Source organism: Streptomyces sp. LUP47B (assembly GCF_001746295.1).
Lineage (GTDB): Bacteria > Actinomycetota > Actinomycetes > Streptomycetales > Streptomycetaceae > Streptomyces.
Map to the genome: position 1 here is coordinate 56,680 of NZ_MJAH01000016.1, position 55,909 is coordinate 112,588.

Annotated in this window: 54 protein-coding genes and 4 pseudogenes (2 of these 58 running past the window's edge); 31 read left to right on the forward strand and 27 right to left on the reverse strand. The window is 69.0% G+C overall.

Annotation, left to right across the window (positions count from 1 at the left end):
- A protein-coding gene (locus tag BFN33_RS38045) for an acyl-CoA dehydrogenase (RefSeq protein WP_069764774.1) crosses the window boundary here: on the forward strand, positions 1 to 1,250 show its 3' portion. Its footprint begins 556 nt before the window's first position; 1,250 of the gene's 1,806 nt are visible here — the last part of the coding sequence; its start codon lies off the left edge, out of view; the stop codon is at positions 1,248 to 1,250.
- Between the two features lie 36 nt (positions 1,251 to 1,286).
- Here the strand turns inward: BFN33_RS38045 and BFN33_RS38050 are convergent, their stop codons facing one another.
- Both BFN33_RS38050 and BFN33_RS38055 read right to left on the reverse strand, forming a co-directional pair.
- Positions 1,287 to 1,931 carry a hypothetical protein gene (locus BFN33_RS38050; protein WP_141758028.1) on the reverse strand — a complete coding sequence of 215 codons (645 nt, stop codon included), beginning with the start codon at positions 1,929 to 1,931 and terminating at the stop codon, positions 1,287 to 1,289.
- 38 nt (positions 1,932 to 1,969) lie between these two features.
- Positions 1,970 to 2,746, reverse strand: a complete 777-nt coding sequence (locus BFN33_RS38055; RefSeq protein WP_141758029.1) for a sulfotransferase — start codon at positions 2,744 to 2,746, stop codon at positions 1,970 to 1,972.
- Positions 2,747 to 3,036: 290 nt separating this feature from the next.
- Here BFN33_RS38055 and BFN33_RS38060 point away from each other — a divergent pair, with 290 nt between their 5' ends.
- Positions 3,037 to 4,245, forward strand: coding sequence for a cytochrome P450 (locus BFN33_RS38060; RefSeq protein WP_141758030.1), 1,209 nt, complete (start codon positions 3,037 to 3,039; stop codon positions 4,243 to 4,245).
- Positions 4,209 to 4,373, forward strand: a complete 165-nt coding sequence (locus BFN33_RS52255; RefSeq protein WP_107488012.1) for a hypothetical protein — start codon at positions 4,209 to 4,211, stop codon at positions 4,371 to 4,373. The genes BFN33_RS38060 and BFN33_RS52255 overlap by 37 nt, the downstream gene beginning before the upstream one ends.
- 61 nt (positions 4,374 to 4,434) lie before the next feature.
- On the opposite strand, the gene BFN33_RS38065 is transcribed toward BFN33_RS52255, so the two are convergent.
- Positions 4,435 to 5,148 (reverse strand): TetR/AcrR family transcriptional regulator, encoded by a 714-nt coding sequence (locus BFN33_RS38065; protein ID WP_069764776.1) that lies wholly within the window; start codon positions 5,146 to 5,148, stop codon positions 4,435 to 4,437.
- Positions 5,149 to 5,799: 651 nt separating this feature from the next.
- Between BFN33_RS38065 and BFN33_RS38070 the strand changes: the two genes are divergently transcribed.
- The 6 genes from BFN33_RS38070 to BFN33_RS38095 all read left to right on the forward strand — a co-directional run bounded on the left by BFN33_RS38070 (position 5,800) and on the right by BFN33_RS38095 (position 10,351).
- Positions 5,800 to 6,318, forward strand: a complete 519-nt coding sequence (locus BFN33_RS38070; RefSeq protein ID WP_069764777.1) for a hypothetical protein — start codon at positions 5,800 to 5,802, stop codon at positions 6,316 to 6,318.
- 245 nt (positions 6,319 to 6,563) lie between these two features.
- Entirely contained in the window at positions 6,564 to 7,403 is an 840-nt protein-coding gene (gene trpA, locus BFN33_RS38075) for a tryptophan synthase subunit alpha (RefSeq protein WP_069764778.1), read from the forward strand.
- A 35-nt stretch (positions 7,404 to 7,438) separates the two neighbouring features.
- Entirely contained in the window at positions 7,439 to 7,984 is a 546-nt protein-coding gene (locus BFN33_RS38080; protein WP_176742559.1) for a hypothetical protein, read from the forward strand.
- Positions 7,985 to 8,076: 92 nt separating this feature from the next.
- Positions 8,077 to 8,463: a hypothetical protein gene (locus BFN33_RS38085; protein ID WP_069764779.1), complete on the forward strand. Its 387-nt coding sequence runs from the start codon at positions 8,077 to 8,079 to the stop codon at positions 8,461 to 8,463.
- Positions 8,464 to 8,889: 426 nt separating this feature from the next.
- On the forward strand, positions 8,890 to 9,555 hold the full coding sequence (gene lexA / locus BFN33_RS38090; RefSeq protein ID WP_069764780.1) for a transcriptional repressor LexA: 666 nt from the start codon (positions 8,890 to 8,892) through the stop codon (positions 9,553 to 9,555).
- A gap of 49 nt (positions 9,556 to 9,604) precedes the next feature.
- A complete protein-coding gene (locus tag BFN33_RS38095; protein ID WP_069764781.1) occupies positions 9,605 to 10,351 on the forward strand; it encodes an SOS response-associated peptidase in 747 nt (248 codons plus the stop codon).
- A gap of 121 nt (positions 10,352 to 10,472) precedes the next feature.
- Here the strand turns inward: BFN33_RS38095 and BFN33_RS38100 are convergent, their stop codons facing one another.
- From BFN33_RS38100 to BFN33_RS38115, 4 genes are all read right to left on the reverse strand, one after another.
- Positions 10,473 to 10,712 (reverse strand): DUF6207 family protein, encoded by a 240-nt coding sequence (locus BFN33_RS38100; protein ID WP_069764782.1) that lies wholly within the window; start codon positions 10,710 to 10,712, stop codon positions 10,473 to 10,475.
- A gap of 83 nt (positions 10,713 to 10,795) precedes the next feature.
- Positions 10,796 to 11,839 (reverse strand): hypothetical protein, encoded by a 1,044-nt coding sequence (locus BFN33_RS38105; RefSeq protein ID WP_069764885.1) that lies wholly within the window; start codon positions 11,837 to 11,839, stop codon positions 10,796 to 10,798.
- Positions 11,840 to 11,841: 2 nt separating this feature from the next.
- Entirely contained in the window at positions 11,842 to 15,294 is a 3,453-nt protein-coding gene (locus BFN33_RS38110) for a DNA polymerase III subunit alpha (protein WP_069764783.1), read from the reverse strand.
- Positions 15,295 to 15,860: 566 nt separating this feature from the next.
- Entirely contained in the window at positions 15,861 to 16,142 is a 282-nt protein-coding gene (locus BFN33_RS38115; protein ID WP_176742560.1) for a hypothetical protein, read from the reverse strand.
- A 138-nt stretch (positions 16,143 to 16,280) separates the two neighbouring features.
- Between BFN33_RS38115 and BFN33_RS38120 the strand changes: the two genes are divergently transcribed.
- The 3 genes from BFN33_RS38120 (at position 16,281) to BFN33_RS38130 (ending at position 18,225) form a co-directional block, all read left to right on the forward strand.
- A complete protein-coding gene (locus tag BFN33_RS38120) occupies positions 16,281 to 17,186 on the forward strand; it encodes a Ku protein (protein ID WP_069764784.1) in 906 nt (301 codons plus the stop codon).
- A 12-nt stretch (positions 17,187 to 17,198) separates the two neighbouring features.
- Positions 17,199 to 17,660 carry a hypothetical protein gene (locus BFN33_RS52780; RefSeq protein ID WP_141758031.1) on the forward strand — a complete coding sequence of 154 codons (462 nt, stop codon included), beginning with the start codon at positions 17,199 to 17,201 and terminating at the stop codon, positions 17,658 to 17,660.
- Between the two features lie 328 nt (positions 17,661 to 17,988).
- Positions 17,989 to 18,225, forward strand: coding sequence for a hypothetical protein (locus BFN33_RS38130; protein WP_107488013.1), 237 nt, complete (start codon positions 17,989 to 17,991; stop codon positions 18,223 to 18,225).
- Positions 18,226 to 18,678: 453 nt separating this feature from the next.
- Here BFN33_RS38130 and BFN33_RS38135 read toward each other — a convergent pair whose 3' ends face one another.
- Positions 18,679 to 19,701 carry an SDR family oxidoreductase gene (locus BFN33_RS38135; RefSeq protein ID WP_069764787.1) on the reverse strand — a complete coding sequence of 341 codons (1,023 nt, stop codon included), beginning with the start codon at positions 19,699 to 19,701 and terminating at the stop codon, positions 18,679 to 18,681.
- Between the two features lie 79 nt (positions 19,702 to 19,780).
- On the opposite strand from BFN33_RS38135, the gene BFN33_RS38140 reads away from it, so the two are divergent.
- The gene (locus tag BFN33_RS38140) at positions 19,781 to 20,239 is read left to right on the forward strand and encodes a helix-turn-helix domain-containing protein (RefSeq protein ID WP_069764788.1); all 459 of its coding nucleotides are present in this window, start codon (positions 19,781 to 19,783) and stop codon (positions 20,237 to 20,239) included.
- A gap of 241 nt (positions 20,240 to 20,480) precedes the next feature.
- Here the strand turns inward: BFN33_RS38140 and BFN33_RS38145 are convergent, their stop codons facing one another.
- The gene (locus BFN33_RS38145) at positions 20,481 to 21,107 is read right to left on the reverse strand and encodes a CGNR zinc finger domain-containing protein (protein WP_079141222.1); all 627 of its coding nucleotides are present in this window, start codon (positions 21,105 to 21,107) and stop codon (positions 20,481 to 20,483) included.
- Between the two features lie 125 nt (positions 21,108 to 21,232).
- Here BFN33_RS38145 and BFN33_RS53410 point away from each other — a divergent pair, with 125 nt between their 5' ends.
- From BFN33_RS53410 to BFN33_RS38165, 4 genes are all read left to right on the forward strand, one after another.
- Positions 21,233 to 21,418 (forward strand): hypothetical protein, encoded by a 186-nt coding sequence (locus tag BFN33_RS53410; protein WP_069764789.1) that lies wholly within the window; start codon positions 21,233 to 21,235, stop codon positions 21,416 to 21,418.
- Positions 21,415 to 22,275 (forward strand): MBL fold metallo-hydrolase, encoded by an 861-nt coding sequence (locus BFN33_RS38155; RefSeq protein WP_069764790.1) that lies wholly within the window; start codon positions 21,415 to 21,417, stop codon positions 22,273 to 22,275. Before BFN33_RS53410 ends, BFN33_RS38155 begins: the two co-directional genes overlap by 4 nt.
- A gap of 447 nt (positions 22,276 to 22,722) precedes the next feature.
- On the forward strand, positions 22,723 to 23,811 hold the full coding sequence (locus tag BFN33_RS38160; RefSeq protein ID WP_069764791.1) for a homoserine dehydrogenase: 1,089 nt from the start codon (positions 22,723 to 22,725) through the stop codon (positions 23,809 to 23,811).
- Positions 23,804 to 25,234 carry an aldehyde dehydrogenase family protein gene (locus tag BFN33_RS38165; protein ID WP_069764792.1) on the forward strand — a complete coding sequence of 477 codons (1,431 nt, stop codon included), beginning with the start codon at positions 23,804 to 23,806 and terminating at the stop codon, positions 25,232 to 25,234. Before BFN33_RS38160 ends, BFN33_RS38165 begins: the two co-directional genes overlap by 8 nt.
- 252 nt (positions 25,235 to 25,486) lie before the next feature.
- On the opposite strand, the gene BFN33_RS38170 is transcribed toward BFN33_RS38165, so the two are convergent.
- Positions 25,487 to 25,948: an Lrp/AsnC family transcriptional regulator gene (locus BFN33_RS38170; protein WP_079141225.1), complete on the reverse strand. Its 462-nt coding sequence runs from the start codon at positions 25,946 to 25,948 to the stop codon at positions 25,487 to 25,489.
- Between the two features lie 170 nt (positions 25,949 to 26,118).
- On the opposite strand from BFN33_RS38170, the gene BFN33_RS52265 reads away from it, so the two are divergent.
- Complete coding sequence (locus tag BFN33_RS52265; RefSeq protein WP_256122977.1) at positions 26,119 to 26,433, forward strand: hypothetical protein; 315 nt, start codon at positions 26,119 to 26,121, stop codon at positions 26,431 to 26,433.
- A gap of 218 nt (positions 26,434 to 26,651) precedes the next feature.
- Here the strand turns inward: BFN33_RS52265 and BFN33_RS53700 are convergent, their stop codons facing one another.
- The 4 genes and pseudogenes from BFN33_RS53700 to BFN33_RS38185 form a co-directional block, all read right to left on the reverse strand.
- Complete coding sequence (locus BFN33_RS53700) at positions 26,652 to 27,206, reverse strand: enolase C-terminal domain-like protein (protein WP_069764793.1); 555 nt, start codon at positions 27,204 to 27,206, stop codon at positions 26,652 to 26,654.
- A pseudogene (locus BFN33_RS54775) lies at positions 27,107 to 27,829 on the reverse strand (hypothetical protein). The gene BFN33_RS53700 and the pseudogene BFN33_RS54775 overlap by 100 nt, the downstream one beginning before the upstream one ends.
- Before the next feature lie 10 nt (positions 27,830 to 27,839).
- The gene (locus BFN33_RS38180; protein WP_069764794.1) at positions 27,840 to 29,912 is read right to left on the reverse strand and encodes a SpoIIE family protein phosphatase; all 2,073 of its coding nucleotides are present in this window, start codon (positions 29,910 to 29,912) and stop codon (positions 27,840 to 27,842) included.
- Between the two features lie 894 nt (positions 29,913 to 30,806).
- Complete coding sequence (locus tag BFN33_RS38185) at positions 30,807 to 31,112, reverse strand: putative quinol monooxygenase (protein WP_069764795.1); 306 nt, start codon at positions 31,110 to 31,112, stop codon at positions 30,807 to 30,809.
- Between the two features lie 153 nt (positions 31,113 to 31,265).
- Here BFN33_RS38185 and BFN33_RS38190 point away from each other — a divergent pair, with 153 nt between their 5' ends.
- Positions 31,266 to 32,261 carry a GlxA family transcriptional regulator gene (locus BFN33_RS38190; RefSeq protein ID WP_069764796.1) on the forward strand — a complete coding sequence of 332 codons (996 nt, stop codon included), beginning with the start codon at positions 31,266 to 31,268 and terminating at the stop codon, positions 32,259 to 32,261.
- A 110-nt stretch (positions 32,262 to 32,371) separates the two neighbouring features.
- Here BFN33_RS38190 and BFN33_RS55645 read toward each other — a convergent pair whose 3' ends face one another.
- The 6 genes from BFN33_RS55645 to BFN33_RS38220 all read right to left on the reverse strand — a co-directional run bounded on the left by BFN33_RS55645 (position 32,372) and on the right by BFN33_RS38220 (position 36,793).
- Positions 32,372 to 32,575: a hypothetical protein gene (locus BFN33_RS55645; RefSeq protein WP_069764797.1), complete on the reverse strand. Its 204-nt coding sequence runs from the start codon at positions 32,573 to 32,575 to the stop codon at positions 32,372 to 32,374.
- An 89-nt stretch (positions 32,576 to 32,664) separates the two neighbouring features.
- Positions 32,665 to 32,925 (reverse strand): aldo/keto reductase, encoded by a 261-nt coding sequence (locus tag BFN33_RS55650; protein WP_069764798.1) that lies wholly within the window; start codon positions 32,923 to 32,925, stop codon positions 32,665 to 32,667.
- 32 nt (positions 32,926 to 32,957) lie between these two features.
- On the reverse strand, positions 32,958 to 33,722 hold the full coding sequence (locus BFN33_RS38205) for an SDR family NAD(P)-dependent oxidoreductase (protein WP_069764799.1): 765 nt from the start codon (positions 33,720 to 33,722) through the stop codon (positions 32,958 to 32,960).
- A 225-nt stretch (positions 33,723 to 33,947) separates the two neighbouring features.
- Positions 33,948 to 34,367 carry a tautomerase family protein gene (locus BFN33_RS38210; protein WP_069764800.1) on the reverse strand — a complete coding sequence of 140 codons (420 nt, stop codon included), beginning with the start codon at positions 34,365 to 34,367 and terminating at the stop codon, positions 33,948 to 33,950.
- Between the two features lie 215 nt (positions 34,368 to 34,582).
- Positions 34,583 to 35,056 carry a 2,4'-dihydroxyacetophenone dioxygenase family protein gene (locus BFN33_RS38215; protein ID WP_069764889.1) on the reverse strand — a complete coding sequence of 158 codons (474 nt, stop codon included), beginning with the start codon at positions 35,054 to 35,056 and terminating at the stop codon, positions 34,583 to 34,585.
- A gap of 75 nt (positions 35,057 to 35,131) precedes the next feature.
- Positions 35,132 to 36,793, reverse strand: coding sequence for an alpha/beta fold hydrolase (locus BFN33_RS38220; protein WP_069764801.1), 1,662 nt, complete (start codon positions 36,791 to 36,793; stop codon positions 35,132 to 35,134).
- A 151-nt stretch (positions 36,794 to 36,944) separates the two neighbouring features.
- Between BFN33_RS38220 and BFN33_RS38225 the strand changes: the two genes are divergently transcribed.
- The 3 genes and pseudogenes from BFN33_RS38225 to BFN33_RS38235 all read left to right on the forward strand — a co-directional run.
- Positions 36,945 to 37,619, forward strand: coding sequence for a FadR/GntR family transcriptional regulator (locus BFN33_RS38225; protein WP_069764802.1), 675 nt, complete (start codon positions 36,945 to 36,947; stop codon positions 37,617 to 37,619).
- A gap of 96 nt (positions 37,620 to 37,715) precedes the next feature.
- Positions 37,716 to 38,156 (forward strand): 4-carboxymuconolactone decarboxylase, encoded by a 441-nt coding sequence (gene pcaC / locus BFN33_RS38230; protein WP_069764803.1) that lies wholly within the window; start codon positions 37,716 to 37,718, stop codon positions 38,154 to 38,156.
- Positions 38,157 to 38,306: 150 nt separating this feature from the next.
- A pseudogene (locus BFN33_RS38235) lies at positions 38,307 to 38,750 on the forward strand (transposase); the annotation flags it as partial.
- Between the two features lie 54 nt (positions 38,751 to 38,804).
- Here the strand turns inward: BFN33_RS38235 and BFN33_RS38240 are convergent.
- Positions 38,805 to 39,290, reverse strand: coding sequence for a MarR family winged helix-turn-helix transcriptional regulator (locus BFN33_RS38240; RefSeq protein WP_069764805.1), 486 nt, complete (start codon positions 39,288 to 39,290; stop codon positions 38,805 to 38,807).
- A 92-nt stretch (positions 39,291 to 39,382) separates the two neighbouring features.
- Here BFN33_RS38240 and BFN33_RS38245 point away from each other — a divergent pair, with 92 nt between their 5' ends.
- Positions 39,383 to 40,309, forward strand: a complete 927-nt coding sequence (locus tag BFN33_RS38245) for an NADP-dependent oxidoreductase (RefSeq protein ID WP_069764806.1) — start codon at positions 39,383 to 39,385, stop codon at positions 40,307 to 40,309.
- 26 nt (positions 40,310 to 40,335) lie between these two features.
- Complete coding sequence (locus BFN33_RS38250; RefSeq protein ID WP_069764807.1) at positions 40,336 to 41,235, forward strand: pirin family protein; 900 nt, start codon at positions 40,336 to 40,338, stop codon at positions 41,233 to 41,235.
- Between the two features lie 383 nt (positions 41,236 to 41,618).
- Here the strand turns inward: BFN33_RS38250 and BFN33_RS38255 are convergent, their stop codons facing one another.
- A complete protein-coding gene (locus tag BFN33_RS38255) occupies positions 41,619 to 42,236 on the reverse strand; it encodes a TetR/AcrR family transcriptional regulator (protein ID WP_069764808.1) in 618 nt (205 codons plus the stop codon).
- Between the two features lie 114 nt (positions 42,237 to 42,350).
- Between BFN33_RS38255 and BFN33_RS38260 the strand changes: the two genes are divergently transcribed.
- From BFN33_RS38260 to BFN33_RS38270, 3 genes and pseudogenes are all read left to right on the forward strand, one after another.
- Positions 42,351 to 43,262, forward strand: a complete 912-nt coding sequence (locus BFN33_RS38260) for an alpha/beta fold hydrolase (RefSeq protein ID WP_088245477.1) — start codon at positions 42,351 to 42,353, stop codon at positions 43,260 to 43,262.
- 231 nt (positions 43,263 to 43,493) lie between these two features.
- Positions 43,494 to 44,921: pseudogene (locus BFN33_RS38265) on the forward strand (ISL3 family transposase); the annotation flags it as partial.
- Between the two features lie 240 nt (positions 44,922 to 45,161).
- A pseudogene (locus BFN33_RS38270) lies at positions 45,162 to 45,497 on the forward strand (transposase); the annotation flags it as partial.
- Positions 45,498 to 46,358: 861 nt separating this feature from the next.
- Here BFN33_RS38270 and BFN33_RS38275 read toward each other — a convergent pair.
- The 4 genes from BFN33_RS38275 to dctA all read right to left on the reverse strand — a co-directional run bounded on the left by BFN33_RS38275 (position 46,359) and on the right by dctA (position 51,054).
- A complete protein-coding gene (locus BFN33_RS38275) occupies positions 46,359 to 47,453 on the reverse strand; it encodes a tartrate dehydrogenase (protein WP_069764810.1) in 1,095 nt (364 codons plus the stop codon).
- A 113-nt stretch (positions 47,454 to 47,566) separates the two neighbouring features.
- A complete protein-coding gene (locus BFN33_RS38280) occupies positions 47,567 to 48,466 on the reverse strand; it encodes a LysR family transcriptional regulator (protein WP_069764811.1) in 900 nt (299 codons plus the stop codon).
- Between the two features lie 42 nt (positions 48,467 to 48,508).
- Complete coding sequence (locus BFN33_RS38285; protein ID WP_069764812.1) at positions 48,509 to 49,660, reverse strand: glycerate kinase; 1,152 nt, start codon at positions 49,658 to 49,660, stop codon at positions 48,509 to 48,511.
- A complete protein-coding gene (gene dctA, locus BFN33_RS38290; protein ID WP_069764813.1) occupies positions 49,660 to 51,054 on the reverse strand; it encodes a C4-dicarboxylate transporter DctA in 1,395 nt (464 codons plus the stop codon). Before dctA ends, BFN33_RS38285 begins: the two co-directional genes overlap by 1 nt.
- A gap of 781 nt (positions 51,055 to 51,835) precedes the next feature.
- On the opposite strand from dctA, the gene BFN33_RS54780 reads away from it, so the two are divergent.
- Positions 51,836 to 52,054, forward strand: a complete 219-nt coding sequence (locus BFN33_RS54780) for a hypothetical protein (RefSeq protein WP_079141231.1) — start codon at positions 51,836 to 51,838, stop codon at positions 52,052 to 52,054.
- A gap of 4 nt (positions 52,055 to 52,058) precedes the next feature.
- On the opposite strand, the gene BFN33_RS38295 is transcribed toward BFN33_RS54780, so the two are convergent.
- Positions 52,059 to 52,406, reverse strand: a complete 348-nt coding sequence (locus tag BFN33_RS38295; RefSeq protein WP_256122979.1) for a helix-turn-helix domain-containing protein — start codon at positions 52,404 to 52,406, stop codon at positions 52,059 to 52,061.
- Positions 52,407 to 53,255: 849 nt separating this feature from the next.
- Here BFN33_RS38295 and BFN33_RS38300 point away from each other — a divergent pair.
- The 3 genes from BFN33_RS38300 to BFN33_RS38315 all read left to right on the forward strand — a co-directional run.
- Positions 53,256 to 53,666, forward strand: coding sequence for a nuclear transport factor 2 family protein (locus BFN33_RS38300; protein WP_079141232.1), 411 nt, complete (start codon positions 53,256 to 53,258; stop codon positions 53,664 to 53,666).
- A gap of 575 nt (positions 53,667 to 54,241) precedes the next feature.
- On the forward strand, positions 54,242 to 54,826 hold the full coding sequence (locus BFN33_RS53715; protein ID WP_218109058.1) for an SDR family NAD(P)-dependent oxidoreductase: 585 nt from the start codon (positions 54,242 to 54,244) through the stop codon (positions 54,824 to 54,826).
- Positions 54,823 to 55,909, forward strand: the 5' portion of a protein-coding gene (locus BFN33_RS38315; protein ID WP_079141233.1) for a substrate-binding domain-containing protein. The gene runs 131 nt beyond the window's last position; 1,087 of the gene's 1,218 nt are visible here — the first part of the coding sequence; it begins with the start codon at positions 54,823 to 54,825; its stop codon lies off the right edge, out of view. The genes BFN33_RS53715 and BFN33_RS38315 overlap by 4 nt, the downstream gene beginning before the upstream one ends.

The window sequence follows — 55,909 nt, forward strand, 5'->3', positions numbered from 1 at the left end:
CCGCACGCCTGATGATCGACGGCAAGGACCAGGGGGTCTTCCTCTTCCTGACCCCGCTGACCGACGCGAAGGGCCGTCACCTTCCGGGCGTGGAGGTGGAGTTGCTGCCCCAGACGGCCAGCAGCCCCGTCGACCACTGCGCCACTTCCTTCCACGGCGTCCGCCTGCCGCTCACCGCGTTACTCCAGGCCGACCACGGCCGGCTCAGCCCCGACGGGACGTTCACCAGCACCCTGGGCAGCCCCCGAAGGCGGTTCCTGCGCTCCATCGGCCGCGTCACCATGGGCAAGCTGTGCATGAGCGCCTCCAGTCTGGGGGTGACGCGGCACGCCCTGGCCGTCGCCGTGCGCCATGGCCACCAGCGGTTCACCTCCGGGATGACCAGGAAACAGCGAGTGCCGTTGATGGCCCACCGGAGCCACCACGGGCCGCTGATCGAGGCCATGGCCATCACGTATGCGGCCACGCTGTTGCACCGGGCCGCCGTGCGACGGTGGACCGAGGCCGTGGAGACCGAGCGCGCCGACGCCGAGCGTCTGGTGGCCATCGCCAAGGGATGGATCACCTGGCAGGCCCGGCAGGTCATGACGCAATGCCGGGAGCGGTGCGGGGGACACGGGCTGGTCCTGGCGAACGGGATCGCCGGCCAACTGGCCGCCAACGAGGGCACCATCACCGCCGAGGGCGACAACCTCGTCATCTGGATCAAGGCCGCGGGGGAGATGCTGCTGGGCGGCTTCACCCCGCAACCCCCCGGTGAGAAAGCCCCTGCCACCAGGGCTCTGCACGACCCCGTGCACCTGAACGACCTGCTGGCGGACCTGGAGCGCATACGGCACGAGCAGGCCCGCGTGCGGCTGCGCGCCCGTCGCGTCGGCTCGCCCATGGACCGCTGGAACGGCGCCTCCGGCCCGGCCCTGTCCCTGGTCGACGCGCACGTCCACTGGCTGGCTGCGCAGGAACTTCTCACCGAGGCCACGCAGGCCGACGGCCCGCTGGCCGGGCGCCTTCTGCACGACCTGCACCGGTTGTTCGTCCTGCGCTACGTGGCCGCGCACAGCGGCGAGCTGCTCGCGCACGAACGGCTGACCGCCGAGCAAGTCCGTGCGCTGCCCGATGCGGTGGAGGCCACTATCGCGGCCCTGGCCCCGCACGCCCTGATCCTCAGCGAGGCCTTCGCCGTGCCCGGCGAGCTCCTGGACGACCACCCCATGCTGCGCACCGACCCGCCGATGCCCCTCGTCGCATGACCCCGTCCACGCCGGCCTGCGCTGCGGGCGCGCAGGTCAGGCGTACATCCGGGCGTGCTGGAGGTAGGCGAAATCGTCGCCCACGCTCAGCACGGCCACCATGTCCTTGCCCAGCTTCTGGTAGGAGGCGTATTCCTCGCCGTTGAGGGTGATACCGACGGCCGGCGCCTCGGGCCCGGTCGGGGTCGCCCGCCGCAGGGACTCGACCAGGTTGTAGGGGGCCTTGAGTTCGAGGACCTCCACCACCCGGCGGTAGCCGTCGAGGAGACGTTTGCGCTGGTTGTCCGCAGTGCGCTGGATGGCGAAGAGGGCGTTCGCCAGCGGGCCGTAGCCCGTCTGCTCCGCCTCGGCCAGCATGGTGTGGCAGGCCCGCAGGGTCTCCAGGTGGCGGGGACTTACTTCCACGGCGTACAGACTGGTCAGCTGCCGGCCACGGGGGCTGTGCAGGAGGTATCCGCCCTGGTCCGGTGCTGCCCCGTCTTCCGGGAGATCCTTCCACTGGAGCACGGCGGGAAGTTGCCGGTGGATGTCGCTCCAGGCCTTGTGCGCGTCGCGGATGAGTTCGGCCTCTTCTACGTACAGCTCCATGAGCGTGTAGTCGCGCAGGCTGGTCAGCAGGGGGCTTTCGATCTCGTTGAACCGGACCAGGAACTCCATGTCGTCCGGCACTAACACGTACATCGGCCGGTCTCCTCCCGTCGACTGTGGTGGCCGGGCTTCTAGGCGGCGGCCTCGAAAAGGACCGTCCAGACGCTGAGTCCGGCCGGTGTGTGTGACGCCATGAACCGTGCCGTGCCCGGCCCTCGCGTCCGGTGGCGCAGTGGCAGTTCTTCGTTGTCCAGGCCGACGAGCGACTCGGTGAGCTGCTGCAGCCGGGGATCGCGCTCCAGGTCCGCGCAGATCTTCTGCACCGCACGGTCGTCGGGGTAGCGGTGCTGGGCCAGCCGCAGCTCGGTCACCAGGCGCGCGACCCACTTCTCCCGGTCGACGAGGACTGTTTGGGCCTCCTCGGACCACAGGGCCCACCGCCAGAAGTTCGTCGGCGGTCTGCCCGTTGCGAACAGCTCCGCGAAGGCGTCGTTCGCCGCGACCAGGTGGCCGTCGGGCATGAGGGCGCACGCCATCTCGCTCTGCCCGCTGAGGACTTTGCGCCAGTGCGGGGAGGGCTGTTCCACCGGCAGCACCGGTTCGGCCCCGTACAGGTCCAGGTAGGCGATCCGCAGGTGGTACGGGCTGAACTTGAGCAGCTCGGTGATGCGCAGGAACAGCTCGGGCTGGGGCCGGAAGTCGTTGTTCTCGACCTTCGCGTAGACGCCGGCTCCGCCTCCGAGGAGGACATCCACGTCGACCTGTCGTAAGCCCGGGGAGCGCGGCCCGCCCCGTCGGCTCACCAGCGGGGGCAGCCCGGCATCCGGTCGCGTCAACCTGCCGCGGTAGTACCGCAGCAGCCATTGCCACACGTGCTCGTAGTCGTGCTCGGGCTTTCGGCTCCTCACTCGCTTCTCCCGTGCTGTCGAGCGTTGTTGTTAGGCGTTCGCAGTCACACTGCGCCCGGCATGCGGGCCGTTGCTAACCGGCTCACCGGCCGTGACGATGGAACGCAAATCAAATCATGTGACTCACCTAGTTCGGAACGGTTCATGGACATCGCCCGAGCCGAGTGTCGCCTATCCATGCAATTGCAAAGTTCGACTCTTTTAGCACAAATGTTCTTTCCGTCCCGCTGGCGCCGGACGGATGACACTGCGTGATCGTCACTCTGTGCAACAAAGTCAGGAGCTCGCCCGTGACCGTCATCGAGAATCCGGAGGGCGCCGACACGACGTCCGGCACCCCGGCGGCACTTAGGATCCACCGCCCAGGAACGCGGCCACCGATGCAGCCCTGCGCCGCCGAAGGCGGCTGCCCTTTCCAGCTGAAGGGATCAGTCCCCGGGCGCAGCAATGGTGTGGAGGGCCGCACGCTGCAGCACCACGGACCCGCCCCGTTGGTCGAGTTGCCGGGCGGCGTGCAGGCCCGGGTCATCGTCGCCTACGACCTGGCGCTGCGCCTGACCGCGGGCCGCGACGTCAGCCGCAGCGCCGACCACTGGCCCGGCTTCCGGGACGGCAGCCTTGCCGTTGACGGCGTGCTCCGCCAGTGGGCCAGCCCCCGCAACGCTCTCAACGCCGAGGGCGAGGAGCACGCGCGGCTGCGCGCCCCGATCCAGGCCGGCCTCACGCCTCGCCGGGTGCGGGAGATGACGCCGGTGATCGAGGCCATCGTCGAGGAGGCCCTCGAGGACCTGGAAGCTATTGCGGAGGCCTCCGGCGTCGTGGACCTGGTGCCCGCATTCGCCCTGCGGATCCCGCAGCAGGTCATCACCCGCCTGATGGGCGTACCGTCCGCCCTCATGGGACAGTTCGGCCAGGCGGCGACGGGACTGTTCGACACCTCCGCAGGCCCGGCGGACATGCAGCGCTCCATGGAAACCGTGCTGGAGCTGCTGGGAGAGATGGTGGCCGCCAGGCGTGCCCACCTCGGGGACGACCTGGTGAGTGACCTGATCCGCGCCGCCGAGCAGGCCGCCAACCCCCTGTCCGACGAGGATCTCCTGGCCCAGCTGATGCTGGTCGTCATCGCCGCCACCGAGACCACGGTGCACGCCATCGGCACGCTGATCGTGCACCTGCTGACGCATCCCGCGCAGCGCGCCCTCGTGGTCAGCGGGGAGGTCTCCTTGGACGACGCTCTGGAGGAGAGCCTGCGGCTACAGCCGCCGGCCGCCAGCGTTCCGCTGCGCTTCGCCGTCCGCGACTTCGAAGATGCCGAAAGCGGCCAGGTGTTCAGGAAAGGGGAACCGATCTTGATCCACGCCGCGGCCGCCGGGACTGACCCGGACGTCCACACCGCGCCTGGCGTCTACAACCCCGCCGCCCGACCCGCCGCAAGCACCTCGCGTTCGGACACGGACCGCACGTGTGCCCCGGCGCCCCGCTGGCCCGGCGCGAAGTGATCATCGCCGTCTCCCGCTGGCTGGAACGCTTCCCCGACGCCCGCCTGGCGGTCGACGCCGCACGGCTGCCCCAGCCGCACTCCTTCATCGCCAACGGGTTCACAGAGATTCCCATCCTCCTGGGCTGACGCACCGCAGGGCGCGAAGGGAAGGGCACCGTCGATCGCGCCCCCCTTCGCGCCCTGCCGTTCAGTCCCTGGCAAGGGGCGTCTCTGCGGAACCGCGCTTCTCCTTCAACTGCCCCTGCACGGAGGTGTAGTAGGCGTCAGCATGCTGAGAGGTATGGACCAGCTCATGGCCACGCCCGACGGAGACCTGCAACTTCGCCGCCGTCTCCGCGGTGGCCACGGCGTGCACCATCTGCTGATTCAGCCGGTCAACCGCGACCGCGAGCTCGCCGTAATTCTCCCGGAAGCGCAGGTCCAGGCCGACCCACGCGTCGACCCACAGCGCCGCCCAGTCGGCGGGCTCCAGGCCCGGCTGAAGTTCGCCCCGGTCCCGGGCGTCCTTCATCAGTTCGGCGATCACAGGGGTGTAGGTCCGCCACAGGTATCCGAAGAAGGGCTTGCCCTGCTCCGTCGCCAGGCGGTTCGCGGCCCTGATCACCGTCACATGGGGCGTCAGCACCGCCAGAAGGATCGAGGCGTCGACGACGCTCTGCAGACGAGGCGTGCCCAGCGTGATCGAATCCATGATCAGTGACTCTTGGACCACGCTGTAGGCGAGCTCGTCCTTGTCCCGCCACAGGTTGTACAGGGAGCCCCGGGAGAGGCTGCCCGCCCTCTCCAGGATCTGGTCCACCGTCGTCTTGGCGAAGCCCTGCTCGTCGAACAGCTCCGCGGCAGCTTTGAAGATCGCGTCGTACTTCGCCCGCGCTCGCGCCTGAACTGGCTGCCGTGCCACCGTGCCTCCTGAAATTCAAACCGGTCACTGCCCGGCGCCGGACACCAAGGGGCCCGGACCGACGCAGACCACTCACCGCGAGTGCTGGTCTTCTGTGTGCGGACAGTAAGCGATGAGGTTAGTCGCATTATCACTGCGCCCACTACGCCGACGTTGATTCTTTCGCACCGCACATGGTTGAGTCCCTGTAACCAAACCAGGTGTCCGACCTTGTTTTTGCGGGTTGGGCGGGCGGCGAACGTCTCCGAGACTCACGCAATCCAGGGCGTGTGAGCCCGGACACCCCTCGGGCCGCGAGGCCCGAACGCCGCACATCTGGATGGCTGGCAGGGACATGCCTCTCCTGTTGTCGCGGGAGAGGCACGCCCCGGCCCTCGACCCGTGTCGAGTCAGCTCCGTCAACAACTGAATGTGGCCGTGTCCTGTTGTCGCAGAACACGGCCACCAGTGGCGGCTCGCGAGAGCCGCCCGCACCCAGAGCTCGAATCCATGAACCCGCTGGGGTGCCACAGCAGGCGTGTTGTCGCACGCCTCGCACCAGGATAGCCGCACCGGTCCTGCTCACAGCAGGACTGGGCGCAACCTCCTGGGCTGGAGCCCCAGCACCCTCAACAGGAGGTTGCTGTGCGCCATCCCTTGACGCACCACCGCGTGACCCGCCGCGCAGGATCAGGACTCCTCGCCGTAGCAGCCGTAGCCGGCACCGCGACGATGCTGTCCGCCGCCCCGGCATCCGCCCTGAGCTGGCACTGCTCCAAGGGCTCCCACACCATCGACACGGCCAACTACTCGGGACCGTGGCCTGACAACTGGAAGGTCACCGTCAAGAACTGCTCCGCACGCAGCGGCGCCTACGTCTACGGCAAGGCCACCATCAAGTGGGATGGGCCGACGTTCAACAACACCCACCCCAACGTCTTCGACGGCGCCAAGTACCGCCTGGTGGTGAAGAAGTCGGTGCGCGGCACCGACCCGACCGTGGCGAAGAAGGACTTCAACCTCGAGGGGAAGCTGGAGACCAGCGCCAACTCCGGCTCGTACACGACCGGCACGATCAAGGCCAAGGTCAACTCCACCAAGGCGTACGCCGACGGCACGCTCCTCCTGGACTGGCACCAGTGCTGCGGCGGCTACAAGTCGTGGGGCTTCCCCGCCTCGCCGAATACCTGAGCAGCCATGACTGCGACTGCCCCGCCCGGCGGTCCAACAGGCCATCCGGCTCGGCTCTTGGGATCACCGCACCTTCCGTGAACCCAACAGCCGCGGGTCGGCCCGTCTTCCCCCGGGCGGCGCAGGCCCATCGGCAAGGGTCCGGCCGCACGGCCGGACCCTTGCCGGCCCGGGAAGCCACTTCCTCGTCACACCACGGATCGCCACAGCTGCCCAACCAGGTCTGGCCGACCCGAGAGGCCGTTATGCGCACTTCTCCTCTGTCCTGGTCCGCTGCCCGTCTGGACTACGCCCTCGCGGCCAGCCGCGAAGAGCAGCGTGCTGCGCTCGCCATCTACCTGCCCGTCGGCTACCCGAACCGTGCCGCCAGTCGCGAGGCACTGCTGCTCGCCGCCGAGCACGCCGACGTGCTGGAGCTGGGCGTCCCGCACCACGACTGCCCGATGGACGGTCCGGTGATCCGGCAGGCCGCCGCGCAGGCCCTCGCCGGCTCGGACGGCTTTCAGATGCGCGACCTGTTCGCAGCCGCCGTCGACTTGACCGCCCGCACCAGCACTGCCCTGGTGGTCATGTCGTATTGGGAGCCGATCCGCTCCTACCGCCCGCGAGCTTTCGCACGCGAGCTGGCCGCCGCCGGCGGGGCAGGAGTGCTCGTGCCCGACCTTCCCCCGCACGCGGCGCCCCTGTGGCGCGAGACCGCCGCCGAGGCCGGGCTGCACACGGTGGCCCTGGCCCCGCGGCACGCATCCTCCGCCCGTCTCGCCGAGCTCGGCGCCACCACCACCGGCATGCTCTACGCCCCCGCGACGCCCGGTCTGACCGGCACCCGGCTCCCCCTCAGCCCGTATCTGCCGCGCCTGGTACGCCGACTGCGTCAGGTCACCGGCCTTCCGGTCGCCACCGGAATCGGCATCAGCTCACCCCAGCAGGCCGCCCAAGCCGCGAACTTTTCGGACGCCGTGGTGATCGGCTCCGCCGTCATCCGCCGCATGCAGACCGCACCCGACACCCCCGGCCCAGCCGCCGCGGCCGCATGCCGCGACTTCGCCCAGGCCGTGCGCCAGGCCCGCCGGCCCGCGGCCTGACCCCCACCTTCTCGACGCGACTCGGAGATCCCTTCGTGAGCCTCCCTCATCAGCCGCGCACCAACCTCGACGACGGCTTCGTCGCCCAGTACACGCTCCCGGACTGGTACGCGAGCAACGCTCCGCAGTGCACCGACGCCACGCCCGCCGTCGCCTGGTACAGCGTCGACAACCCCGCACTCGATCTCACTACCCGGTGCCGCATGTGTGCCGCGGCCGAGGTCGCCGCGGTCACCGTGCGCTCCCACCAGGGCCTGCTGGTGTGGATGCGCTGGCAGGCCATCGACGGCCCATTCTGCGGACCCTGCGGCACCGCCCTCGTCCGCAAACTCACGGTCCGGACCTTGTGCCTGGGCTGGTGGAACCCCCTGTCGCTGGTCGCCGCGGCCCCCGCCGCGCTGGTGGCCAACGCAGCCGCCTATCGCCGACTGCGCCGTCTGCCGCCGCCCGTTCCGCTTCCCGGCCGTTCGCATGCCGACCCCGGCAACCCCCTCCTCGGCCGCCCGCTGGCGTACGTCGCACTAATTCCGCTGGTCGCAGCGATCTGGGGCCTCACCACAGCTCTAGGCCGCCTCACCTGATGAACCAGGCCCTCGCGCGCGCCCCGCCGCAGTCCGGCGAACCCCTCCCCAGACCTCGGTCCCGAGCACACGAACACACAGATCAGATTGGAATGACGGTGAAGATACGGAAGAACCTGGCGGCCCGAACTCTGGGCATCGGCGCGGCGGTTGCCGCCTGCCTCATGCTCACGTCCGGCGTGGCTGAAGCGGGGAGCTTCGGACCCAAGGCCATGGTCGACGTGAACGGCGTGAAGAGGGGCACCGCGCAATTCATCGCGAACGGCGACCAGCTGATCGTGTGCGACACCCGCGCGGACGGTTTCGCGCCCAAGGTCAGCGTCTACTACGCGAACACGGACACGCTCGTGTGGCGCGTGACGGCCAACCTGGGCAAGGGCTGGTGCGTGAAGTCCAGCAAGAACCTGGGGGAGAGGACCCGCTACGACTTCTGGGCTACCGGCTTGAACCAGAGGCTCTACGTTGGCACGGCCGGCTGACGCCGGGACGGCCACACCCGGAAGGCATAAACCCCCACGTCCCGTGCGCTGCGTCGATCACGCCTCCGGCTGAGGCCATCGACTGGATCAACCCTCCTCTGGCGGGGCGGAGCTGAGCGAGCCCGGCAGGTCGACGCCCACGCAGTTGAGGCGGCGACGAAGCCGCAGGAGCACCGCGGCCGCCGTATCCTCGCTGGACCTGCTCTGGCGAGAGCGCGGCAAGCCTGCTGGTCACGGGCCCCGACAATCCCCCGTCGGGGCCCGCATGCGCTCAAGCCCTAGGCGGACGGAGATCCCTCGTCGAGTCGGAAGACTCCCGGCGCGAAGCCCTCATCTGTATACCGCGCCAGTCGAAACAGTGTTCCATTTGTGCAGGGTGCCGGGTTATCGTCGCGATCTGAGAGATCTTGTACGGAGGCGCCCCGGATGGAGAATCCTGCACGGAGAGGCCGGCCCCCGGGCATCCGGACGGCCGAGGGGGAGCTGACGGACCGGCAGGCGGCGATCGTCCGCTGCATCACCGAGGCGGTTCTGCGGCAGGGCTATCCGCCGTCGATGCGGGAGATCGGCCAGGCCGTGGAGCTCGCCAGCACGTCCTCGGTCGCCTACCAACTGATGGCCCTTGAGGGCAAGGGCGTCCTTTACCGGGACCCGCACACCCCCCGCGCCTACCGCGTGCGGCCGTCGTGGGCACCCGACCTTGGAGGCCGGGGCGTGGCCCCCGTCGACGTGCCGCTCGTCGGCCGGATCGCGGCCGGTGCGCCCCTGCTGGCCGAGGAGATGATCGAGGACGTCTACTCGCTGCCCCGGCAGGTCGTAGGCGAGGGTGACCTGTTCGCCCTGACAGTGTCCGGCGACTCCATGATCGACGCGGCGATCTGTGACGGCGATGTCGTGACCGTGCGGCGGCAAGACAGCGCCGACCACGGCGACATCGTCGCCGCTCTCCTGGACGACTCGGCCACGGTGAAGGTATTGAGGCGGCAGGACGGACGGGTGTGGCTGATGCCACGCAACCCGTCCTTCGAACCCATCCCCGGCGACGACGCACGCATCCTCGGCAAGGTCGTCGGCGTCCTGCGCGTGCTGTAGACCCGGGTCGCACGGTTGCCCAGCGCCGCGGGGGTGCGAGAGTGGCGGTATGTGTGGTCGATACGCATCCACTCGCAGCCCGCAGGAACTGGCGCCGCTTTTCCAGGTGCCCGACGTCCCCGCGAAGGAGACGCTCGCGCCGAACTGGAATGTCGCCCCGACCAACGACGTGTGGGCCGTCCTCGAGCGCACACCCCGCGACGACAAGGACGACATCGCGGCAGTGCAGCGGGAACTGCGGCCGCTGCGCTGGGGCCTGGTCCCGTCGTGGGCGAAGGACGTGAAGATCGGCGCCCGGATGATCAACGCGCGGGTCGAGACGGTGCACGAAAAGCCTGCGTTCCGTCGCGCGTTCACCCGCCGCCGCTGTCTGCTGCCCGCCGACGGCTTCTACGAGTGGCAGCAGGTCAAGGACCCCGCCACCGGCAAGGCCCGCAAGCAGCCCTACTTCATCCGCCCCGAGGACGACGAGGTGATGGCACTCGCTGGGCTGTACGAGTACTGGCGCGACCCGGCCGTGAAGCGGGACGACGACCCGGCCGCCTGGCTGATGACCTGCACCATCATCACCACCGAAGCCACTGACGCGGCCGGCCGGGTCCATCCCCGCATGCCGCTCGCCCTCACCCCCGAGCACTTCGACGCCTGGCTCGACCCCACTCACCAGGATCCCGACGAACTGCGGACCCTGCTCGACCAGCCGGCCGGCGGTCACCTCGACGCCCGCCCGGTCTCCACCGCGGTCAACAACGTCCGCAACAACGGACCCCAACTCCTGGACGAACTCACCCCTTGAAGGCGCTCAGATAACTCCTGTGCAGGCGACTTCTGCTCAGGAGCGAGCATGTGGCACTCAGGTGTGGCACCGTAGAGCCAGGCTGGCTCCGTCGTTTCCCCCCGTAGCGACGGAGCCAGCCTCACTGCATCCCGGACTCCGCCGCCTCCACGGGCCCGGGGAGCGCCTGCCGGAGATCGGCGTACAGGCGGATCCGTACGCCGGGCTGACCCGGTTCCCGCGTCATATGCTCGGCCGGTGCGGTTGCCCACGTCCGGGTGACGGCGTTCTGGAAGGCCATCACGGTCGCTTCGTCGGCTCCGGCGACGTCGACGACGAGCAGGCCGGGTTCGGACAAGTGCAATTCTCGAATCGGATCCACGTCTGTCAGTACGTGTCCGTGGCCGGCCTAGTTCTGTTCAAACTCCCGATTCACCCGACCGGGCGAGTTGTCCGTGGCGAGAGCTAGCGTCCCAGCCCCTCCCTTGGATGGCCGCCGCGGTCCCGACGGGCTGCCAGAGGACGTGAGCTGACGGCGAGGGCGGCCGGGTAGATCACCTGGTGCCCGTAGCGCGTGCGGGCACGATCGGCGACGGCTTCGAGTGCGAGGGGTTTGTCGTCGCCTGCGTCGAGGGTGAGCTGCCGGGTGGCCCGGGCGGCGGGCCGAAGCGCGTCGGCCCGCAGCGCGATGCTGCGGACCCGGGCGCGCTGGAGCCCGAGGGAGTCGTACACCGCATACGCGGTCCGGGCCAGAAGGAGGGTGTGCTGGGTGGCTTCCGGCAGGGTTCGGCTGCGGCGGGTGGCGCTGCCGTCGGCGTAGCGGATGGTGCAGGTCACGCCGGTGGCGATCTGGCCGGAGGCGCGCAGGCGGGCGCCGAGGTCGTCGGCGAGCGCGAGCAGCGTGCGCCGGTGGGCGGCGGGGTCGAGTTCGTCCCGGGCAAAGCGGTGTTCCGTGCTGAGACTCGCCGGAGCCGGGGTGGGGTCGACGACCTGGGTGTCGTGACCGTGGGCGTGCTCGTGGAGGGCGCGGCCGGCACGGGCACCAAGGAGGCGCTGCAGGGTGTGCTGGGGGACGTCGGCGACGTCGCCGACGGTGTGCAGGCCGTACTCGGCGAGCGTTGCCGCCGTCTTCGTGCCCACGCCGGGCAGTTCCCGTACGGGCCGGGGCCGCAGGAACGCTGCGATCGCCTCGGGGGAGTCGTCGATGACGGTGCGCCGCCCCAGCGGTGTGAGGGCGCAGGCCATGGTGGCGAGCATCGGGGTGCCGGCCACGCCCGCCGCGCTGCGCACCCCGAAGTGGGCGAGGGCGCGGAGCTGGACGAGTTCGGTGATGCCGCGGGCATCGCGCTGCCACCAGCGCATCGCCCCGGTGAGGTCGAGGAGGGCACCGTCCTCGAGCATCTGCACGCGCGGCGTGAAGTCCTCCAGCAAGTGGCGCAGCCGTTCCGGGAGTTCAGGGTCGGCGTCGGGCGGCGGGTCGAAGGAGAGACGGAGGATGCTGCGGTTCATGATCACCCTGCGCTTCCCTGGCTTCGGTGGCCGAGCCGTTTCAGGTCCGCGGAGCGGGTGCCGGCGGGCTGGAGGTCGGCATAGGGGTGGAGCCGGGCCCCGGCCGTGCCGTCGGCGAGCGTGCGCTGGGGCGTGGCCGGCTGGGCGGGGGTGGGGGCCGGGCCGGTGCGGCCGAGGAGGTCGAGGGCGGCCTGGGGGCCGTGGTCGCGGCGGGCGGCGGCCACCTCGTCCAGGTCCCAGGCCATCTCGCCGACGACGGTGCGGCGCGGGCCGCGGGCGGTGACGGTGCCGCGTACCAGCAGCAGCCCGGAGTGGAACACGGTGTGCGCGACGTTCTCGTGGGAGTCCTCGAAGAAGGCGATGTCCACCAGGCCGGAGCCGTCCTCCAGGGTGGTGAAGATGACGCGCTTGCCGGACGGGATCGGCGGCGTCTGCGTGGAGGCCCGCACCCCCGCGACCAGCACCTTCTGTCCGGGCAAAAGGGCGCGCAGGTGGGCGGCGTCGGTAGCGCCGAGCTCGCGCAGCAGCCGGTGGTGGTGCTCCATCAGATGCCGGCTCACATCGATGGACAGGGTGTCGAGTTCGGCGCCGAGCATGTCGCGGCTGGTCATCTCCGGCAGGCCGCTCGACGCCGCGGTCGCCAGCTCGCCGCCCAGCGGCAGCTGCCCGTCGGTGGCGGTGCGGTTGCGGGACTGCCGGTGCAGTTCGGTGGCCTGCAGCAGCAGGTCCCGCCGGGTCAGGCCGGGGGAGAGGGCATCGAGGGCGCCGATGCGGATCAGACGCTGCGCGAGCGGCAGGGACGGGCGGGCGCGCAGCCACACATCCTGCAGTCCGGTGTAGGGCTGACCGGCCACCAGGCGCGCGGTCTCCGCCTCGCTGATGCCCTTGATGGTGGAGAACGCCAGGCGGACCCCCCAGCCCTTGTCGGTCTGCTCCACACTGTGCTGCCCGCGGGAGTGGTTGACGTCGACGGGCAGCACTGGGACGCCGTGGCGGCGGGCGTCGGCGACTATGACGCGGCGCGGCCACATACCCGGATCGTGCTCCAGCAGCCCCGCATACAAGTACGCCGGGAAGTGCGCCTTCAGATACGCGGACTGCAGAGCGGGGACGGCGAAGGCCACCGCGTGCGCGCGGCAGAAGCCGTACGCGCCGAAGGAGGACACGGTCTCCCACACCTCGTCCAGCACGTCCTTGGCGTAGCCGCGCTCCCCGGCCGTACGACGGAACCAGGCCTCGACCCTCGGCAGCCGGTCGGAGTCGGCCAGGGCGCGCCGGGCGACATCGCCGGCAGCACGGTCGCAGCCGGTCATCCCGGAAAGGATGGCGATGATCTGCTCATGCCAGATCACCACGCCGTACGTATCGGACAAGATCGGCTCCAAGTCCGGGTGCGCGTATCTCGGCGCCGCACCGTGGCGAGCCGCGATGAAGAGAGCCGGCATGCCACCACTGACAGGACCGGGCCGGAAGAGGCTGATGTCCGCGACGACGTCCTGCATGTGCCGCGGCTGCAGGCGTGACACCAAATCGGCCTGACCAGGACTTTCCAGCTGAAAGAGGCCGACAGTGTCGGAGGCGCGGATCATCTCGAAGGCCCGCTGGTCGTTCAGGCTGACGTGATCGGGATTGTCCAGATCGAGCAGGCGTCCGGTCGTACGGCGGATCTCGGCGACCGCGTACGCCATCGCGGACTGCATGCGCACGCCCAAAACGTCGAGCTTCAGGAGACCAAGATCTTCGACCTCTTCCTTTGCGGCCTGCACCATCGGGTAGCCAGCCGGGGTCGGCTGCACCGGAAGCCGGTCCAATAGCGCCGCGTTCGACAGAATCACCCCGCACGGATGCATCGCATAGCCGCGGGGCAGCGCGTCCAGGCCCTCGGCGAGCTCCCACAGCGGCCCGAACGTCTCTGCCTGGGCGGCGAGTTGCCGCAGCTCCGGCAGCTCGGCCAGCGCACCACGGATGTCCCGGGCCCGGATGTGCGGAAAGCTCTTGGCGATCTCACCGATGACCTGTGGCGGGATCCCGAGAGCAAGGCCGGTGTCGCGCAGGGCGTGACGGGCCCGGTAGGTCTCGGGCATGCCGGTGACCGCGGTCCGCTCCCGCCCGAACCGCTCGATCATCGCGTCGTACACCTCCAGGCGCCGTTCGGACTCTACGTCGAGGTCAATGTCCGGAAGCGATGTACGGCGCTCCGAGAGGAAGCGCTCGAACAGCAAGTGATGATCAAGAGGGTTGGCCGTGGCGACGAACAATGAATGGTTGACCATGCTCCCTGCGCCTGAGCCCCGGGCGGCAACCCGGATGCCCAGTGCCCGGGTATCCGCGACCACCTGGGCGACAGCCAGGAAGTACGCCTCGAACCCGAGTCGGCCGATGACATCCAACTCGTAGTCGAGCTGCTGTACGGCGCGGGTGTCCGTGTCCAGGCTGCGGGCAACCATCCCGGCCTCGCATCGCTGTCGCAGCAGCCGCATCGCCGAACACCGCTCGCCGGTTGCGCCAACGACGGACGGTTCGGGGAAATGTGGTCTGCCCAACCCGAGGTCGGCGGGGGTGAGGGTGCAGGACTGGCCGGTGGCCTCGGTCTCGGCCAGGAGGCGGGCCGTCCGGGATCGGTCGTCGCCGACGGCGCGGGCGATGCGGTCGGCGGCCGCCGCCATGACGGGCGGGTCCTTCAGCCAGCGTTCGCCGCCGTCCAAGCGGCGGCGGTCGATGGGCCGCAACAGCCGGGCCGCATCCAGCACGTCGGCCAGCCGATGCTGGCCGGGGTCGGCGTAGCGGACCGCGTTCGACAGCACCGCAGGCACGCCGAGCTGGTCGGCCAAGCCCACCGTGCGCGCGGCCAGCCGCAGTGAGCCCGCGCCGGTTCCCTCTCTTCCCAGGTACACGGCCTCCAGCCGCAGCCGCGCTCCCGCGAGGTCCCGCCACGGCGCGAGCAGTTGCTCGGCGACGTCGGGGCGGCCCGCGGACAGGGCACGCACCGGTTCGGAGGACGGGCCGAGCAGCACCACCAGGTCCTGGTCGGCGAACTCGCGCAAGGTGGGCCAGGACACGACCGGCGCCTCACCGTCTGCCTCGGCGTGCGCGGCGGACACCAGGCGGCACAGCCGCGCCCACCCGGCCGCGTTCTGCGCGAGCAGAGTGATCCGCAGCGGCGGCTCGATCACGTGCGCACCGCCGCGCACCGGTGTACGGGGCCGTCCGGCAGCCGGGTCCGGCGACGTGAGCGGGGCGACGGCGACGTCGACACCGAAGACGGGACGGATACCGGCGGCCGCGGCGGCGGTGGCGAAGCGGACCGTACCCGCGACGGTGTCCCGGTCGGTCAGTGCGAGCGTCGTCATCCCGCGCTCGGCAGCGCGCTGCACCAGGGCGCCGGGAAGGGAGGCGCCATAGCGGGCCGAATAGCCGGAGGCGACGTGCAGATGAGTAAATCCACCGCTGCGCACCTCCCGTCTTTGCCGTCCCTCCCTGACCTGCGTCCTCTCCAGGTACCCACCATAACGCGGAATCGCACAAGTGTACGAACAAGTTCAGATCCATCAGGCTCTGCGTGATCGGCGTGCAGTCGCCTTCTTCGTGGTCTTCTTGGCCGGCATGGCCTCTCCACCACGCAACCGGCACCCGTTGCGGCTCGCGCCACGCCCGGGTTCCCACCCCTGACTACCAACGCCGTACCCGCAGCCCCGCCCCGGAAGGAGGCCCCTGATGGCCCTCAACGGACTGCCCCCGGCCAAGCGAGGCGCCCCCCTCGTCCTCTCCCGGGGCGAAATAGCTGGCGGCACGGACATCGCCCGATGAACTACTTCCGGTCACGCCTCTATCGTGTGGCTGGTTTGTCGTGCATCGTTGATCGCGCGGGATCAGTCCACCCCAGGTGAGACCCCCGTTCAGGTCCTGCTTCGGCGGGGCCCGCCGCTCCTCCCGGTCCTCCCCACGGGAGGGCTTGCGGCTGCCCTCAAGTTGATGAGGGCCCGCCCCTTGGTCCAGAGGCGGGCACGCTCGCGAAGGGGGTTCAACTGGCCTGCTTCTGTTCGCGGATTTCGTGGACGCTGGCGCCGAGGTTGCCTTCGGATTGTTCGTAGTGGGAGAGGGCGACGCCGAGGCCGAAGAAGGTGGGTGCCCATTCGCCGACGAAGATGCCCCATCGGTCGGCGCGTGCGAGGTCTGCGTGGGCGCCGGGTTCGGCTTTGAGGCTGGTGGCCCAAGTGAAGATGGACAGGCCGATGGAGACCATGGCTGCGGTGTAGGCGTGTTCGCTGCGGAGGCCCATGTCGTGCATTCTCTTGATGATCATTGCGGCTCCGTTTGTGAAGGCTGACCGTGGCCGTGTTCCTTGGATCACCACAACCCATTCGCACATTTTGAGCTGATATGTACGGGAGCCGGTTGTGACATAGCCTGATCCTGCTCGGGGCTCACGCGGAGGACAGTCATGCCCCGAACCATTTGGAGCGGCGCGATCACGTTTGGCCTGGTCACGGTACCGATCGCCGTGCTGTCGGCAACCGAAAACCACAGCATTCAGTTCCACCAGTACCACCTCGCCGACATGGGCCGGGTTCGTACCCGGAAGGTCTGCGAACTGGAGGACCGGGAGATCACCCAGTCGGAGATCAGCAAGGGGTATGAGCTCAGCAAGACCCAGGTCATCCCGATCTCCGAAGCAGAACTGAGCGAGCTGCCGCTGCCGACCGCGAAGGCGATCGAAATCGTCGCCTTCGTGGCGCTGGACTCCATTGATCCGATCCGGATCGGCGACGGCTACTACCTCCAGCCCGCCCAGCCGGTCGCCGCGAAACCGTACAAGTTGCTGGTGAAAGCCCTGGGCCGCTCGTCGAAGGTGGCGATCGCGAAGTACGCGTGGTCGGGCCGGGAACGCCTCGGTCTGCTGCGGATCCGCGATGACGTGATCGTGCTGCATGCGATGCGCTGGCCGGACGAAGTCCGCGATCCAGCCGTGGTCGATCCGCCGCACGAGAAGGTGTCCGACGAGGAGATCGAGGGTGCGCTCGCCCTCATGGAGTCGATGAGCCGCGACGACCTCGACGGCCCGGAGTTCGAGGACGCCTACACGGACGCCCTCGCGAAAGTCATCGAAGCCAAGCGGGACGACCGCGAGCTCCCCGAGGCGCCGACGCCCGAACAGCCGGCCCAGGTCCTCGACCTCATGGCCGCGCTCAACGAGTCGGTCAAAAAGGCCAGGTCCTCGCGCGGCGAAGCCGCCGACGTGCGCGATTTGTCGAAAGGGAAGGCCGCCGCCAAGAAACCCACGGCGAAGAAGCAGCCAGCCAAGAGGACGGCCACGAAGACGCCGGGGCGTCGACCGCGCAGCGCCTAGGTGGGTCGCAACATGAACATCGAGCTGACGTATGACAAAGGGCTATTACGTGCCATCGATGGTGTGGCGATCACCTACGGCCAGCGGGAGTGGATGGACACAACGCCGCGTGCCCTGGGTTCATGGGCACTCGAATATCAGCGCTTCAGTTCAACTCTGCGGGCGGTAGGCGGCGTCGAGATCACATATCGCCGGTGGTCCAGCCTGCCGCGCACCGTGGGTCAGTGGAACTGTGAACACCGCCGATCCCACCTGGAGCGCATCGGCCCCTATGCACTGAGGTACGACCACGCCGGCCGCGTCTGTGCCGTCGGCCCGCTGCAGATCCTCTATGACCGAGGCGGGAGCCAACCCGCGCATGCACAGCTGGAAGGCGCAGACAATGCACTGCCCGACGAGCTGCTCCTGGTCCTCTTCCTTGTGCTGTTCTGGCAGAAGCAGGCCTGGGACGCCTACTACCAAGCCAACCGCTGACGGACGCCCTGGCCCGGTCTCGCGCTGCTCCTCCTGAGCGATCCACCGGCGGGTGCGCGCCAGGTACCGCTCCTGCGTGCGCTCCAGGAAATCGACATCGAGGAGCTGCTCAATCAGCACGCCGTGGGCAGCGCCGACCTGGACGCGCACCATCCGCACCAGGCACCCGCGCAGCGGCTGCCCCGTCACCACCAACGGCACGCCGACGCGCTGACCTGCCGTGGTCGGCCCCATGGGCGGGGTGCCCGAGGCCATGGTCGGGCCTGTGGTCGGGTGTGCACCCGTCACTCGGATTGCGGCAGGGCGGTCTGGGTGAAGGCATGGGGCTGTGACGTGGACGCTTCCGGAACCGATGCTCGCCGCCTCTGCGCCCGACCCTGTGCTGCTGCCGGGGTGGGCGGGTGAGCCGAAGTGGGATGGCTACCGGGCACTGGTGGGCCGCTGGTCCGGCGGTCGGGTACTGATCCGCTCCCGCGCCGGAGGCGACCTGACCGGGGCGTTTCCCGAGATTGTTGCCGCAGCCGCCGACTTGCCCGACGACACCGCACTCGACGGTGTTATGTGACCTGTGGGGGTGTCTCAGCCCCAAGGTGTCTCAGGCGGCGAGCCGTAGGACGGGACGCGTTCGCCGCCGATGGCTCGGGGAGCCGAAGAAGGAATAGGGCCGCGCGGCCGTCAACTCAGCGGTGAGTGACGCCCTGGGCGGCCCCTTCGGTTTCGGTCCCCACGGAGCGTTCTCCGCGCGGTCCGCAAGGCAGTCCCCGTCGAGCACCAGCGCCAAGGGGCTTCCGCCACGGCGCCAGAGCCGCGGATATCGCATGGCCAGGACGACCTTGCGGACCGTCTCTACGAGCAGGACCGATCCGGCCTGGCGGCCGTCGGCCCGGATGTGTACACGCGGGTAGGGCACGATAGGGGGTCGATCTTGGCGAATCAGCGCTCGGCGTGCACCGCGTCGGACGCCTTGTGCCCTTCCCGGCAGTCCTCTCCGGTCACCGTCACCGCATCAGTGGCAGGGCTAGGCCGGGCGGGAGAGGCCCTCAGGAGGTGTGCCCTCGGCGAACAGCATGGTCACGCGGGCCTTGTCCTTTCGTATTTCCCGGGCCCGCCGGTAGTCGGCGGAGTCGTACCACTCCTGGATCCGGTCCATGTCGGGAAACTCGATGACCACGAACCCGGAGGAGTCCCAGGTGCCTTCGACGGGCTTGGGCGTGGGTCCGCCGATCAGGTAATGGCCGCCGTGGTTGCGGATGGACTGCTGGGCCACGGCCGCGTAGGCCGCGCCGGCCTCCTGGTCGAGCACATCGAAGTTGACGACGACGTAAGCGGGCGTGGGATTCCGTGTCCCGAACTGCGGGTAGAGCGCGCCGACGCCTCCGGACAGAGCCGCGAGCACGGTCTTGCTCGTCTCGTCGGCGACGATCTCAGGGGTGCCGGCGGCGACACCGTCGAGGGCGATGCGCGCGATGTCGGCGGGGTCGGCCTTCGGCGCGTCGAGGCCGGTGGTCATGTCGGTGTCCATGTATCCGACGTGCAGGGCCGAGACCTGGGTGCCCTGCGGGGCGAGTTCCTGGCGCAGCCCGTTCGTCATCGACCAGGAGGCCGACTTGGCGGCGCTGTAGGCGCCGAACGAGGGGTAGTTGATCCAGGAGGCGACCGAGAGGATGTTCAGCACCGCGCTGCTGTCGTGGGAGCCGAGTTGCGGGGCGAAGGCCCGGGTGACCGCCAGGGTGCCGAGGTAGTGGGTGTCGATCTCCAGGCGGATGTCCGCGAGGTCGCCCGTCAGCAGTGACGCGTTGGTGGCCGAGCCGGCGTTGTTGACCAGGATCGACACGTCGCCGGTCGCCTCTGCGGCGGCGGCGATGGAGGCGGGGTCGGTCACGTCGAGGGCGATCGGCTTCACGCCGTCGAGGTCGACTTCTGCGGGGTTGCGGGCTGCCGCGTAGACGGTGGCGCCGCGGTCGCGCAACTGCTTCGCCAGGTGCCGTCCAAGGCCGCGGTTCGCCCCGGTGACCAGTGCTGTCTGTCCTTCGATCTGCATGACGCAACTCCCTGCTGGATAGGTTTTCCCAACTTAGACCCCCTGGGTTGGAAGAAGCAACCCAGGGTAGGCTTGCAGCATGGGCAAGATTCCGAATGACAGCTGCGCCATCGCCCGCAGCCTGGGCGTGCTGGGCGAGCGCTGGACGTTTCTGATCCTGCGCGAGGCCGTGGCGGGGTCGAGCCGCTTCTCGGAGTTCCGCAGCGGACTCGGTGTGGCGCCCGACGTTCTCACCGAACGCCTGAACACACTGGTCGCACACGGCGTGATGGAGAAGGTGCCCTACCGGGAGCCGGGGGAGCGGGCCCGCTTCTCGTACGTGCTCACGGATGCGGGCCGGGAACTCCTCGTCGTCCTGCTCGCCCTGCAGCAATGGGGCGACAAGCACCTGCCGTGGCCGGACGGGCCGAGCATCCTGCGCCAGGTCGAGGGCACCGGACGACCGGTGCGCGTCGGGTTCATCGACGACGAGGGAAACGAAGTCGACGAAAGCTCCGTGGCGCTGATTCCGACCGCCGCCTCCTCTGGCAGGAAGTAGCGCGGTTTCCCGTTCCACGACGCGATGCCGGTGTGCAGCACGAACAGGATCCCGCACCAAGCCTGCCGGCCCGGCAGCCGCGGCCGCCCTACTTCAGCTTCGGTCCCGGCTCCGGCGGCAACGGCTCGATCAGCGACCGCAGTTCACCCGACACGATCCACGGCCGCGGCTGTCTCTTCCCCACGACCAGACCAGCCGACAGTCACCCCATGTACGGCTTCTGTAGTACCTCTTGGTCCGGTCAACCTGTCGGGAGGTTCCGGCCGGGTCCCGCGCGCCGCGCACGCGACTTGCGTAGGTTGGCGACGTTGCCGCAGGTGCGCGCGTCGTGCCAGACGCCGCTGGTGTTGCGGGAGCTGTCCCAGAAGGCCACCGCGCACAGCGGGTTACGGCACAGCTTCAAGCGGCTCCACGTTCCACCGAGTTGGGCATCGTAGATTGCCAGGAGTACCCGTTGGCCGAGTGCGGGAATGCCCACCGAGCCCGGTACGACTCTCACGGTCCCGTCGGATTCGAGTCGCACGTGTGCGGCTGATTCGACGGCTGCCGGCCTGGCGTCGTCGTCGTGATTTGGGCCGTGGTCGCGCTCCGCCAACGACCGCCGTATGGCGTCACGCAGCGTCCGGAGATCGCTCAGGCCTGGGCTGTCGCCCGCGATCCCGTAGGCGTCCAGCCACCGCGCTGCGGTATCCGGCGCGTCCAGGAGGTCCGGAACATCGCCACCGGCGCTCCGGATGGACGCGGTGTTCAGCAGGTCCTGAACGATCCGCAGCTCACCGGGCGCCACCGCGACGCCGAAGCGGTCGTCGCCGTCGCTGCCTGCATGCGCGGCGCCGATGTCGGGATCACCCTTCCCATGCTTCTCCATGACATAACTGTACCCATTTTGTATGCGCCATGCCGACGTCATCGTGGCTAAGAGAGGGAACGTCCAGCCCTTGTTATGACAGAAGTGTCAGCCATACGCTTATGTCACGACGATGGAGAGGATCGATGGTGATCACCTATCCGGACAGAGGGAACACCGGCCTGAGGCGGACGGTCCATGCGCCGACGTCCGCAGCGAGCGGCGTGGTGGAGGACGGTGTCGCGATGTACTTCGCCGGCACCGCGTACGGCAAGCACCTGCCGCGGCGGGAGAACCTCGCGGCAGCCGGCGGACGGGCGGAATTCCGATGAGCAGCACCGATCTACGCTACGAGGTCTTCGTCTCGGACATGGAGCCGGTTACGGTCGCGGCTCCGCCACGGCCCGACGACGGGCCGTCGCTGTGGTCATCGATGTCCCACACGCTCATCTACGGGAAGAACGAGGCGCTGCTGACCGACCCGCCCGTCACACGCGGGCAGGCCGACACGCTCATCAAATGGGTGGAAAGCCACGATGTGGCGCTGCGCTACATCTATGTCACCCACGCTCACTTCGACCACTTCGCAACCACGAACTACCTGCTCCGCCGGTTCTCCGACGTAACGGTTGTGGCGAGCGACGCGGTGCTTGCGGGCATCGCCCGCCAGACGCCCGGTGGAGTGCTGACCGGTGTCTACAGGGACATCTTCGGCGACGCCCTTCCCGAGCCTCCGCTGACTGTCCAGGGTTCCGTGTTCCCCGCCGACGGACTGCTCCTCGACGGGCACGAGCTCATCGCGCACGAGGTCGGCCACTCCGACACCGACGACACCAGCGTGCTGCACGTGCCCTCACTGGACCTGGTCGTAGCCGGTGACGTCGTCTACAACAACGTGCACCAGTACCTCGGAGAAGGCCGAGACGGCGGCCTGGACGCGTGGCACCGGGCCCTCGACAAGGTATCCGCTCTGAAGCCACGGTTCGTGGTCGCCAGTCACAAGGACACCCAACGAGGAAATCCCGCATCGGACATCGAAAAAACGCGGCGCTATCTCGACGCCGGTGCCGTCGTCCTCGAGCAGTCCACGAGCCCCGCGGAATTCTTCAACGCGATGAAGCAGCGCTACCCCGAGCGTGTGAACCCGTGGGCAATCTGGCTCAGCGCCCTTCAGCTGTTTAGCGACTGACAGCCCACACCGGCCTGTCCATGGCAGGGCAAACCGCACTATGCCTTCGCCACGGCCTCAGCTGCAGCCGCTTCGAGTAGCCAGTCCGGGCAGGTGGCGCCGCACCGCCGCCGTGAAGGTCTCCAGTTCCTCCGGTGCGACGGTCCGGTTCAGCCGGTTCGGGTCGTCCACGGGCTTGTGGTGGGGCTGGGGCAGGCGTCCCGGAGGGGAGTCAAGAGGCTGCCGGACGGAAAACTCCGAGATCAACGGCGGGAAACCGACTGGAGATGAAGCACCGATAGGGGCCGCGATCGTGTCGCCGGACGCGGGGGGAGCGAATCGTCATCACAACGGTGCAGATCGGCATGCCGGGTGGTCGTTGCGCCATGGAGCAGGGGACAGGCCGGACAGCGAGGCTCTGAGCAGCCGCACTGTGAAGGGTGCGGCGGACTGTGAAGGAGCTTTCACATGGGCCGATACGATCTCGCCCTCATCGGATTCGGCGGCGTCAATCGCGCGCTTGCCGAGCTCATATCCCAGAGCGGGGAGCGCCTGGCCAAGGAGCTGGGCTTCGCCCTGCGGGTGGTGGCGATCACCGATCTGCGGGCCGGTTCCCTGGTGGACACCGACGGCATCGATCTGGCGCCGCTGCTGGCCGCCGCGCCCGGGGAGCTGAGCTTCTCGGGCCTGCCGGGCGGAAGCGCTGATCCGCGCAACGAGTGGGTAATCCGCGAGGTCCCGGCCGACATCGTCATGGAGGCGACGTTCACCAACCCCACCGACGGCGAGCCCGCCCTCTCCCATGTGCGCTGGGCCCTGGAATCGGGCAAGCACGTGTGCACCACCAACAAGGGACCGGTCGCACTCGCCGGCCGCGCGCTGAAGCAGCTGGCTGCCGAGCGTGGTGTCAGCTTCGAGTTCGAGGGCTCGGTACTCAGCGGCACCCCCATCCTGCGCACCGCCGAGCGCATGTTCGCCGGCCTTCAGATCACAGGTGTCCAGGGCATCATGAACGGCACTTCGAACTACATCCTCGGCCGCCTCGAAGAGGGCATCGAGCTTTCGGCGGCCGTCGCCGAGGCCCAGGAGCTCGGGTACGCCGAAGCCGATCCCACTGCGGACATTGAGGGCCACGACGTCCAGCTCAAGGTCATGATCCTGGCCAACGAGGTCCTCGGCGCTGACGTACGCCGCGAGGACGTCTTCTGCGAGGGCATCTTGGCGATCACCCCCCACGAGGTGCGGGACGCCGCCTCGAAGGGGCTGCGCTGGAAGCTGGTCGGCTCCGCCACCCGCCACGAGGACGGCAGCGTCGATGCCCGCGTCGCCCCGCTCGCCCTGCCCGCTCAGCACCCGCTCGCGGGGATCTCCGGCCCGGTCAACGCAGTCGCCTTCCACACCGACCTCATCGGCACCGTCACGGTCTCCGGGCCGGGCGCTGGCCGCATCGAGACCGCCTACGCCCTGCTGTCGGACATCATCGCCATCCACCAGCGCCACGCGGACGACGACACCGCCCCTACGCGTCCCGCTCTCCAGGAGACTCACCGTGTCTGACACCGCCGTGCCCCCCAGCATCGAACTCGGCACCGACACGAGGCCCGTGCACAACCCCTACACCGGCGAGGTCATCGCCTCGGTGCCCACCGTCGACGCAGGCGCCGTCGGCAGCATCCTTCAGCAGGCCAGGTGCGGGCGCCGCACCGCGGCCGCGCTGTCCCGCGCCTCCAGGGCCGCGGTCCTGGAACGCGCCGCCCGCCTGATCCAGCGGCGCGCCGAGCCCTTCGCCCAGCTGATCGTCAGCGAGGCCGGCAAGACCATCACCCAGGCCCGCAAGGAGGTCGCCCGCGCGGTCAACACCCTGTCCCTGTCCGCGGCCGAAGCGCGGCGCAACGCCGGCGAGGTCATCCCCTTCGACTCCTACGAGGGCTCGGAGAAACGGCAGGGCTGGTTCACCCATGAACCGCTGGGCATCATCGCCGCCATCACTCCCTTCAACGACCCCCTCAACCTGGTCGCCCACAAGCTCGGCCCGGCCATCGCCGGCGGCAACGCGATCATCCTCAAACCGTCCGCGCTGACGCCGCTGTCCGCGCTGCGCCTGGTCGACACCCTCATCGAGGCCGGCCTGCCCGAGGAGATCGTCACCGTCGTCAACGGCAATGCCGACATCGGCGCCGCGATCGTCGCCGCCCCCGACGTGCGCATGGTGTCCTTCACCGGCGGATTCGCCACTGGCGAGGCCATCTCCCGCACGGCCGGCCTGAAAAAGCTCGCCATGGACCTGGGCGGCAACGCCCCGGTCATCGTCATGGACGACGCCGACCTCGACGAGGCCGTGGCCTCCTGTGTCTCCGGCGCGTTCTGGGCCGCGGGCCAGAACTGCATCGGCACCCAGCGGATCCTGATCGCCCACGAGGTCTACGAGCCCTTCCGCGACGCCTTCGTCGCCCGCACCAAACTGCTGCGCGTCGGCGACCCCCTCGACGAGCGCACCGACATCGGCCCCATGATCACCCAGGAGGCCGCGGCCGCCACCCGGGCCAAGGTCGACACGGCGGTGGCCGAGGGCGCGGTGCTGCTGTGCGGCAACCACACCACCGGCTCCCTGTACGCGCCGACCGTCCTGGAAGACGTCCCGGCCACCTGCTCGATCTGGCAGGAGGAGGTGTTCGCCCCGGTCGTCGTCCTGCAGCCGTTCGCGTCCTTCGAGGACGCCATCGAGCGGGCCAACGCCATCGACTACAGCCTCCACGCGGCCATCTTCACCTCGCGCCTGGACCGCGCCCTGAACGCGGCCCGGCTGCTGGAAGCCGGCGGAGTCATGATCAACGACTCGTCCGACTACCGCTTCGACGCCATGCCGTTCGGCGGATTCAAGTACGGCAGCATGGGCCGCGAAGGCGTGCGCTTCGCCTTCGAGGAGATGACCCAGCCCAAGGTCGTCTGCGTCAACCACATCAGTGAGGTGGTCCAATGACCGCCTTCCGCGACGAGCGCGACTTTCTGGACAGTGGCGCGACCTGCAGGAGCGGTTCGGACCATGGAAGACCGGTTACTGCGAGGAAGCACCTGGCCTGCAGGCCGCCCTATCAGTGGGCTCGGCGACTGCCCTGACCCCGCACATCGCGGCCGCCGCCTGGGTTGTGAAGAGGCCCTCGCGACGGAACGGACGTGGTGGACCTCGTGGTCCAGGGCGGGCTGCTCGGCCGGGAGCAGGCCACCGCGCTGCTCACCCCGCTGCCACCGGACCCTGCTCTTCTCGCGGGCGGTTGACCACCCTGGACAGGGTGAGCGCCGTGACCGTGTCCCGTACGCCGGGCATCTGGGCGATGTCCTCCCAGATGCCCCGGATGCGTTCCAGCGAGGCCGCCTCCAGGCGCACCATGATGTCGAAGTCGCCGCTGAGGATCTCGCAGATGACGACCTCCGGAATGCGCTTGAGCGCGGCCAGGACATCACCACCGCGCATACGGTCCTGGCGGTAGACGAGTACGAGCGCGGAGACGACATCACCGGTGTCGCCACCGGCGCGGACGATGGTGTAGCCGGCGATGTGGCCCTGGCGCTCCAGCCGTTCGATGCGCTGGCGCACCGCGTTGCGGGACAGCAGCACTTTGCTGGCCAGTTCGGAATGCGAGATGCGGGCGTTGCGGGTCAGCTCGGCGATGATCTTTTCGTCGATGGCGTCCACGGTGGACCGTCTCCTTCGCGAATCGGACGAGGTTGCAAACCCCCACGGCACGCGGAGCGCAGGCGTGCCACAGACCGTGATGCGGCGCGGCGGCGACACCCGTCCGAGGTCGTTCCGGCTCGGCGGGGAGCTGGTGCTTTGGAAGGCCCGACCTTACTAACTTCGGCGTCTTGGGGCTGAGCAGGCGGTGGGTTCCGCGCTACCGGGGAACCCACCGCGATCCCCCCCCCCATCGCCGGGCCTATCCTGCCGCTGACCGCCTGCCGGTCGCTGACGAGCTGCACGGCCAGCGCGTTCCTGACCCCTACCGGTGGCTGGAGGCCGACGAGGACGAGGCATGTGAGAGGTGGCTGGCAGAACAGGACCGGTTGTTCGCCGCGCACGCACGGTCCTGGTCCAAACGACGAGCGCCCGGCGAACGTCATGGCAGCGGCGCAAGTCAACCTCCGATGAAGCGCCCACCCGGCACCCGGACGCAGCCGTAGTGCAGGCAAGACGATGTCGGCCCACCGACCGGGCACTAGCGGGCCTTGCGAAAGTTATGAAGCCGCAGGTCAAGGGACGGTTGCGGGCTTGCCGGGGTTGAGTGGCGTTCGTGTTTCGCCACCTTGTCCTCGTCGATGGTGATCCCGAATCCCGGCACGGAGGGGAGGAGGAGTTCGCCGGTCCTCGTACGTCACGGGTTCCGCGGCGATGTCGTCGTTCAGCAGGAGGGGGCCGAACAGCTCCGTGCCGAAGAGGACGGCAGGCAAGGCGCAGAACAGGTGGGCCGAGGCGGTGGTGCCGAGCGAGGTTCGATCGTGGTGCCGCCGTAGCAGTCGATGCCTGCGGCCTCGGCGATGGCGGCGATGCGTCGGGGCCCTGACAGGCCGCCGCTCTTGCCGATCTTCAGGGCGGGTACGTCGGCCGCCTGCACGATGGCCAGGCGCAGGGCGTCCGCCGGTGTCCACAGCGATTCGTCCGCCATGATCGCGGCGCTTGATCGCTCCCGCAGCCGTGCGAGACCGCCGACTTGCTCCGCCGGAAGCGGCTGTTCGACCAGGTGGACACCTGCCTCGGCCAGCGCGGGAAGCCAGCGGCGGGCGGTGCACTCGTCCCACGCTCCGTTCAGGCCCACCGCGAGCGGAGCCGCTCCCTCGAGTGCATCGGCGATCGCGGTCACTCGTGCCACGTCGGCCGGCGCGGCCATGGCACCCATCTTGAGCTTGAAGGATGTGTGGCGCCCTTCCGCCAGGATGCGGGCGGTCTCTTCGACCACGGCCGCGCGGGCTCGGTCCCGAGCGCCCAGGTCACCGGCAGGCGATCACGCTGGGCTCCGCCGAGAACTTGGTGCACCGGCACGTTCAGCGTCCGCCCGGCGGCGTCCCACACCGCCATCTCGACACCGGCCCGGGCGAACGGCGCCCCTTGGACGAGCCGTTCGAGCCGTCGGGCGAGGGCCTCGGGCCATAGCACGTCCTGGCCGACGACTAGGTGCGCGAGGTGCCGCTCCACGAGCGCCGCCATGCCCTCGACCGACTCCCCGCCTCACCAGGGGCCTCCCGGTACGACGCCCTCTCCCCAGCCGACGATGCCGTCCTCGGTCACGAGCCGGATCAACAGCACGCCTTGCCTGTTCATCGTCGCGACCGAGAACTTGTGCGGCCGCACCAGCGGGATGTCGATGAGCCGGGTCTCCAGTGCCACGTGACCTGGGGCATCGACCTGGCCGACGGCGGATCCGCCCTGGCCATCGCCATCCACGCCCTCGGCCCGCTTTGGGCCGCGCCGAGCCGCTGGGGAGGAGTCGATCACGCCCGCAAACAGTCCAGCTTCTTCGCGACCCGCAGTTACCTCAGCAGTACCAGGTGCAACTCCTCTCACACGCCGGCCTCGTTCCATGAGGCTGATCTCATGCCGCGCGGGGAGGGATCTCCTGCTCGGTCCAGATGCATTTGCCGTCGTCGCGCAGATAGCGGGCGCCCCAGCGTCTAGAGAGGGCGGAGACGAGTTGCAGGCCACGGCCGCTCTCATCGGTGTACGCAGCGTGCCGGATGCGTGGGGTGCTGAGGCTGCCGTCGTAGACCTCGCAGGTCATGTAGTGGCTGTTCACCAGGCGCAGGCGGATGGGCCCGTCGGCGTGCCTGATCACGTTGCCGACCAGCTCGCTGGCGAGCAACTCGGTGGTGATCGCGAGTTCGTCCAGCCCCCAGGCCCCCAGTCGCTCACGGACGAATGCGCGGGCCTGTCCGGCTGCGCGGGGATCCTCAGGGAGGTTGCAGGTGGCGACATGGTCGGCGTCGAGGGCCCGTAGGTGGGCCATCAGCAGCGCTGCGTCGTCATCCGTCCGGCCACGGTGGGGCAGCAGGGCCGAGACCACCTTGTCGCACAGGTCGTCGAGGTGTCGGACGTTGTCGTCCTTGTCCCGCGCCGTGAAGACGGGCGCAGCACTCTGGGCGAGGATTCGCTGCAGCAGGGCCAGTCCCCGGTCGAAACTCTGCGTGGGGGATTCGACGAGACCGTCCGTGCACAGAACCAGCAGGCTCTCCTCGGGCAGCAGCAGCTGGTGTGTTTCGAAGGGTGGTTCGGCGGCCCCCAACGGCGGGTCGGCCATCAGGTCCGGCGTGTCGATGGTGCCGTCGGGAAGAACGATGACCGGCGGGGGATGACCGGCCAGGCAGAACGAGCATATCCGGGTGACCGGGTCGAAGACGGCGTACAGGCAGGTGGCGTAGTAGTCCTCGCCCAGGTCGCTGACCAGGTCGTTGAGACGGCTGAGCAGCTCGTCAGGAGGCATGTCCAGATCGGCCAGGGTGCGCAGCGCGGTGCGCAGTTGGCCCATGGTGGCCGCTTCGGGGATGCCGTGTCCCATGACGTCGCCGATCACCAGGGCGACCCTGTCGGCGGACAGTGGGATCACGTCGTACCAGTCGCCGCCTACTTGCTCGCCCCTGCCTGCGGAGAGGTAGCGGGCGGCGGTGCAAGCAGCAGGGAGGCAGGGCAGTGTCCGAGGGAGCAGGCTGCGTTGCAGTCCCTGTGCTCGGGCGTGCTCCACGTCGTACAACCGGGCCCGCTCCAGCGCTTGTCCGACCATGCCGCTCAAAGCGGTCAGCAGTGCGCGCTCCTCGTCGCTGAAGGAGTGAGGTCGGGTGAAAGACACTACACAGACGCCGATGACATGCCCGGAAGCGATCATGGGGAGGAACGCCCACGCCTTCTTGCGGGACGCCGACGCTACCTTGGACAGCGTGGGATAGCGTCGGCGATACTCGCCGAGCGATTCCACGAACCAAGGTTCACGAGTCCGCAGGACGTCGGCAGCCACGGGGTAGTCGGCTACTGGGACCCCGTTGATCATTCGAAGGAATTCCCGCGAGTATCCTACGGAGCCGACCACGCGCTGTCGGCCGCTTTCCATTACCCAGACCACGAGCCCGTCGGCGCCGAACGGGGGCAGGACGTGCGCCGCGACGGCCCCGACAACCTCCTCGGAGGTGAGGGCCTCAGCGAGCGCTGCGGTCAGCCTGCTCATTCGGACCGTCCGCTCGGAGGTGACCTCCGATTCGTGGGCGGGCGGCGTGCCGGGGATGTCTTCCAGACGCGCGGCAACCCATCCTGCCAGCGATCCCAGAAAAGATCGTTGTACCTCGTCGGGCTCGCTCTCTGCCGTGATCACGGAGAGCACACCTATCGGCCCAGCGGTACCGGTGAGCGGTACCGCAGCCGTGCCGGCCGCCCCGATGCCCAGACTGTCTCCGGCCACCCAGGCATAGTCACCGCGCCGCATGGCGAGCACCGGTGCCACATTCTGCTCATCGGAGAGAATCGCCAGCGCCTCCGCGCTGTCCGAGGGCACCCCACTGGCCGCAGCCAGGAGCAGCCGATCATTGTCAGGATCTCGCCGGTACAAGAAGGCGCCCCGCGCATCCAGGCACTCCGTGGCCTTGAGAACCAGTGTCAGCGTCTTTGTGTATTCCAGCGCCATCGGAGACGTCTGGGGATGATGGACAGCTGAGAAAAAGCTGAGCCCGAACTCCTGGAGGTGGCTCCCGGCCTTGGCTCTCACAGGTGTCAACCCGTCTCCTGCTTACTCATGGATCGCTTGCCTGCACACTGGGTAGCGGAAGGACAATCTGGACAATTTCTATATTAGAGGACGATATGTGGCTGGTGCTAGCTCACAGGGGACCCTCCAGCACAGCCAGGCCCCCTGGTCGGCGATGATGCGGCGGTCCCAAATGTTCCAGTGACGACAGATACGACATCACGTCACATAGTTCGGACGACCAGCTGGGCGAACGCGTCGTGCGCGGCCTTCTCCAGCTGGTCCCAAACGGCCTACGTGTCTGTGGACTGCGAGGAAGGCCAGTCCTCGGGCAAGTATCGGGCCAGCAGGCCGGGGTCCGCGCGCAGCAAGTGCAGCCAGTCGGCGACGAGGGCGGTGAGTTCCGTGGCAGGGTTCCTGCCGGGGGCGCGGTTGGGGCCCCAGCTTTGAAGAACGGTGGTGCTCCGCGCGCAGGGTCGTGAGGTCCCAGGCGCGCTGGACGAAGGCCGCCATCGGGGTGCCGGGCAGCGGCTGTGCGACGAAGCCGCCGGACGCCGCTGCAGCCTCGGCCAAGGGGGTCCCGGAGAGGACGGCGTCGAGGCCCGGGGTGCCTGGCGCCAGCCACAGCCCGTCGCGCAGGCAGCCGAAACCACCGCTGACCCGCCACCAGGCCGGCAACGGGGCGAACGGTCTTCCTCACGGACTTCTCCTGCGGAACGGCATGGCGAATGACGAAAAGCGGGGAACACAGTCCCCTCAGTGGCGCCGTGTCCTGCTTGGACGAGGGCCACAGTCCGGCCGTGGGCTCGTGTGTCGTCCGAATATCGGACGGGTTCAGGCGGCGTGCTTGACGGCCAGGACATCGACCATGCGGATGTCGGGGTCGGCCGCCAGGAGTTCGGGGCGAATCTCGGAAAGGGCCGCCGGGACGCGGCCGGTGAGGTGCGCCTTGCGCGCGTCCTCGTCGGCGAAGGCATCGAAGATACCGAAGGTCGCATGGTCGACCTGGAAGGCGTACCAGACCTGGGTATCGGCCTCGTCCTCGACGATGCCGCGGCCGGCGTTCAAGAACGCGGCCAACTCGGCTTCCTTGCCCGGCTTCGCGGTCAGCAGTGCCAGGACTCCGAGCTTGAGCGGCATGAAATCTCTCCTTGCATGGTTCGTGAGGGGTCGGAACACCGACGATGGCGGAACCGGCGGGCCGTGGCGGGGGGCACCGGCCTGGTAACAAGCTATGAGCGCGGCGACCGGGCCGGGAGTGGCGTAAACGACGGTTCGGGTACCGTTTACGCCATGCGGATCGTGATGGCAGCCATTGACGGCATGTTCGACTCCGGGCTTTCGGCGATCATGGACGTGCTCGGCGCATCGAACGCGCTGAGCACACGAGACGATGGCGCGCCGCCCTTCTCGGTGACCATGGTCGGTGCTGGGTCGCAGATCCGCACCGGGAACGGACTGAGCCTGGCGACCGTCCCGGTCGGAGAGCTCTCGCACGAGGCGGACCTCCTGCTCATGCCGGCCGTGGGCCTCCAGGAACCGGAGCAGGTGGTCGCGGCGGTCCGCGCACCGGCCAACGCCTGGGTCCTCGGCCTTGCGGCGGCCTCGGCCGGCTCCGGGGCCTCTTTGGCCGCCGCGTGCAGCGGAGCGTTCTTCCTGGCCGAGTCCGGCACGCTCGATGGCCGCCGTGCTACGACGAGTTGGTGGCTGGGGCCGGCCTTCCGCAGGCGTTACCCCGCTGTGGCTGTGGAGGATTCGCGGACGCTGATCCAGGACGGCTGTGCCACCACGGCGGGTGCCGCCTTCGCTCACATCGATCTGGCGTTGTGGGTGGTGCAGCGGCGCAGCCCCGAACTCGCCGACCTCGTCGCCCGGTACCTGCTGATCGGCGACCGTCCCTCGCAGGCCGCGTTCGCGCTCCCGACCCAACTGGCCCAGGCGGACCCTCTGCTGGCGGCTTTCGAACGGTGGGTCCGTGCGCACCTGGCCGATCCGCCGCCGCTCGCGCAGGCCGCAACTACTCTCGGCGTGAGCATGCGGACCCTGCAACGCACCGCCCAGGCCGTCCTGGGCAGATCACCTCTGGACTTCATCCAGGACATCCGGCTGGACGAGGCGACCTTCCTGCTGCGCACCACCGCTCTCAGTGCCGAGGCGATCGCCGGCCGCGTCGGCTACCGCAACGTCGGGACGCTGCGCGAACTCGTCCGCCGGCGGCGGGGCTCGTCCCTGGAGGCGCTGCGCCATGGTACCGAGGGTGGTGGTGCGCGGCGCACACCGTCGTTGTAGGCCGTTCGGTCGCGTCCGGACCGTGCTGCCCTTTCCCGCCGACGTGACCGAGCTGCCCGACTGCTCTCTGGTCCCGGCGACCAGACCCGGCAAGGCGCGCGCGAGCGGGGTCAGGCCCGGCCGCGGCCGCGCAGGCCCGGCTGGAAGACGTCGGAGTCTGCGGCCCGTTCGGCTCCCGTGTCCAGTGCGGTGAGCGCCGGCACGTCTTCGGGCGCCAGGGCGAAGTCGAAGGCGTCGATGTTGCTCTTGATCCGCTGGGGATCGGCGGACTTGGGTACGGCGGCCAGGCCGAGGTCCATGTGCCAGCGCAGCACGATCTGACCAGGAGTACTTCGCCGCGAGCCGGGTGACCGTGCGGTCCCTCAGCAGGGAGGTGCCCTTGCCAGCGGGCCCCACGACTGCGTCACGATGCCGTGGCGCTGGTGGTAGGCGCGCAGTTCGGCCTGTGGTGGTGACGAAGACCTCCTCGCGCGGGATCCCGGTGTGGCGGATGCGCGTTTTCGTTGCCGTAGGCGGCCGCGGTGTCGATGAGGCGGTAGCCGCTGCGCAGGGCGCGGGTGACGGCCTGCTGGGCGTCGCCCCTCAGGGGCCAGGTGCCCAGTCCGAGGCGTGGCATGGCGACGCCGTTGTTGAGCTGGACGGTGGGGGCTGCCGGGGGCTTCATGCGCGTGCTCTCTGGTAGGTCTCGGGCGCCGTTCAGTTCGGGTGGAGGCCGCCGTCGAGCGTGATGGTCTTGTTGGTGAGGTAGCCGTTGGTCAGCATGGACACCGCCATCGCCGCGACCTCGTCGACCTGGCCGAGGCGGCCGACCGGGATGGGGGCCGGCAGTGCGCCGTCCTGTCCTGCGTCGGCGGGCAGGATGCGGGTGCCTCCGATCAGCGCCGGTGCCAGGACGTTGACTGTGACGCCGTCCGCGGCGACGGCGGTCGCCAGGGAGTGGGCCAGTCCGTGCAGCGCGGCTTTGCTCGCCGCGTAATGCGGGCCGATGATGCCGCCGTTGAGCGCGGCGACGGAGGAGATGAACAGGATCCGCCCCCAGCCGTTCTTGATCATGCCGGGGAGTGCCGCCTGGGCCATGAGGAACGGTGCACGGGCGTTGACCGCCATGGTGGTGTCCCACACCTCGGTATCCACCTGCTGCCAGGGAAACTGCTGTCCGATGCCTGCGCCTGCCACCAGCACCTCGACAGGACCCAGGCGCTGCTCGGCGTCGCGAACGAGGCCGGCGGCTGCGGCGGGAGCCGACAAGTCGGCGTGCAGGGTCACCGCACTGCCTGCGCCATGGAGGGCGTTGATCTGGGCGGCGGTGCGCTCGGCGTCCTCGCGGTGGCCGCTGTAGGCCAGGGCGACCAGACATCCGGCATCGGCGAGTTGCAGGGCCGTCGCCGCCCCGATGCCGCCGGAGGCACCGGTGATCAGGGCGGTCCGGCCGTCGAGAGGCGCCGAGGAGGTGGTGCTCACGAGTGTGTCCTCAAAGTGATGGTGAGGGCGGTTACCGGGAATGTGCCGCGGTTGTGCGGAGCATTGCTGCCCTGCAGCGCGTCACCGGTGACGAAACTCGTGCCGACGAGGTGGCAAGGCCCGGTCCGTCCGGACCTCGTCGACCGAGGTGATGCGTTCGCCGACTGTGCCTGGCGGCCCCATCATCGGGGCGCCGGCCGGACGCGGGCGGGTGGCACTCGGCGGTCAGGATGCGGCCGCTGCTGCCGGGACGCGGAGGTCACCTTCGATGTACTGGGCGCGGCCGAAGCCGAAGGACCAGTCGGCGGGGGTGTTCTCGACGTATCCGATGAAGACGTCCTCACCGGCCACGCCCACTCCTGCCAGCGAGGCGGCGATGGCGGCATAGAGGCGCTGCTTGACCTCGGTCGTGCGCCCGGTCTGCGTGAAGATCTGGATCACCACGGCGCCGTCGTCGCTCCGTTCGAAGCCCAGGCCGGCGTCCTGCGCGATGATCCGGCTAGCCTCGTGTTCGGTGACGATCTGGAAGCGGTCACGCGGAGGGATTTCCAGAACGTCCACCACGGCCGTGTGAACGGCGTCAGCGACGGCGCGAACCTGTGTGTCGCCGCGGCCCTTGACGAGATCGATCCGGACCAGGGGCATGGGAGAACTCCTTGCTCGTTCTATTTCAGACTGCTCATAACGGGGAGCTCGGCTGGAGGCGGCCTCCAACGGGGCCGGTCTCCCGTTCCGGCCCGCCTACGTCACGCGAACCAACTCGTGCCGCAGCTGGGACTCGTCGTCGCCGTGCGGTAGAGCTGGTGGACGGCGCGGACGGCCCGCCGACTTGGGTCGGCGGGCCGTCATGCCCGGTCGGTTCAGGCGGAGACCGCCGCCTCGACCGGCTTGTGCGCCAGGGCCTGGACGCCCTCCCAGTCGAGGATCGCGTGGATCTTGTCGTTCTCGTCCAGGAATCCCAGAGGTCCCTGGCACACGAAGAAGAAGACCGTCTCGTCGGGGAAGTTGGTCCAGTCGTGGAGCATGGAGTTGGCCTCGTAGCCGTAGTCGCCGGCGACGGCAGTGAATCCGCCTCCGGAGTCGCCGCCGCGGATGTCCATGCGGCCGTACACCATGTAGTACTCGGCGGCCCCGATGTGCAGGTGGCGGTCGAACCCGGAGCCGGCCTCGGCGTGGAAGAGCACGGTCCAGGCACCCGTCTCCGCGCTCACCCGCAGCAGCTTGAAGGTGATGCCGGGGCAGAACGGCTTCCACTCCTGCTCCGAGGTGTGGATGGCGATGTCCTGGAGCTTGGCGTTGTGCTCGAAGTAACGGTCGAGAGTGGTCTCAGTCATGACGATGCAGCGTCCCTTCATCCATCGTGGTGACCAACCAGAACTGATTGAGCTGATTGGAGACTTGGTTGTCGATCAAGGCCGGGCGAGGAAGCCCCGGAGCTCACGGGTGACGTCTTCGGGCGCTTCGAGGGTCTGCCAGTGGCCGATGCCCTCGATGACGTGCAGCCTGGCATGGGGCAGCAGGGCGAAGATGTCGTCGTTGACGGCCAGGGGGCTGATCGCGTCCTCGCTGCCGGTGAGCAGCAGGACCGGCACCTTGACGCTTGCGAAGTCCGGTTCCTCGGCGAGGGTCAGGGCCTCGCAGGCGGCGGCGTAACTCCCCGGATCCTGGCCGAGCAGCAACTCACGGACCAGGGCTGCGGCCAGGGGACGCTCGGTGCGCGTCTGTTCGGAGGTGGCCACCGACACCAGAGTGTCGGCCACCGCGGACATGCCACCCTCGCGTACCGCGCGGGCGCGGGCACGCGTGGCCTGTCTGGCCTGCGGGCCCTGGGCGCGGACCGCCCCCAGCAGCGCCAGCTTGGTGACCCGGTCGGGATGGGCGGCGGCGAAGGTGGAGGCGACGAGGGTGCCCATGGAGTGGGCGACGACGGCGGCCTCCTCGATGCCTTCGGCATCCAGCAGCGCGGCCAGTTCCTCGGCCCAGCCGGTGATGCTGGGCGTGCCGTTGGCGGGTGAGCGGCCGTGGCCGGACAGGTCGTAGCGGAGCACCGTGTGGTGCTCGGCCAGGGCCGCGACCTGCGGGTCGTAGACGGTGGTGGCGCCCCCGAGGCCGTGGATGAGGACCACGGGCGGGCCCTGCCCGGTCTTCTCCACGAACAACTCGGCACCTGCGGCGGACCGCAGGCGGTCGCGGCCGGCCACGGGGCCGACGGTGTTGGCCAGCTCCCCCAGTCCCGGGGCGGAGATCACGACCTGGTCTCCGGTGGTGAGGTACTTGGGCGGGTCGAAGCCGATGCCGACGCCGACGGGGGTACCGGTGGCGATGACGTCCCCCGGTTCCAGCGTGATGCCGGCCGAGAGGGTCTCGATGATGCTCGCCACGTCGAAGATCAGCTGCGAGGTGTCGGTGTCCTGGCGCAGCTCGCCGTTGACACGGGACTGCAGCCGCAGATTACGGATGTCGATCTCGTCGGCGGTCACGGCCCACGGCCCCATCGGGCAGAAGGTGTCCAGAGACTTGCCGATGAACCACTGCTTGTGATCACGCTGCAGGTCACGGGCGGTGACGTCGTTGATGAGGGTGTAGCCCCACACGTGGTCCATCGCCTCGTCCCGGCCCACCTTCGAGGCGCGTCGGCCGATGATGACGCCGATCTCGCCCTCGTAGTCCAGCGCGGAGGTGATGTCGGTGTGCGGGTCGATCACGTCACCGGAGGCGATGACGGAGGCCGCCGGCTTGGTGAAGACGACCGGTCGCTCCGGCAGGTGCCGACCATCCGGGGAGCCGGTCGCGTCGAAGCCGCTCCTGGCGAACTCCGCCGCGTGCTCGGAGTAATTGCGCCCCACGCAGAAGAGGTTTCGTGCGGGGATCAGGGGGGCCAGCAACCGACCGTCGACGGCCTGCCGGTCGACCGTCAGACGGGCGACCGCTCCGGGGCCCGCGTCGATGACCTGCCGCAGGTCGCTCACGGGGGCACCGGTGTCGGCGAAGCTCACGGGGCGGGTCGTTCCGCGCTCGTCCACGGCGCACACCCGCACGCCGTCCCTGCCGTGAATCCTTGCGAAGCGCACCGCACCTCCTGAACCAATGGGAACCAATTCTGTATATTGGCTCGTATCGGTGAGTCTAGGTTCAGGTTTCCGCGGGGTCAATAGAGTGTTTCTCGCGATCGATCAACGGGGGTGGTAATATTGGTTCTCATTGGTTCGGAAAGGAGTGGAGATGGATCTCGTTGTCGGGCCCGCCGCCCTCGTGCTCAAGCACGTGGAAGAGGTCATCAGCGCGGGCGGCCTCAAGCCCGGCGACCGCCTGCCCACGGAACGGGACTTGGCGGAGGCCACCGGGGTGGGCCGCGCCGCGGTCCGCTCCGCCCTGCAGAACCTGGAGTCCCGTGGCCTCGTGCTGCGCCACGTCGGCCGCGGCACCTTCGTGGCTCCGGACGAGACCGCTCATGCAGGGACATCCGAGAACCAGCCGAGCCCCGCTGAGATCATGGCCGCACGCCTGGTACTGGAACCGGAACTGATGCCCCTCGCGGTTGCCTCCGCCACCGGTGCGGACCTCGCGGAGATGGAGCGCTGTCTGCGCGGCGGCGAACAGGCATCGAGCTCCGAAGAGTTCGAACGCTGGGACACCGCTCTGCATCACAGCTTCGCCGTCGCCACGCACAACACAGTCCTGATCTCTGTCAGCTCCATGCTCGTCGACGCCCGACGCCAGCCGATCTGGGGCGGACTCAAGCGCCGCAGTTTCAACCCCGAACGCCACCGCTGCTACTGCACCGAACACCAACAGATCGTCGCTGCCGTCCGTGAACGAGACCCGCAAGCCGCTCGTGACGCCATGCGCGAACACCTCCATCAGGTGCGCCGCGTCCTGCTCGGCGACCACATCTGACAGCCGTCGACCGCAACCTCTCGCAGCGCGGCCGCAGCAGCGTGCCACCGCCGGCGATCGCGAATACTGCGTCCACCACGAAGAGGACAAAATCCCGTGACCACCGACTCCCGGAACCCCGCCGCCGCGTCCGGCCGCACCACACATCGCGAGACCTTCGAGGCCGGTCTGGCCGTACGCAGAGCCGTGATGGGCGACGACTTCGTCGAGCGTTCGCTCACCCAGGCCAGCGACTTCACCCGCCCCATGCAGGAACTGGTGACCGAGTACTGCTGGGGCACAGTGTGGGACCGTCCCGGCCTGGAGCGGAGCACCCGAAGCCTGTTGAACCTCGCCATGCTGACCGTACTGGGCCGCACCAATGAGTTCGCCTCACACGTACGCGGGGCCCTGACCAACGGGGTGAGCGTCCAGGAGATCCAGGAGGTCCTTCTGCAGACGGCGATCTACGCCGGTGTCCCCGCCGCCCTGGAGTCGTTCCGGGTCGCCGAACAGGTGATCCGCGAGGTGAACGGCGAACATGATGAGCCGTCATGACTCCATGTGGCCGGGGCAGGGAGGGCGGGGAGGAAGGCGCCCACCGTGGCCGCACTCGCACGGAACGCCGGATGCTCAGACGGCCGGCGATGTTGAAGCCGCGGACGAATAGTTTTCGCTCGCCCCGTCAGGCTGACTGGGCCGCGGCCCCTGAACCACACGAAAGAGGAACTGCCCATCCTGCATGACACGTTGATCCGTCTGAAGGTCAAGTGCCTGCCGGGCGACCGCGACCCGAAACCGGTCTGGCTGTGGTGCTCGGCCACCGCCGGCACACCGGCGGACGTGGAGCCCTGGTGGCAGTCCTTCCTGCGCAGATTCGACCTCGAGCACACCTTCCGGCTCATGAAACAGACCCTCGGCTGGACCGCCCCGAAGGTCCGTCACGCGGACACCGCCAACCTGTGGACCTGGCTCATCATCGCCGCCCACACCCAGCTCCGCCTCGCCCGGCCCCTCGCCGAGGACCTCCGCCGTCCTTGGGAGCGACCCGCCGAGTCTCGCCGGCTCACTCCCGCCCGGGTGCGGCGGGGGTTTCGCAACGTCCGCGCGACCACGGCGAGGCTGTCGCACGGCTCCTGCCCGGTGAAAGTCAAGACTGCTTCTTGGGCGTGTGATTGATGAACCAGGTGTCGCTCCCGAACCAGCTCAGCCGGAGGTGCCGGGCGCTGAGCCCGGCCGGAGGCTGTCGTGCAGGTGGGCGAGGAGACCGCCTGTCAGGGCAGCCAGCTGGGTCACCTGGTGCGGCGACAAGGTATCGAAGACGAGTCTGCGAACTGCTTCGACGTGGCTGGGGGCGGCCTGTTCGATGGCGGCTCGGCCGACGGGTGTGAGGCGGAACGTGGCACCACGCCGGTCGGTCTCGCACTCCTCCCGTTCAACCAAGCCCCGCCGCTGCATCCGGGCGAGTTGGTGGGAGAGGCGGCTCTGTTCCCAGGCGAGAGAGGCGCCGAGAGCGCGGGCGCGCAGCCGGTGGTCGGGGGCGTCGTGGAGGCGGCCGAGTACCTCGTAGTCGGCGAGGGAGATGCCGTGCTCGTCCTGGAGCTGCCGGCCCAGTACGGCTTGGAGCTGCGCGGTCAGGTTGATCAGCCCGCGCCATGCTTGCTGTTCCTCGGTCGTCAGCCACGTGGTCATGAGGGCAGCCTAGTGGAATGAATGACACATCATGTAGATTGCATGATGAGTCATGTACTGACGTTGCTCGGTCCGGAGCGCTGGGAGCAGCCATGAGAGCCGTCACTGTGAGCCAGTTCGGCATTCCGCCCGTGGTGCGCGACGACCTGCCCGAGCCGACCGCTGGGCCCGGGCAGGTGCTCGTCCGTGTGCGGGCGTCGTCGGTGAACTGGCTCGATGCGGACATGGTTCACGGGATGCTCACGGAGACCATGCCGCACAAGCTGCCGATCACTCTCGGCCGGGATTTCGCCGGGATCGTGGAAGCGGTGGGTCACGGAGTGCGCACCCTCGAGGTCGGCGACGAGGTTTTCGGGGAGGTTCCGGTGGGGGAGCCGGCCCACGAGGGTGCCTGGGCCGAGCTCATCGCGACCGGCGAGCACACGCTCATTCGCAAGCCCGCCGCCCTGGACACTGCCACCGCCGGGGTCGCCGCCCTGGCGGCGACCACCGCGATCATTGCGGTCGACGCTCTGGACCTGGTGCCCGGTGAGACTGTCCTCGTGGTCGGCGCGACCGGCGGTGTCGGCGGCGTCGCGGTGCAACTCGCCCGCGCGGCCGGAGCGATCGTCCTCGCTCCGGGACTGCCCGAGGACGAGGAGTACCTGCGTGGCCTCGGAGTGAGCGAGGTCCTCCCGCGAGGAGACGACTCCACCGCCGCTCTACGCAGGGTCCGTCCTGACGGGGTGGACGCGCTGCTCGACGCGGTGACCGCGTACGAGATCACCCCGTTCGCGGACCTTGTCCGGGACGGCGGCCGGATCGCCTCACCGACCGACGCGGCCGGCTACGGCCCCGGCCGCACCAACGTCACGCGCGGCCCGTGCACCGAGATCCTCGGCCGCGTGGCACGCCACCTGGCGGACGGCACGATCACGATTCCTATCCACCAGAGCTACGGCCTGGCTGACGCGGCCATGGCCCTCCAAGCCCTCACCGCTCACCACACGCGCGGCAAGATCGCCGTGCGCGTCGCCTGACCCCCATACCCCTCGAAGGGGCAGTTATGACCGCACAGTTCACGGGTCGGAGGACCCTGACCCGCATCACCGACAAGCAGCAGTTGGGTCCCGACGCGCAGGCCGACGACAAGGCGCTCGTCTTCGTGCCGACCGACCCGGCACTGACCGACCCGTTCCTCGCACTGGTCGAGGACTGGTTCTCCGCACCCGGGTTCGAGTGGCATCCGCACCGCGGACTGGAGACCATCACCACCGTGGTCGACGGCGTCCTCGAGCACGGCGACAACCTCGGCCACGTCGGAGCCCTGGAGCCGGGCGAGGTGCAGTGGATGACCGCCGGGCACGGCATCATCCACCGCGAACTCGCCTACCGCAACGAGCACGCGCACGTGCTCCAGATGTGGCTCAACCTGCCCGCCGAGAAGAAGCTGACGCCGTCGCGCTACCAGGACCTGACCAGGGCCGCCATGCCCCGCCTCCACGCGCCCGGCGTCAGCATCGACGTCCACGCTGGCACCGTCGGCGGCGTCACCGGTGCGGCCGACACCCATCATCCGGTCCAGGGCATCGTCGCCACGTTCGCCCCCGGCTCCTCCTACGACCTTCAACTACCCGCTGACCACCGACTGTTCGCACACGTCATGGACGGGCGTCTGCTGATCGGTGGCCGGGAACTGCACGCCGGGCAGACCGGCTGGTCCGACCCGGTACCCGGCTCGGCGGAAGCGGGCCATACCGCGACGACGCTGTACCTCGCCGCCGTCGACCCCGAGCAGCGCGCCCGGGTCATGGTCTACAGCGGTACGCCTCTGCGTGAACCGGTCGCCCTCGGCGGCCCCTTCGTGATGAACACCAAGGTCGAGATCACCAAGGCGTTTACCGACTTCCACGCCGGAGCCTTCGGCCCGGTGCCGAGCCTGGCCCGTCTCGCCTACGACCGATGACCGGCGGCCCTCGCCCGCCCGCAGACGAGCGCCTGAGAGCAGTGACTGCCGCTTACCGAACCGATGCACTGGACGGCAAACACGGCCTGCGCCCCCTCGGATCAGTGGATCGATGGAGGACATTAAATCCGGCAGCAGTGGCGGGAGCTGGTTATCGCCTGCCTTCAGACCCTGCGCGCCGCGCGCTGAAGCCGCTGCACGGTGCAGGGTCTGAAGGCGGCGTTCAGGTGGGGTTCGGCGTTGTTACTCCCCAGCCCTGCATGGCCAATTAGGCGGTTGTGACCGCTCTTCCGTGATGGCTACGCCTTGATGATGAGACCGGCTGGACAGGGTATGCGGCCGCTCCGCCGGCAGCGGCTCCTACGCGGTGAGTCGGCCGCCCATCAACTAGCCGCATCACCGGTGCGGAAGATTCGGTCCAGGCGGTGGTCCAGGACGGCGATGGCAGACTCCGGGCTGCGCTGGCCGACGAGGATGCTGGTGCCGAGTCCCGCAGACATGGCAAGCAGGCCGGCTGCCTCCAACTGTGCGTCCACACCGGGCTCGAGCAGAGCTGCCTCTTGCGCCTGCCGGAGGAGCTGGGTTACCGCGTCTTCTGCGGCATCCGGGTTCTTGATGAAGGGTTGGGCGGCGAGTGCCTGGTCGGTCACGGCCAGAACTGCGTAGGAGGTGTAGACAAAGTGGAAGGTGCGGCTGTCCTCGTCGGTCGGCAGCGCCGCCATCAGCAGCGCCTCGATCATTTCCCGCGGACCGGGACTGTCCCCGGCGGCCCGCACACGGGCGGAGGCCCGTTCCCCGAACCTCGCTGTCAGGTGCTCCAGTCCGAAAAGCAGCAGCTTCTCCTTGGTCTCGAAGTAGTACTGCACCAGCCGCAGCGACACGCCCGCCTCTGCTGCCACATCGCGCATCCCTACGGCATGCAGCCCGCGTCGCCCGGCGACCCGGACCAGTGCCTCGGCGATCTCGGTGCGCCGTTCTGCGTGGTCCACGCGCTTGGGCATCGGCCGTTTCTCCGCTCATCGTTCCACTGGTGCGGCCCCAGTAGGACCTTGATGATACAGCCGTACCAACATTGTGGTACGTTCGTATCACGAAAATGAGATCCGGAGGTGACCGTGTCCGAGACTGCTGTCCGTGCCCGAGCCGACATAGGCCGCTACGTGAGCGATGCCTGGCGCGACCGCTACTTCGCGGCCTGCGACGCGGTGTATGCACTGGGTGCACCCGCGCTCGCGGAAGAGGACGTGGAGACGTCCTTCGGTACCACGCACGTCTACCGCTACGGCCCCGCGAACGAGGCCGCTCGATCCCGCACCCCCGTCGTCCTGGTGCACGGGGCGGGCTCCTGCTCCGCCATGTGGTACCCGAACACCCCCGCCCTCAGCGCCGACCGCCCGGTCCACGCGATCGACACCCCGGGTGATCCCGGCCGCAGCGTGCAGCGCGAATCGATCCACCAACCCGAGCGCGCCGCACAGTGGCTGGACGAGACGCTCGCCGGACTCGGCCTCGACCGCGTGCACCTCGTCGGCACCTCCTACGGCGGATGGCTCGCCCTGAACCAGGCGCACCGCAGGCCCGGCCGCCTCGCCTCGGTCACGCTGCTCGACCCCGGCGGCCTGGAGAAAGTGGGGCTGCGCTTCTTCGTCTGGATCTTCGCCGGCCTCTTCGCGACCTTCGCGCCCAAGGCACTGCGCCCGCGGCTGGCGGCCTGGCTGGAACAGCCGGTCCTCGTCATGCCGGAACTGCGCACGATGATCAGAACGGCCGTTCGCGCCTACCGCATACGCCGCCCGGCACCGCTTCCCCTGTCCGAGGAGGAGCTGTCCACCATCCGGACTCCGCTCTATCTGGTGCTCGGCAAGCGAAGCCTCCTCGTGCACCCGCAGCGGCAGGCGGAGCGTGTGCCGCGCCTGGTCCGCGGCGCCCGAGCCGAGATCATCTCCAACACGGGCCACGGGCCGCAGATTGACCACGCGGAGGAGATCAACCGCAGGATGCTGAACTTCATGGCATCCGTCGACTGACAACCGCCCACGCCGACAGGGCCAGGACAGTGCCGAGGGATGGCCCGGTCAGAGCCTGGGCCGGTAGCGCCCGGACTGCAGGACCGTTCCGCCAGGGGATCCCTCTGGCATGCGAGTGGAGACGATTGAGGACGTCCTCTTGCCGGGCCTGAACCTCAAGGTGCGGCAGCTCATGGCCGTCGACGGCAACTTGATTTCGATGCGGCGGGATGCGGGCCGCCCGGCAGGTGTCCGCAGTGCGAGCGTCCTGCCACGCGGGTCCACAGCCGATATTGGCGTCAGATATCCGAGTTACCCGTCGGCGGGCGGGGGTTGATCGTCCGCCTGCACGTGCGTCGGTTCTTCTGCGATCAGAGCCAGTGCCAACGCCGGACGTTCGTGGAACAGGTGGCGGGCCTGACCGAGCCACGCCGCCGTTCTTCACCGGCGGCACAGTCGGTGATGAGGGCGGTCGCGACGGAACTCGGCGGGCGCCCGGGTCAGCGACTGTGCGCGAAGCTGCGGCTTCACGGCCGACGGACTGCGCTGTTGGCGCAACTGGTAGCCCCGCCGGTGCCGGCCCGCGCGCCGCGGATACTGGGCATCGACGAGTTCGCGTTCCGTAAAGGACGGACCTACGGCACCGTCCTCGTCGACGTCGAAAACTCCAGGCCCGTAGGCGTCCTGCCCAACCGCGAGACCGGCTCGGTTGCCGACTGGCTTCAGGAGCACCCCGGCGCCGAGATCGTGTGCCGTGACCGCCTCATGGCATTCACCAAGGCCATCAGGCAGGCGGCCCCTGACGCCCGGGAAGTCGCCGATCGCTGGCACCTCCTCCAAAACCTCTCGACGGCCGTGGAGAAAACCTGCCGCCGACACCGCGGATGCCTGCGCCGACCTGCCACCACGGACGCCGGACCGCCGCCGGCTGCCCCGGCGATTCCCCTTCTTGACCGTGTACGTCAACGCCACAGGGACGTCACCGAATTGGCCGCGGGATTGTCCCTCAGCGCCATCGGTCGCCGCCTGCAACTGGACCGCAAAACGGTACGGCGCTACCGGCACAGCGACCTTGAGGACCTCCTCGCCTCGGCACGGGACCGGGGCGCAGGGCTCCTCGACCCGTTCACCGACTACGTGCAGCACCGTTTCCAGGCGGGCTGCACAAGTTCGATGCAGCTCTACCGCGAGTTGATCGGGCTCGGCTATGCCGGCGGCTATCACGTCGTGAACCGCTACGTGATCACTATCAGGAAGGGCACCGCAGTCCCCGCCCAGGCAGTGACGCCCAGCCCACGCACCATCACCTCATGGATCATGCGCCCGCAGGAGACACTCCGGCCCTCGGAGAGCGCGCAGCTGGAAGCCGTACGGAACGCCTGCCCGGAGATCACCGCTGCCTGCGACCTCGCATGGGAGTTCACGGACATGGCCCGTCACCGTCAGGGCCACCAACTCCGGGACTGGATCCAGAAAGCCGAGGTGAGCGGTCCTGAGGCCATCGGTGTCTTCGCCGGCTCCGTCCGTCAGGACCTCCCGGCCGTCACCGCTGGTCTCACCCCGCCCTACAGTTCCGGCGCCGTTGAGGGGCACGTCAACAGAATCAAGACGATCAAACGGCAGATGTACAGCCGCGCCTCCTTCACCCTGCTCAGAGCCCGCATCCTCCTGCAGCCGTAGTCATCACGGAAGAGCGGTCACAACCAATTAGGCCGCACATGACGAGGCCCCGGCTGGACGGGGAGCAGCCGGGCCGAATGAGGTGACGTGCGGACGGCGGTCGCCTCGCGGCGATGGGCTTTATCGAGCTTCAGCCGGACGATCGTCTCCATGAGCAATAGGTGAGGCCTGGGGACACTGTCCCCTCCGCAGCCACGTACGAGTCAACGGAGAACCGGGCGCGGTTGTTCCGCCTGGGCAGCTGCGGCGGGCCTGCTGACCCGGATGCGCCGTCTGCACCGCGACATCACCCTCGTCTGGGCCGACGGCGGCTACACCGGCGGCCTCGTCGGCTGGTGCCGCGACAAACTTGCCCTGACCTTGGAGATCGTCAAGCGCACCGACGACATGACAGGGTTCGTGGTGCTGCCGAGACGGTGGGTGGCAGAGCGCACGTTCGCGTGGCTGATGAACTCACGTCGTCTGGCCCGTGACTACGAGACCCTGCCCGCCACCAGCGAGGCGATGATCCGGCGGCCGGTGGTCACGCGGATGAGCCGGCGTCTGGGACGGCCACGGGCCGCCGGCCGGCACTGAAGGCCCCGGACACCTCCAAGAGGAGCCAACCGCGCTCCGCCAGGCGCCGCGCTTTCGACCGCACTCCCTCGACCTTCGCCGTCTCCGTGGCTAAGCGGCCCGTGACCCGTGGATCGCTGCTGTTCCCGCACCCCCAGAATGCGCTGATAGTCCGGCGCCAAAACCGTCACCGGCAACCCTTCCCGCCAGGGCGGCACCGTCGAGCCCGGCACCCGCGCGAGCGACGGCGCCGCTTCCTCCTCGGCCTCGGACCCGGTCACGGAGGTGGTCGCGGCAGCCGAAGCTGGCAGGGCCTCGACCAGCTCTTCCCGCGCGATCACCCGCCAGTCCAGATCGATCTCCGCGGCCTCCAACACCTCAGCCAACCGGGCGACTTCCTTGCGCAGCCCTTCCACCCGCACACGGGCCGCTGTCTCCCGCTCCTCCAGCATTCCCAGCACCGGCCCCATCGCGCACCCCTCGCTCACGGAGCGGAAACAAGCCGCCGGATGCCTCTCTCATTCCGAGCTACACCATGCCTGACCAGTAGAAATCAAGTGATCACGATCGGTTGAGATACGGCTTCTCAAGTCATCGGCCTGCGCTGTGCCGGACAGTGACGGCGTGAGGGGGCGCAGAACATCGACCCCCGTACCGTCCCCCCAACGGCCTCACTGGCCGGGGTGGCCTATCCCGCCTTCGCTCGCGCGGACGACGAAAAGCAGCGGGCACCCGGCGAGTGGAGCGCGGGCCTGGCTGCGCGGCGGAGCGGAGACCGACGCCGAAGCTGGGATCCGCAGCCAAGGTCACGTCCCTACTCGCCATCGAGGGACATGGCGTTCATAGGACCCGCGACAACGTTCAAAGCTCGCTTTCGGACCGTCAGGCGTTGAGTGCGTCGATCAAAGCCTTGACGACGTCCTCCGTCGTGGCTGTGCCACCGACGTCGCGGGTCAGGATGCCCGCGGCGGTCGTGGCCTCGATCGCCTTGTTCAGGCGGGCGGCCTGGTCGGGCAGGCCGAAGTGCTCCAGCATCAGGGCCGCGCTGCCGACCGCACCGATCGGGTTGGCCAGGCCTTGGCCCGCGATGTCCGGCGCGGAGCCGTGCACCGGCTCGAACATGCTGGGGAAGCGGCGCTCGGGGTTGAGGTTGGCGCTGGCGGCCAGGCCCAGGCTGCCGGCCAGCGCGCTGCCGAGGTCGGAGAGGATGTCGGCGTTGAGGTTGGAGGCGACGACGACCGAGAGGTCCTCCGGCTTCAGCACGAACTTCGCCGACATCGCGTCCACGAGCACACTCTCCGTCTCGACGTCCGGGTAGTCGGCGGCGACGCGCTTGAAGACGTCGTCCCACAGGACCATGCCGTACTGCTGGGCGTTGCTCTTGGTGACGGAGGAGACCTTCTTGTGGGCCCGGGTACGGGCCAGGTCGAAAGCGAACCGCATGATCCGCTCGCAGCCCACCTCGGTGAACAGGGCCGACTGGACGGCGACTTCACCCCCAGGGCCGCGCCCGCCGAGGTTGCGGCCGCCGAGGCCCGCGTACTCGCCCTCGCTGTTCTCACGGACGACGACCCAGTCCAGCTCCGTGTCGTCGGCCTTGCGCAGCGGACTCTGGACTCCGGGCAGGAAGTGCACGGGGCGGACATTGGCCCACTGGTCGAAGTTCTGGCAGATCTTCAGGCGCAGACCCCACAGGCTGACGTGGTCGGGGACGGTGGGCCAGCCGACCGCGCCGAAGTAGATCGCGTCGAAGTCCTTGAGCCGCTCCAGGCCGTCGTCGTCCATCATCTTGCCCGTGCGCCCGTAGAACTCGCAGCCCCAGGGGAACTCCTCCCAGGCGAAGGCGAACGGGGCGGCGGAGCTCTTGGAGGTCTCGGCCAGGGCGTCCAGAACGGCTCGCCCGGCGCCGACGACCTCCTTGCCCACCCCGTCGGCGGGGATGGCGGCGATGCGGAACGTGCGGGGTGCGGCTGTCATGGGTGCCTCCGGCTCGCTGTCGTGCGGTCGGATTCGAGTCAACACACCGACGTCACGGCACGTCCAAGACCTGCTTTCGATACGACGTATAGGCGTGGCCGATCGGTCCTGCGTCACGCGTCGCGTGCCCGCCGCTGCGCCAGCGACTCTGTGAGCGTGAGGAAGGCGCGCGCGGCCGGGGTCAGGTGGGCGGGCAGGCTGACCATAGCCACGTGGAGGTGGGCGGTCGGCTCGATGGGCGCGACCACCGCGCCGCAGCGGCGGGCCAGCCGGGTCCATGAGGAGGGCAGCACCGCGACGCCGACCCCGGTGAGGACCAGCGGCAGGATCGACGTGCGGTGGTCGACGACCGTCACGATCTCCGTTCCGGTGCCGCCCGCGGTGATGTCGTCGACGATGTCGCGCATCAGGCTGCCGGTGCGGGAGGCGATGAGCTTCTGGCCGGCGAGGCCCTCGGGGCGGATCGTGACGTCGTCCTCGATCGCCCCGCCGGGTGCGGCGACGACCACGAACGGCTGGTCCTCGACATGCAGGACGTCGAGCCCGGACGGGTGCACGGGGGCGGCACTGCCCAGCAGGCCCAGTTCGCAGGCGCCGCTGCGGACCAGGGAGACGACCTCGTCCGGGGTGAAGGCGGCCTGGGTGCTCACCGTCACCGACGGATGCAGCTCGGCGAAGCGGTTGATGAGGGTGGTGAGCGGTTCGATACCGGGCGAGGGCATGGTGGCGACCTCGACGGTGCCGCCGTGCAGCCCGGCGAGCGCGGCGGCGGTGTCCCGTACGGCGTCCAGGTCCCGCAGCACCCGCCGGCTCGGCTCCAGCAGTTCCGCACCGGCCTCGCTCAGTACGACGCCCCGCCCCACCCGGTGGAACAGCGCCACCCCGAGATCGGCCTCCAGGTTCGCCATCGCCTGGGACAGCGATGGCTGGGCCACGTGGAGCGCGGCGGCGGCCTTGCTGAAACCGCCCTGCTCGACGATGGCGAGGAAGTACTCCAACTGCCGGGCGTCCACCGTGCCTCCCCACTCTGTGCTGGTACGACAGGCGGAGCGAGCCTACCTGCCGGTTTCCGTTCCTCCGCGTCCGATCCAACGGTCGGCGAGGGTCCGCCCGCACTGGGCGAGCAGCCGCGCGGACAGGGCGCTGTCCTGCGCGCAGTCCTGGTCGGTCAGGTCCGTCAGGGCCTGGACGGAATGGAAGTGGGCGGCGGTCCGGTCCGCGGGCAGGGTGCAGCGGCCGGCCACCGCGTGCACCGCCACTCCCAGTCGACGGGCCCGCCGGGCGAGCGCGACCGGCAGCTTGCCCGACAGCGACTGTTCGTCGAGGCTGCCTTCGCCGGTCACGACGAAGTCGCTCCCGGCCAGCAGGTCGTCGGCTCCGAGTAGGTTGAGGAAGTAATCGGCCCCTGAGCACACCCGTCCGCCCAGCAGCATCCCGGCGTATCCCAGCCCGCCGGCCGCACCGGCACCGCGGATTTCGGCAAGACCTGCCGCCTCAGTGACGGCGGCCGCCTCCAGTCGCCGTACGAAACCGGCGAGCGCGCGGTCCAGTTCCCGCACTTCGCTTGCGGTCGCCCCCTTCTGAGGACTGTAGACGGCGGCCGTGCCCGTCGTCCCGAGCAACGGGTTGTCCACATCGGTGGCGAGGACGACGTCGACTCCCGCCAAAGCCGCGCGTGCCTGGGCGAGGTCGACGGTACGGAGATCGGCGAGTCCTGAGCCGCCCGGGCCGATGGGTGTGCCGTTCTCCCGGGCCAGCACCGCACTGAGGGACTGCAGCATGCCCGCGCCGCCGTCGGTGGTGGCGACCCCGCCCAGGGCGAGGACGATCGTGTCCGCTCCGCCTGTCAGCGCGTACTGGAGGGCCTCACCGATGCCCCGGCTCGTGGCCGTGAGCGGTACCTTGCGCCCGCCCGGCAGGACGCCGAGTCCGCAGATGGCCGCCGCCTCGATGAGGACGGTACCGCCGTGCACCGCGACCTCGGCCGTGACTGGCCGGCCTACCGGCCCGGTTACCGTGATCTTCTCGGGGCTGAACCGGCCCGCGCAGGCGGCGGCCACGCTCCCCTCGCCCCCGTCCGCCAGCGCGAGTCGGTCGACCCGGGCGTGGGGGGCGGCTTCCAGTAGCCCGCGTTCAAGTGCGCGGGCGGCCTCGTCGGCGCTCAGGGAGCCCTTGAACTTGTCCGGGGCTATCAGCACGGACACCATCAGGACGGCACCTCGGCGGTCTGCGGGACGGGGGACGGGGCGACCGGCCGGACGTCTTCGGCCTCGGTGGTCAGCGGCGGCTCGCCCGCCTTGCCGGCCAGCACCGCTCGAGCCCGCTCCACGTCCAGACCGTTCTCCCACTTGGCGACGAACAGAGTGGCGACGGCGTTGCCGAAGAAGTTGACCAAGGCCCGGCACTCTGACATGAACTTGTCGATGCCGAAGATGAGCATGATGCCCGCCGCCGGAACGGAGCCGACCGTCGACAGTGTCGCGGTAAGCGCGATGAACCCGCCGCCCGCGACGCCCGCGGCACCCTTGGACGTCAACAACATGACGGCCAGGAGCACGAGTTGCTGGCCGACGGAGAGGGAGGTGTCGGTGGCCTGGGCTATGTAGAGGGTGGCCAGCGAGAGGTAGATCGCCGCGCCGTCGAGGTTGAAGCTGTAGCCGGTCGGCACCACCAGGCCGACCGTGGACCGCTCCGCACCCATGAACTGGAGCTTGCGCATCAGTCCGGGAAGGGCGGGCTCGGCGGTCGAGGTGCCGAGGATCAGCCAGAACTCCTCCTTGAAGTAGCGGAAGAGCTGGAAGATGTTCAGCCGCACGTACAGGGCGAGCACAGCACCGAGCACGACGACGACGAAAACGGCGGAGGTGACGTAGAAGAGGAGGATCAGCGAGCCGAGGCTGGTCAGGGTGGACAGGCCGAACTTCCCGATGGCGTACGACATCGCGCCGAAGGCGCCGAGCGGGGCAGCCTTCATGACGAACGACAGGACCTTGAAGACGACCTCGGTCAGGCGTCCCACGGCCGCGATGATCGGCTCGCCCGTCTTCCCCACCATCTTCACCGCAATGCCGAAGACGACGGCCAGGAAGATGACCTGAAGGATGTTCCCCTCGACGAACGGGCCGAAGAAGCTGTTCGGCACGATGTTGGTGAGGAACTCCCACCAGTGCTGGTGCTCCCCCTGCGAGACGTACTGGCTCGCGTCGCCAGACGTCTTCAGTGTCGACGGGTCGGCGTGCACGCCGTCGCCGAGCCGGAAGATGTTGATCGCCACCAGACCCGTCAGGAGAGCGGCGATCGTGCCGACCTGAAAGTAGGTCAGCGCCTTGATCCCGGTGCGTCCGACCTTCTTTAGGTCCGCGACGCCGACGATGCCACCGATGATCGTCAAAAAGACGATCGGGCCGATCAGCATCTTCATCGCGGTGATGAACGTCGTGCCGATCGGCTCCATGTCGGTGGCCAGATCCGGCCACCGCCAGCCCAGCACGACGCCGATCACGATCGCCACCAGCACCTGGACGTACAACTGCCGATACCACGGCTTCACCGTGATGCGCGCGGCTTGCTCGGCTCGTCCGTTGTCCGGGGTATGCGTCATTGCAGCCTCCCTGATCGCGCGACACCGAGCCCGATCGGTACGCGCCGACTTTCGCCACAGTGAACCGGGCCACAGATGAGGGGTCCACGACCAAAAATCGATGCCCCGTATAGGCCAGGCCTATCAGTACCGGCACAGGCCGCAGGCTCCACTGCGCGAGTGAAGGCCACCCGCGCATGACTGAGTGGATGTGCTCTGGTCGGGTCGCCTCCCTGGGTCGTGCGTCGCACCGGCGAGAGGGCCGGGCGACTGGCAGTCGACACCTTGACGGCGTCGACCTCCGCCCAGCCCGCCCCACGACGGCTCGACCATGCCGAGTAGTCTCTTCTCGCGCCGGCTCAGGGCGCGCGGGCGTCGCCGACGGTCAGGTCGCCAGAGAGCGGGAGGCTACACGAGACGAGCCGCTCCTTCGGTCCATACCCGGCCCCACTGCCAGCCAGGTACGACGCTGTCGCCAGGTGCAGTCCGTGCCACGGGGGATCTCGGAGACGGTGAGAGCCGGCTCCTCGGGTGTGAACACCTCACGGATCCGTACCGCCCGCGACATAACTGACTCAGCCGTTGTCGGCGGCGGCTGAATCGTGGTTCTGGATCACTTTTAGTGCCGGAGCCACGGAGGGTCACCACAACCGCGATCATGAACGGCCTCACGCTGCGAGGAGGACCCGCTTGCGGAGCAGGTCGAAGTTGGCCCAGCCGAACATCTGCCGTTTCAGCATCTTAAAAGTTACGTGGAATCTGCCAGGGTGATCATGTCTCCTCCACGGACTTGGGAGATGGCTTGAGCGGCACGACGGTGCTCAAGGAGAAGTGGGCGGTGCTCGGCCGGCACGAGCAGGCGGCAGGCTGGCTGACGGTCTGGACGGATCTGGGACGGGCACCGCGCACGATCGATGCCTACGGCCGGGGACTGGCCCGCAAGTCGGCGGGGCCGTGGGCGAGGAGGACCAGGCCCCTGGAGGAGGCGTGCAGGGGCACACGGCCCGCGATGCGGGCGTAGTTGATCACGGCCTCAGCACATCTTCGCCGTCCAGCACCCCGAGCTGCACATGGTGGCCGACGACGTCGTGGACGCCCTCCATGAACGGCATGGCCGCGTTGCGCAGCGACAGGGTGGGCGAGGCCCGGGTGTCCAGTTCCCACAGGCGCATGCCGATCCGCACCCGTCGGTCGTCGTCCCGGGTCAGGAACCCGTACGAGACCAGCTCGGCCACCAGCCGCGACACGGTCGCCACGTGCAGCCCGGTACGCCGGGAGATCGCCGAGACGGTCAGAGCCGACTCCTCCGGCGTGAACGCCTCGAAGATCCGCACGGCCCTCGCCAGAACCGACTCGCCGTTCTGTGTCCTCACCTCGCCATCATCGGATCCCTTCCCGCCACGTCAAGCCCACGGTTCGCCTTGGTGGCGGGCTCTGGGACCAGCGTCTCTGGAACTCTTGAGGATCCTGGGTTATCGCGTGGTCCCGAGGGGTGGAAGCGGTAACGAGCGCGGACGAGTCCGGGCCGATCCTTGGGCAGAGCCCGTATGCGGGCGTCACTGGCGGTGACGCGATGCCGACGTGCGATCCCTGGCCACCGGCCGTACCGGTCCGGCCTCGAGGGCCCCGCGGCAGAGGTCGGCGAACGCCTGTGCTCGTCTGGTGAGGTTGGCGCAGGCCCGGCCAGGCGAGCAGCACGGGCATGTCCGGCACCTGCTCCCGGATCTCGCATTCGGCCAGCGGTACGCCCTCGTGGCTGATGCCGGAGGCGGGCCGCTGGATCAGAAGAGTGACCGGAGCGCCGTGGCGCCTCGATGTAACAAGGACGTGTCGAGGGTGTTGACACCGGGCATTGAGACGGCCCACTCTTGCGCAAACGATAGCACTGACCCTCTGGGGAGGGAGGCCCCTCCCATGACACCACTCCCACATCGTGCGCGAGCGCAATGACCTCCGACCCACGTCGTCATTCGACTTGGTCGACGTAAAACCATAAGCACCGTGGAGCAGGCCGAACCCGAGCCGAATTCACGGTCCCCCGGTCCGCCTCCACCCCTCCGCTGCCCGGATGGCACACCCACGCCATCCTTCGGGCGCGGTCCTGCCGACCGCTCGTCGGCCGGTGACGGGCCCATGGCGCCGCTCTCGGTTCCCTGTCGCCTCGGTCCTCACGGAGCCGTGCGAGGGGGCGTACATCGACACCCATCAGAAAGGACTGGCACATGGCGCCGACAATGCCGGACGAACGGGTGGTGGAGGCGGTCGCCGACGCGTTCGCCCGAATCGCAGCAGAGGGCGATGTCGAGGCCTTGCGCGCGTTGTACACGGACGACGCGCGGGTCTGGCACAACACCGATGACACGGTGAAGACGGTCGAGGAGAGCCTGGTGTTCTTCGAAGGGCTGCTCAGCGTCACCAGCAAGCGCTGGTACGAGGACGTCCGGCTCACGCGGACCGCGACCGGTTACGTCGACCAGCACTACATGTGCGCGATGTTGAAGACGGGTGAAGAAGTGCGGGTCTCGATCTGTGCTGTCGTCACGCTGGAGGGCGAACGCGTGAAGCGGGTTGACGAATACATCGAGTCCGGGGCGTGCGGGCCGGTCACAGCGGCGCTGATGCGCGGGCGCTGATCGGCTCTGCAGCCCCCATAGGACTGAGTGATTCGCCGAGTGGGAAACGGGGGCAGAGTGACGTGAGCCATAAGATGCTAACGATAGCATGTCAGAGTCGCTCGCGTTCCTTTTCCTGCAAGGTTCCTCACCTGCGAACTGCTCGCCGTTTCCTGCAACTGCCGCGGGCGCCGACTCGGTGCCTGCCGACTGACACCGAACGACGAAGGAGCAAGAGATGGGACTGCTGGACGGGAAGGTCGCCTTCATCATCGGGGCGCCAGCGCGGCCGGGGGCAGAGCCACGCGGTGGCGCTGGTCCGGGAAGGCGCGGACATCATCGCCGTGGACATCTGCCGCAATCCGAGGCGGTCCTCTATCCGATGGCGACACCGGAAGACCTGGCCGTGACCGTCAAGGAGGTGGAGGCGATCGGCCGCCGGATCGTCGCCTCCCAGGTCGACGTCCGCGACCTGGCCGCGCTGACCGACGCCGTGGAGGAGGGCGTCGCCCGACCCGGCCGCCTCGACATCGTGTGGCCAACGCCGGCATCTCGACCCTCGTCCCGACGCTGGAGATGGACGAGCTTGGGACGAGATGATCGAGATCGCCCTGACCGGCCAGTGGAAGACGGCCCGGGCCGCGGTCCCGCACATCATCCGCGGCGGCCGGGGCGGGTCGGTGGTGTTCACCAGCTCGCTGGCCGCGATGTGCGCCAACCCGAACCTGGCGCACTACGCGGCGGCCAAGGCCGGGGTCGTCATGCTGATGAAGGTGCTGGCCAAGGAAGTGGCCGCGCACAACATCCGGGTGAACGCCATCCTCCCGTCCACCGTGGCGACGGACATGGTCCTCAACGAACCAACCTACCGGTTGTTCCGCCCGGATGCGGAACACCCGGGGTGGGCGGACTTCGAGGTGGCCACCCGCATGCTCAACAAGCTCCCTACCCCCCTGTTCGAAGCGGAGGACATCTCGAACAAACCGTCCTCCATCTGGTCACCGACACCGGCCGGTACGTCACGGGAACGACGCACGCCGTGGACGCCGGCTGCCAGTTCGGCTTCGACCTGGCCATCACCAGCGGCACCGGAGCATCCGGCGACTGAAGGGGCTCCGCCCAGTCGTGGGGGTTCACGAACCCCAAGTTCGCCGCAGCAGAAAGGACAGAGCATCAGATGACCAGGTTCAGACGTATCTCGCCGGTGACGATGGCCCGGGACAGTGTGAACGGACGCGAGGGCCACGCCCCGCACAGGGGAGGGCGCCGCCGCACGCTTGCCGCGATACTCGCGTGCGGAGCTCTGACGCTGGCGGCCTGTGGCAGTTCCACAGCAGACGGGGCCGGCGACGCGGACGAGTCGGTGTCAGCGGGGGTGCGCAGCGCGAAGGCGACGGTGGAACGGTTCTCGGCCGACCAGTCGGCGATCACGCTCCCCGCGCTCCCCGCCAAGCCGCCGTCAGGACTGTCCCTGTCCGTGATCGGGTGTCCCGCCCCGGCATGCCAGGTGACCGTGAAGGCGGTGAGCGAAGCCGCGCGGGCCCTGGACTGGAAGGTGAGGACGACCACCTCGCAGTTCACGCCGGAGAGTTACATCTCGTCGTTCAACCAAGCGTTGACCGACAACCCGAAGCTGCTGACGTACATCGGTGTGCTGCCGAACTCCACGGTGCAGGCCCAGTTGAAGGCCGCGAAGGAGCGGGGCATAAAGGTGGTCGGCATCTCGCCGGTCGACGCGCCCGGTCCGCTGATGCCCGGCGCCTACGCGGGGGCGAGCGAGTATGTGGCCGCGGGCAGGCTGCTGGCCAATGTCGTGCTCGCCGACGCCGGAAAGCCGGTCGGGACGCTCTTCGTGCAGGACCCGATCGCGGACGGGATCTTCGGTCCCGAGGTGGCCATGTACAAGAAGACGCTGACGCGGCTGTGCCCGCGCTGCACGACCACGGATCTGAAGATCTCCACCGAGAACGTCGGCCGCACCGTGCCCAGCCAGATCGTGAGCCAGCTCCAGCGGGACAGCACGATCCGCTACGTCGTGGTACCCACGGACGACTTCCTGCCCGGTGTCTACGCTGCGCTGCAGAGCGCCGGGCTCGTGGACAAGGTGAAACTGGTCGGCCAGACCCCCAACAGGCAGAGCCTGGCCGCTCTGCGGGGCGGCCAGCAGTTCGCCTCGGTCTCAGTGGAGAACAGCACCACCGGCTGGCGGGCAGTCGACGGGCTGGCCCGCCTGTACATGGGCGTAGCGCTCGGCGAGTGCTGCA

What these genes read in the sequence shown, in the direction of transcription:
- BFN33_RS38050 (WP_141758028.1), bottom strand. Translation starts at nt 1,931, where the DNA reads ATGTACGTGTTAGTGCCGGACGACATGGAGTTCCTGGTCCGGTTCAAC.
- trpA (WP_069764778.1), top strand. Translation starts at nt 6,564, where the DNA reads ATGCGCACTTCTCCTCTGTCCTGGTCCGCTGCCCGTCTGGACTACGCC.
- BFN33_RS38085 (WP_069764779.1), top strand. Translation starts at nt 8,077, where the DNA reads ATGACGGTGAAGATACGGAAGAACCTGGCGGCCCGAACTCTGGGCATC.
- lexA (WP_069764780.1), top strand. Translation starts at nt 8,890, where the DNA reads ATGGAGAATCCTGCACGGAGAGGCCGGCCCCCGGGCATCCGGACGGCC.
- BFN33_RS38095 (WP_069764781.1), top strand. Translation starts at nt 9,605, where the DNA reads ATGTGTGGTCGATACGCATCCACTCGCAGCCCGCAGGAACTGGCGCCG.
- BFN33_RS38105 (WP_069764885.1), bottom strand. Translation starts at nt 11,839, where the DNA reads ATGAACCGCAGCATCCTCCGTCTCTCCTTCGACCCGCCGCCCGACGCC.
- BFN33_RS38115 (WP_176742560.1), bottom strand. Translation starts at nt 16,142, where the DNA reads ATGATCATCAAGAGAATGCACGACATGGGCCTCCGCAGCGAACACGCC.
- BFN33_RS38120 (WP_069764784.1), top strand. Translation starts at nt 16,281, where the DNA reads ATGCCCCGAACCATTTGGAGCGGCGCGATCACGTTTGGCCTGGTCACG.
- BFN33_RS52780 (WP_141758031.1), top strand. Translation starts at nt 17,199, where the DNA reads ATGAACATCGAGCTGACGTATGACAAAGGGCTATTACGTGCCATCGAT.
- BFN33_RS38135 (WP_069764787.1), bottom strand. Translation starts at nt 19,701, where the DNA reads ATGCAGATCGAAGGACAGACAGCACTGGTCACCGGGGCGAACCGCGGC.
- BFN33_RS38140 (WP_069764788.1), top strand. Translation starts at nt 19,781, where the DNA reads ATGGGCAAGATTCCGAATGACAGCTGCGCCATCGCCCGCAGCCTGGGC.
- BFN33_RS38145 (WP_079141222.1), bottom strand. Translation starts at nt 21,107, where the DNA reads ATGGAGAAGCATGGGAAGGGTGATCCCGACATCGGCGCCGCGCATGCA.
- BFN33_RS53410 (WP_069764789.1), top strand. Translation starts at nt 21,233, where the DNA reads ATGGTGATCACCTATCCGGACAGAGGGAACACCGGCCTGAGGCGGACG.
- BFN33_RS38155 (WP_069764790.1), top strand. Translation starts at nt 21,415, where the DNA reads ATGAGCAGCACCGATCTACGCTACGAGGTCTTCGTCTCGGACATGGAG.
- BFN33_RS38160 (WP_069764791.1), top strand. Translation starts at nt 22,723, where the DNA reads ATGGGCCGATACGATCTCGCCCTCATCGGATTCGGCGGCGTCAATCGC.
- BFN33_RS38180 (WP_069764794.1), bottom strand. Translation starts at nt 29,912, where the DNA reads ATGGCGCTGGAATACACAAAGACGCTGACACTGGTTCTCAAGGCCACG.
- BFN33_RS38185 (WP_069764795.1), bottom strand. Translation starts at nt 31,112, where the DNA reads ATGCCGCTCAAGCTCGGAGTCCTGGCACTGCTGACCGCGAAGCCGGGC.
- BFN33_RS38190 (WP_069764796.1), top strand. Translation starts at nt 31,266, where the DNA reads ATGCGGATCGTGATGGCAGCCATTGACGGCATGTTCGACTCCGGGCTT.
- BFN33_RS55650 (WP_069764798.1), bottom strand. Translation starts at nt 32,925, where the DNA reads ATGAAGCCCCCGGCAGCCCCCACCGTCCAGCTCAACAACGGCGTCGCC.
- BFN33_RS38210 (WP_069764800.1), bottom strand. Translation starts at nt 34,367, where the DNA reads ATGCCCCTGGTCCGGATCGATCTCGTCAAGGGCCGCGGCGACACACAG.
- BFN33_RS38215 (WP_069764889.1), bottom strand. Translation starts at nt 35,056, where the DNA reads ATGACTGAGACCACTCTCGACCGTTACTTCGAGCACAACGCCAAGCTC.
- BFN33_RS38225 (WP_069764802.1), top strand. Translation starts at nt 36,945, where the DNA reads ATGGATCTCGTTGTCGGGCCCGCCGCCCTCGTGCTCAAGCACGTGGAA.
- BFN33_RS38240 (WP_069764805.1), bottom strand. Translation starts at nt 39,290, where the DNA reads ATGACCACGTGGCTGACGACCGAGGAACAGCAAGCATGGCGCGGGCTG.
- BFN33_RS38245 (WP_069764806.1), top strand. Translation starts at nt 39,383, where the DNA reads ATGAGAGCCGTCACTGTGAGCCAGTTCGGCATTCCGCCCGTGGTGCGC.
- BFN33_RS38250 (WP_069764807.1), top strand. Translation starts at nt 40,336, where the DNA reads ATGACCGCACAGTTCACGGGTCGGAGGACCCTGACCCGCATCACCGAC.
- BFN33_RS38255 (WP_069764808.1), bottom strand. Translation starts at nt 42,236, where the DNA reads ATGCCCAAGCGCGTGGACCACGCAGAACGGCGCACCGAGATCGCCGAG.
- BFN33_RS38275 (WP_069764810.1), bottom strand. Translation starts at nt 47,453, where the DNA reads ATGACAGCCGCACCCCGCACGTTCCGCATCGCCGCCATCCCCGCCGAC.
- BFN33_RS38285 (WP_069764812.1), bottom strand. Translation starts at nt 49,660, where the DNA reads ATGGTGTCCGTGCTGATAGCCCCGGACAAGTTCAAGGGCTCCCTGAGC.
- dctA (WP_069764813.1), bottom strand. Translation starts at nt 51,054, where the DNA reads ATGACGCATACCCCGGACAACGGACGAGCCGAGCAAGCCGCGCGCATC.
- BFN33_RS38300 (WP_079141232.1), top strand. Translation starts at nt 53,256, where the DNA reads ATGGCGCCGACAATGCCGGACGAACGGGTGGTGGAGGCGGTCGCCGAC.
- BFN33_RS53715 (WP_218109058.1), top strand. Translation starts at nt 54,242, where the DNA reads ATGATCGAGATCGCCCTGACCGGCCAGTGGAAGACGGCCCGGGCCGCG.